Below are 57,671 nucleotides of genomic sequence, written 5' to 3' on the forward strand. Positions count from 1 at the left end.
AACGCTCTGTTTGACTTAACCGGAAAACGTGCGCGCAGCCTGCCGCTGGTCAATCAGTTCAACCTACTGGTCTGATTGCCATTCACCTTCCCCTGCACCAGTCCGTCGCGCGCCCGCACGGTCCGGTGCTCAAGTCAGGCTGATTTCTGAACTGCCTGACAGGCAATCCCCGTCGCCCATCCCCGCACAGCCATGCCGAAGGCTTCGAACAAGGGGCGTGAAACCGGGTCGTTGATCGCATCCCATTCGGGATGCCATTGTACGGACAGCGTAAATCCGGGCGCGTCCTTGACGTAAATCGCCTCGGGCGTTCCGTCCGGCGCATGCCCATCGATCACCACACGCTGTCCGATGCATTTGATCCCCTGCCCGTGCAGCGTGTTTGTCATGACCTCCTGCGCACCAAACAAGTCGTGGAACACACCGTTTTCGGTCAGTTTCACTACATGGCGCAGTGCAAATTTTTCCTCAAGTGTACCATCAGGCGGCATCCGGTGGTTCATCCGCCCCGGCAGATCGCGAATCTCCGGATAGAGCGTTCCACCCATGGCCACGTTGACCTCTTGAAATCCACGGCAAATGCCCAGAAACGGCTGACCCCGTTCCACACAGGCCCGAACCAGTGGTAAGGTGATCGCGTCACGCGCGCGGTCAAACTCTCCATGCGCCTCGGTTGCAGGTTCACCATATTCTTCGGGATGCACATTGGGGCGACCGCCGGTCAGAAGAAAGCCGTCGCAAACCTCCAGCAACTCCTCAACCGACACATAACGGGGATCGGCGGGGATCAGCAGCGGCAAACATCCCGATACGTTCGCCACAGCGTCAGAATTCATCGTCCCCCCTGCATGGGTCGGGTATTGATCGTTCATGAGGTATGAGTTGCCGATAATACCAACAACGGGTCGAGACATTCCGCTTTCCTTGTTATTCATCCCCTTGGAAAGGAAGCTAACCGCAGCTTCACAGTCGTGCAAGAATACACCTCCTGCGTGACAGCGCAGGGACGTGTTCAGGGGTGCACAAACTTTCTCCCGACAACCAATCAAGTCTCGGCACGCTTTACCCGCCCCAAACTTCAAGTCGGTAACATGCGCCAAACGCTCCTGTGACGGAACTCTCTATGGTCGGATCTATTTCTCTCCGTCCAACCCGGCAGCTTCAATTCCCGCCATCGCAACGGCAGCGTCGTTTTCAGACGTGTCGCCGGTAACTCCAACGGCACCGATCACGTCGCCCTTTCGACCCCGTATCAAGACCCCGCCCGGAACTGGTACGACCTGCCCGCCATACACTCCGTTTACCGCCGCCATGAAGTAGGCTTGCGCCTCGGCCCGCTGCATCTGCGCCGTGCCCGCCATACCCAGCATGACAGAGCCATATGCCTTGCCATGCGCAATCGCAAAGCGGCCCGGTGCTGCATCATCCTCACGCTCGAACGCGATGACGTGGCCGCCTGCGTCCAGAACAACCACTGAAAGTGGCTTCAGCTCCATCTCGCGGCCTTTCTCAAGTGCTTTGCGGATAATGGTGCGGGCTTTGCGAAGGGAAACTTCCATGTGCATTCCTGTGTCTGCATGTCGAAAGAAGAAAGGGGGCAGATCGCCCCCTTTGTATTACGTGGTGGCCGCCTTCAATTCCAGACGGCGCGCGTGCAGGACCGGTTCGGTGTAGCCCGAGGGCTGCACACGGCCTTTGAACACAAGGTCACAAGCCGCCTGAAAAGCAACTCCGTTAAAGCCCGGCGCCATCGGGACATAACCCGGATCACTTGCATTCTGGCGATCCACGACAGCCGCCATTTTCTGCATCGCAGCCATCACCTGTGCATCGTCGACAATGCCGTGATGCAACCAGTTGGCCAGAGCCTGAGACGAAATCCGGCAGGTCGCACGGTCTTCCATCAACCCGATGTCGTTGATGTCGGGAACTTTGGAACATCCCACGCCCTGATCGACCCAACGCACGACATAACCCAGAATGCCTTGTGCATTATTCTCGACCTCGCGCGAGATTTCCGCGTCACCAAGATTGCGCCCCCCCAGCAGGGGAATGGTCAGCAAATCGTCAAGCGTTCCTCGGGCACCCGCCGCTGCAATCTCGTCCTGACGGGCCAGTACGTTGACCTTGTGGTAATGTGTGGCGTGCAAAGTCGCGGCGGTCGGCGACGGCACCCAGGCGCAGGTGGCGCCGGATTGCGGATGGCCAATCTTTTGCTCCAGCATATCGCCCATCCGGTCCGGCATCGCCCACATGCCTTTGCCGATCTGCGCCTTGCCTTTCAGGCCGCAGGCCAAACCGATATCGACATTTCGGTCTTCATAAGACGCAATCCAGGGCGTGTTCTTGATGTCGCCCTTGGGCAGCATCGGCCCGGCCTCCATCGAGGTGTGAATTTCATCGCCAGTGCGATCCAGGAAACCGGTATTGATGAAGGCGACGCGCGATTTTGCGGCGCGAATGCATTCTTTCAGGTTCACCGAAGTGCGGCGCTCCTCATCCATGATCCCCAGCTTTACGGTGTTGCGCGGCAGGCCAAGGATGTCTTCGACCATGTCGAAAATCTCGACCGCAAACGCAACCTCTTCCGGCCCGTGCATCTTTGGCTTCACAACATAAACCGACCCTTCGACCGAGTTACCCCCATCCCGTTGCAGGTCATGCATTGCGATCACAGTGGTGCAGAGCGCGTCCATCAACCCTTCGCCGATCTCGCGCCCTTCGGCGTCCAGAACGGCCGGGTTCGTCATCAGGTGGCCGACATTCCGCACCAGCATCAGCGAACGACCCTTCAAGGTCGCCTGCTCACCTGTCGGTGTGGTGAAGGTCAGATCCTCTGCCAGCTTGCGGGTAAATGTGGTGTCGCCCTTGGTGACGTCTTCGGTCAGATCACCCTTCATCAGGCCCAGCCAGTTGCCATAGGCCACGACCTTATCCGCTGCATCAACACAAGCGACCGAGTCCTCGCAGTCCATAATCGTTGAAAGGGCTGATTCCAACCGGACATCCGCGATACCTGCGGGATCAGAGGCGCCGATGGCGCCAGTCGGATCGATCATGATCTGAATATGCAGGCCATTGTTTTTCAGAAGCACAAAATCCGGCTTGTCTGCCGCGCCACCGAAACCAACAAATTGAGCGGGGTTTGCCAGTGCCGGGGAAAGAACACCTTCTTCAACATGCAGTCCCGACACCTTGGCCCAAGACCCACCCGCCAGAGGCACGGCGTCATCCAGAAAGGCTTTTGCCCAGGCTATCACCCGCGCACCGCGCGCCGCATCATACCCACCACCTGTTGGCAGATCGCCTATCGCATCGGTGCCATAAAGCGCATCATACAGGCTGCCCCATCGCGCGTTCGCCGCGTTCAGCGCAAAGCGCGCGTTGGTGATCGGCACAACCAGCTGCGGGCCCGGCGTCAGCGCAATCTCGGGGTCGACATGTGTCGTGTCGATCTGAAACCCGTCGCCTTCCTCGACCAAATAACCGATTTCCTTCAGAAAAGCCCGATAGTCAGTGGGATCAATGCTCTGACCCTCGCGCGCAATATGCCAGCTGTCGATGCGCCCTTGAATCTCGGCGCGCTTGGCCAGAAGCGCGCGGTTCTTCGGCCCCAGTTCAGACACCAGTCGCGCCAGACCCGCCCAGAAATCCTGCGCCGACACACCCGTACCCGGCAATGCCCGCGTCTCGATAAACTCTGCCAGTATTGGATCGATCTGCAGCCCGCTCAGGGTTTGTCTGCCACTCATCTTCCTGCTCTCCTGCGATTGTGTGCCATTGTATGCGTAAGTGACTTAGGCCGAAAGTTTCCGATAGGCAACTTTCGACTTTGCGTTAGGGTTATTCGGATCGAAGGGAAGCTGTTTCAAAAACAACAAGGGAATGGCGGGGGCCAGTTGCAGCTCTGGAACGATGCCCCTAACGTCGCGCCAGACACGAACCGATGCGAGGCCCCCATGCGCGACGCTGCCCCCACCACGATCTTCCTGAAAGACTACACTCCGTTTGGTTATCTGCTGGACAGCGTACACCTGACCTTCGATCTGTCCGCACATGCAACACGGGTCACGTCGCGTATCGCGTTTCGTCCAAATCCCGACGCGACCGATCGCACCTTTTTTCTGCACGGCGAAGATCTGAACCTGATCCGCGCGTCCATCAACGGAACCGAAGTTTCGCCTGATGTCACGGGCAAGGGCCTGACCGCCGATGTTCCCGACGCCCCGTTCCTCTGGGAAGCCCAAGTTGAGATTGATCCGGGCAACAACACGGCGTTGGAGGGGCTTTATATGTCGAACGGCATGTATTGCACCCAGTGCGAGGCAGAAGGTTTCCGCAAGATCACATATTACCCGGATCGCCCCGATGTCATGTCCACCTTTACCGTGCGTATCAATGGCGACCTGCCGGTTCTGCTGTCGAATGGCAACCCTTCGGGCAAAGGCGAAGGATGGGCCGAATGGACCGACCCGTGGCCCAAGCCTGCTTATCTATTTGCGCTTGTCGCTGGTGATCTTGTAGCCCATCCCGACCGGTTCACCACCAGATCAGGCCGGGATGTGGCGTTGAACCTGTGGGTGCGTCCGGGGGATGAGGGCAAATGCGCCTTCGGCATGGAGGCGCTGAAGAAGTCCATGAAATGGGACGAAGATGTCTATGGCCGGGAATACGATCTGGACGTCTTCAACATCGTCGCCGTCGATGACTTCAACATGGGCGCAATGGAAAACAAGGGGCTGAACATCTTCAACTCTTCTGCTGTTCTGGCCAGCGCTGAGACCTCGACCGATGCCAATTTCGAACGGATCGAGGCGATCATCGCGCATGAGTACTTCCACAACTGGACAGGCAACCGCATCACCTGCCGCGACTGGTTCCAGCTGTGTCTGAAAGAAGGCCTTACCGTCTTCCGCGATGCACAGTTCACATCCGACATGCGCTCGGCCCCCGTTAAGCGCATACACGACGCCATCGACCTGCGCGCGCGGCAATTCCCCGAGGATAACGGACCGCTCTCGCACCCGGTACGGCCCGAAAGCTTTCAGGAAATCAACAATTTCTACACGGCCACAGTTTACGAAAAAGGTGCCGAAGTCATCGGCATGTTAAAGCGGCTGGTCGGGGATGAGGCCTATGCAAAGGCGCTGGACCTCTATTTTGACCGCCATGACGGGCAGGCCTGCACGATCGAGGATTGGCTGAAAGTGTTCGAAGACACCACAGGCCGCGACCTGACCCAGTTCAAACGGTGGTACAGCCAGTCGGGCACGCCGCGTTTGACCGTATCTGACGATTGGGCCGACGGGACCTTTACCCTGACACTGAAACAGCGCACCGATCCCACACCGGGTCAGGCAGAGAAACTGCCCCAGGTGATCCCGATCGCCGTTGGCCTGCTGGGGCCAAACGGGGATGAGGTCCGAGCGACCGAAGTGCTGGAACTGACAGAGGCCGAGCAAAGTTTTCAGTTCACAGGGCTTGCGACAAGACCCACCGCATCAATCCTGCGCGATTTCTCGGCACCGGTCATTCTGGAACACGATCATTCAAGCGCCGAACGCGCGTTTCTGCTGGCGCATGACACAGATCCGTTCAACCGCTGGCAGGCTGGCAGATCGCTGGCGCAGGACACCTTGCTGCGGATGATCTTGGACGAGGCAACCCCGGACGCCGATTACCTTGACGGGCTGCAGGCCGTGCTGCGCGACGACACGCTGGACCCGGCCTATCGCGCCTTGATGCTTGGGCTGCCGACGCAATCCGAACTGGCTGCGGCCTTACACGAACGCGGTCACACGCCCGATCCGATGGCAATCTGGTCGGCGGTCGAAACGCTGCGGCAGGCCACGGCACAGCATGTGCAGGATCTGCTGCCCCGCCTGCACAGCGAGGCGTTGGTTGATGGCCCCTACAGCCCGGATGCCCAGCAATCCGGAAAACGCGCCCTTGGCAGCACGGCACTGGCACTGACCTCTCGGCTGGACGGAGGGGCAATGGCGGCCACTGTGTATGCCAAAGCGGATAACATGACCCTGCAACTGACAGCCCTGTCCTGCCTGCTGCGCGCCCGCAAGGGCGAGGTGCAACTGGCCGCCTTCTATGACCAATGGCAGCATGACCGGCTGGTCATGGACAAATGGTTTGGCTTGCAGGTGACCATGGCCGCACCCGAGGCGACACCGGAAACGGCGAAGGCATTGACCGGGCATCCTGATTTCAACTGGAAGAACCCGAACCGGTTCCGCGCTGTCATGGGCGCGCTGGCGATGAACCACGCGGGGTTCCACCAGTCGGATGGCGCCGGGTACAGCCTGCTGGCTGGTTGGCTGATCCGCCTTGATCCTGTGAACCCGCAAACCACGGCACGGATGTGTTCTGCCTTCCAGACCTGGAAACGGTACGACACCGGGCGTCAGAACCTGATGCGCGCGCAGCTTTCTCGCATTGCGGAAACGCCGAACCTGTCGCGCGACACGACGGAAATGGTATCCCGTATCCTTGGCGCATGACACCTTACAGCTTTACCCGTCGCAACCGAAACTCGCGCACACTGATCATTCTGGCCAGTGTCTACGTGGCACTGCTGGCGCTGGTCATCCTGTTCGACGCCGCTTGGTGGGTTGTCGGCCTGCTGTCTCTGGCCACCCTCCCCGCAATCTGGGACGTGATCCAGAACACCAGCGCTGGCGTGCAGCTGGACCGGGATGCGGTACGCTGGTTCACCGGCAATCGGCAGGGCGATATCCCAGTGCGGGATATCGACCATTTCCGATTTGACACCCGGTGGGACTTTTCCGTTCGCGTATCCATCGTCCTGAAATCGGGGAAACGAATCCGGCTGCCAGATGAGTCTCTGCCACCGCATCGGGAGCTGGAAACCATTCTAAAACAGGCAGGTTTTCGCGTAGACCGTCATCATTTCACTGTTTTCTGAAACACTGCGTGATCTACGGGCTCATTGGACACAAAAAACAAAGTTTATTAAGCAAATTACTTGAATTGAACCCAAGACCGCGCCAGAATTCGGACTCAGTTAAGTGTTTTTACAGTTTTGAGTTTTACCATGTTTCGGTCGATAAGGGCGCTGTTTGCCCAGCCTTCATCCAATCCCACGGACGCCTCAGAAGATCTGTGCGCAACGAAATCAGCGTTGGCTGCTGCCCTGCCTGAACATGGGCAGCTCAACATTCCTGTTGCAACGTCGAATTGCGACAATCTGATTGGACACTCAACTATCGAACATGGGCGCTATCTGGCCAGACAGGATCGCTGGACCGAGTTGTCCGATGAAATGCGTGCAGCGGATCAGGATCGTGCTGCCGTGTCGGATGGTATGCCGATTGCCGATCTTTTGGCGTTCGGGGCCCGATCTGACGTGGTTCTGGCTGCGGAACATGCGCTGTCGGACGGCAAGGCCATATCTGACTACGATTTGCTGGGTGGTATTTCGGAACTGGAAGGCGAGTTGTCGGACAATCCTGGTGATCCGATGATCGCTGCCGTTGTGGCGCTGGCCCATATCGATCTGGCCTGGGCCTGGCGCGGGAACGCCACGGACACGGCCTTGCCGCCCTTGCACCGCTCGCGCTGCGCCGCTCATTTCGACCGGGCCGCTGCGATCCTTCCCAAATGCAAGGCGGATGCACCGGACAGCCCTCTGATTGCGGCCGCCGGTTGTGCTCTGTTGGCCGGGCAGCGCAAGTCAAACGCCCGCGTTGCCGATGAGTACGAGCGCCTGATCACACTGGACCCACGCAATCAGCGTCACATGCGCGCGATGGGCAGCCACCTTTTACCCCGGTGGTTCGGCAGCTACGCAGAACTGGAATTGCAAGCCTTGCGCAATGCCGTCCGGACACAGGATGTCTGGGGCGCAGGTGGATATACGTGGGTGCAATTCGATGCCATCGCTTTGGACGAAGAGGCCTGCGCGCAGGTCGATGTCGAATATTTCCTTGAAGGATTGCGCGATATCGTAGGTCTGCGCCCTGACCAACAGATGATCAATATGTTGTCGGCCTATTGTGCAATCACCATTCAGAATGGTCGCGGGCTGAACGAAAAGGCAGACAATGTCCGCGCCCAGATGCGCGACACCGCAAACTGGCTGATCCGCGATCACCTGACCGAGCTTCACCCCCTGATCTGGGCCCATGCCGCCAACGGGTTCAACAACTCTGTCCGCATCAACTCGCCCGAGCGGTTTGCTGCGCGCGGTCAGCGCGACGCGCTGCGCGCCATCTCGGATTTGTTCCGGGATGAACTACGCAGCGGTAAGGATGTAACCTTCACACCGTCCGGTCTGCAGTTTTCCAAGAACTGAACGCGTCAGGATTCCCCCTTGCCCCTAGGCCCTGCCGGGCCTAATACGCAGGTTTAGACTTCTGCGGAAATGAGGCGCGCCATGCTCGACCTGACATACGAAATGCCCAAACCCAAAACCATTGCCGGGGCCAAGCACGATTGGGAACTGGTGATCGGGATGGAGGTGCATGCGCAGGTCTCATCCAATGCCAAGCTGTTCTCGGGCGCGTCCACAAAATTCGGGGCCGAGCCGAATTCGAACGTGGCTTTCGTGGATGCGGCAATGCCGGGAATGCTGCCGGTGATCAACGAGTTCTGCGTGGAACAGGCAGTGCGCACCGGGCTGGGCCTGAAGGCGGATATCAATCTGAAATCGGCCTTTGACCGCAAGAACTATTTCTACCCTGACCTGCCGCAAGGTTACCAGATTTCCCAGCTTTATCATCCGATTGTGGGCGAAGGCGAGGTTCTGGTCGAGATGGGGGACGGCACTGCGCGCATGGTTCGCATTGAACGCATCCACATGGAACAGGACGCCGGCAAATCGATCCACGACATGGACCCGCACATGTCCTTTGTCGACCTGAACCGGACCGGTGTTTGCCTGATGGAGATCGTCAGCCGCCCTGATATTCGCGGGCCGGAAGAGGCCGCTGCATACATTGCCAAGCTGCGTCAGATCATGCGCTATCTGGGCACCTGTGACGGCAACATGCAGAACGGCAACCTGCGGGCGGATGTGAACGTCTCGATCTGTATGCCGGGCGCGTATGAGAAGTATCAGGAAACACAGGACTTTTCGCATCTAGGCACCCGTTGCGAGATCAAGAATATGAACTCGATGCGGTTCATCCAGCAAGCCATTGAGGTCGAAGCCCGCCGCCAGATCGCTATTGTCGAAGCCGGTGGCAAGGTCGAGCAGGAAACCCGCCTGTATGATCCGGACAAGGGCGAAACCCGGTCGATGCGGTCCAAGGAAGAAGCGCATGATTACCGCTATTTCCCCGATCCCGACCTGCTGCCGCTGGAGATCGAGCAGGCATGGGTGGACGATATCGCCGCCCATCTTCCAGAGCTGCCTGACGACAAAAAAGCGCGCTTTATCAGGGAGTTCGGCCTGACCGACTATGACGCCTCGGTACTGACTGCCGAAGTTGAATCGGCGGCCTATTTCGAAGAGGTCGCGCAGGGCCGCAATGGCAAACTGGCCGCGAACTGGGTGATCAACGAGCTGTTCGGACGTCTGAAAAAAGAAGACCACGACATCACGGAGTCGCCCGTTTCTCCGGCGCAGCTGGGTGGGATCATCGACCTGATTTCCTCTGATGCTATCTCGGGCAAGATCGCCAAGGACCTGTTTGAAATCGTCTATACCGAAGGCGGTGACCCGGCGCAGATCGTCGAGGATCGCGGGATGAAACAGGTCACCGACACCGGTGCGATCGAGGCCGCACTGGACGAGATCATCGCGGCCAATCCGGCCCAGGTCGAGAAGGCCAAGGTGAACCCGAAACTGGCTGGCTGGTTCGTCGGTCAGGTGATGAAAGCCACCGGCGGCAAGGCCAACCCGAAGGCCGTTAACGATTTGGTCAGCAAGAAGCTGAGTTCCTGAACCTTACATTTTGTACAAGCCTGCCAGTGGCAATTGTCAGGTTTGTACAACCAGATTTCCACGATTTCTTAAGAAATGAGGTCAGCTCATCGGCTTGACTTCGCCCGTGATTGCACCCTTTCTTCCGCCCCAGAGAGGTGAGGTATCATGCAGAACAGATTTGATCAGGAACTCGAAGATCGACTGGTGCGTTACGCGGCGATCGACAGTCAGAGCGACGAGACCTCGGCGACCACGCCGAGCACCCCGATACAGTTCGACATGCTGAACCTGCTGAAGCAGGAACTGACCGAGATCGGCGCTAGCGATGTGACGCTGACGGGTGACAGCGTGGTCGTCGCGACCATCCCCGGCACCGCACCCGGCCCGACGGTGGGCTTTCTGGCGCATGTGGATACGGCCCCCCAGTTCAATGCAACGGGCGTCAAGCCGCGGGTGATCAAGGGATATAACGGTGGCGACATTTCCTTTCCGGACGACCCGGATCTGGTGCTGTCCCCGGACGAGAACCCCTATCTGGCCGAAAAGATCGGACATGATCTGATCACGGCGTCGGGTACCACCCTGCTGGGCGCGGATGACAAGGCCGGGGTGTCGATCCTGATGACCATGGCGCGGCATCTGATCGAAAACCCGGATATCCCGCACGGCCCTATCCGCATTGCCTTTACCCCGGATGAAGAGATCGGGCGCGGCGTTACCGAACAGCTGCCCAAGGATCTGGAGGCGGATTTCGCCTATACTCTGGACGGTGCCGAAGTAGGCGAGATCGAATATGAAAGCTTCTCGGCCGACCGCGCCGTGATCCGGATCGAGGGGGTATCGATCCATCCCGGACTGGCCAAGGACAAGATGGTGAACGCAGCCCATCTGGCGGCGAAGATCGTGCAGACCTTGCCGCAGGCCACCATGACGCCCGAAACAACCGATGGCCGAGACGGGTTCATCCATGTCACCGACATGAGCGGCGGATCGTCCGAGATGGAAATCAAGCTGATCCTGCGCGATTTCGAGATGGAGGGCCTTGAGGCGCAACGTGACATCGTACGGCAGGTCTGTGCCGCCGTGCAGGCCACGGAACCGCGCGCGACCATCACCTGCGACATCAGCCACCAATACCGGAACATGCGCTATTGGCTGGAAAACGACATGACGCCTGTTGATCTGGCGCGCGACGCCTGCCGCGAGCTGGGGATCGAGCCGCTGTCGGTCCCGATCCGCGGCGGCACCGACGGATCGCGCCTGACCGAGTTCGGCACCCCCTGCCCCAACCTGTTCACCGGAATGCAGTGCATTCACGGGCCGCTGGAATGGATTTCGGTGCAGGACATGGCAGTGGCGACCGAGCTGTGTCTGTCGGTTGTGACCAAGGCGGCACAGGCTGGCGGCAATAATCAGGGCTGAAAACCGCCGGTCGGGCGACGGCTCTTTCACCCGGGGGTCAGCGTGGTAAGTTGGCGTGAACAGGTATTTAGGAACACTTGATGCAGCTTTTTGAGTACAAGGTCGTCCCCGCGCCGCAAAAGGGCGTGAAAGCCAAGGGCGTGAAAACGGCCGAGGGCCGCTTTGCGGTCTCGGTCGAACAGGTTCTGAACCAGATGGCGCAGGACGGCTGGGAATACCAGCGCGCCGAGCTGCTGCCCAGCGAGGAACGCTCGGGCCTGACCGGATCGACCACAAACTGGCGCAATGTGCTGGTGTTCCGGCGGGTCGTGGCCGAGGAAGTCGATGCGTCGGTGATCGGAGACGTACCCGAGTTTGACGACACCCCGTTGGCCCAACCGATCCCCGGCCCCGGTGTGGTGGCCGCGCCGAAACCAATTTCGGAAGACGCGAATGAGCCGCCCTTGTCGTTGAAAAGCCGGGACCAGGTTGACCAGGATACGGATACCGCGGGCGACAAGAAAGACGCCTGAGACGGATCAGGGTTTGACGTGCGGTTACACCTGCAACACGGTGTGGACCGCAGGTTGAGCAGCCCGCCCGCGGGCGGGCTTGGCGCTGCGGGTGCGATATGTGCTTATCAACCCAGCGAAATCTGTGGCATGTTGACCGGACAACCGGGAGGGATTTTGAAATGGGTATTCGGCAGACACAGGGGCGGGCACGCCTGTATGACAGCATCCTTGATACAGTCGGCGACACGCCCTGTATCCGGGTCAACCGGATCGCGCCGGAGCATGTGACCGTTTATGTAAAGTTCGAAGCATTCAACCCGGCGGGGTCGGTCAAGGACAGGCTGGCGCTGAACATCATCGAGGCGGCAGAACGGGATGGGCGGCTGAAACCCGGTCAGACGGTTGTCGAGGCGACATCGGGCAATACCGGGATCGGGCTTGCCATGGTCTGTGCGGCCAAGGGATATCCGCTGGTCGTGACGATGGCCGAAAGCTTTTCGGTCGAGCGGCGCAAGCTGATGCGCTTTCTGGGCGCGAAGGTTGTTTTGACCCCCAAGGCGCAGAAGGGGTTCGGCATGTATACCAAGGCCAAGGAACTGGCCGAGGAAAACGGATGGTTTCTGGCCAGCCAGTTCGAGACCGCAGCCAATGCCGATATTCACCAGAATACGACCGCGCGGGAAATCCTTGCGGATTTCGAAGGCAAGCAGCTGGATTACTGGGTGACGGGTTATGGCACCGGCGGCACGGTCGCCGGGGTGTCGCGAGTGTTGCGAAAAGAGCGGCCCGATACGAAAATTATCCTGACCGAACCAGCTAATGCCGCCATCGTGTCGTCAGGCTATGTGAACACGCGCAACCACGATCACCAGCCCACCGAAAGCCACCCCAATTTTGAGCCGCACCCGATTCAGGGCTGGACGCCGGATTTCATTCCATGGGTCCTTCAGGAAGCCATCGACAACGCCTACTACGACCAGCTGATCCCTGTTCCGGGGCCGCAAGGGATTGAATGGTCGCGCCGCCTTGCCTCGGAAGAGGGGATATTCACCGGCATCTCGGGCGGGTCGACCTTTGCGGTGGCGATGAAACTGGCCGAAACCGCAGCGCCGGGATCCGTCATGCTGGTGATGCTGCCGGATACGGGCGAGCGTTATCTGTCGACGCCTCTGTTCGAGGGGATCGAAGACGTCATGACGGATGAGGAATATGCGATCTCGGCCTCGACCCCGTCGGCACAGATGAGCGCGGAATAAGGCGCAGCGTCAGGTTCCGATATCCAGCGCCAGCGCGTGGATGCGGGGCACGATATCGCCCAGCGCTTTGTGCACGGCCCGGTGGCGGGCGACGCGGGATTGACCGGCGAATGCGGCGGCGCGGATGCGGACGTTGAAATGGCTTTCGCCGCCTTCCCTGTGGCCTGCATGGCCGCGATGGCTTTCGCTGTCGTCGATCACGTCAAGTTCATGCGGGTCAAAGGCGGCTTGCAGGCGGGTTCGGATTTCGTCGGTCACGCTCATTTTTTTGCTCAGCGGCAAAATTTTTGCCGCCCCCCTCTTCTACTTTCGGCTGCTTAGACTAAACTGCTGCCTCCGAGTCGAAAAGATGCGTTCGTGAGGATAGAGCATGGCGAAATCAGACCCCTTCGGATTCGATATGTCCGTTTCCAGCGCCAAGAAAAAGAACCCGCGCGGGCGCCGGGGCATGTCGGGCGCGTCCGAGACCTCGGTCCGGATCTGCGATCACGACGGGTGTGAAGAGCCGGGCAAGTTCCGCGCCCCCAAGGCACCGGATGTGCTGGATGACTATTTCTGGTTCTGCCAGCAGCACGTGCGCGAGTATAACCAGAAGTGGAATTTCTTCGACGGCACCACCGAGGCCGAGCTGAACGCGCAACGCTCGAAAGACAAGGTTTGGGAACGTGAGACCAAGCCGATGGGAGACCCCGAGGCGCGCGCTTGGGCCCGTCTGGGCATTGAGGACCCGCATCAGGTACTGGGTGCCAACAGCACGCAGAACAAGGGGCGCACCTCGGGTGGAGGTGGACGTCGCCTGCCCCCCACTGAACGCCGCGCAATCGAGATTCTGGAGGCCAATGACAGCTGGACCAAGGCCGAAGTGCGCAAAGCTTACAAGAAGCTGATCAAGGTGCTGCATCCGGACATGAACGGCGGCGACCGGTCGCAGGAAGAGCAGCTGCAAGAGGTCGTCTGGGCCTGGGACCAGATCAAGGACAGCCGGAATTTCAAGTAAGGTCACCGTCAGTCGCCAGCTGTTTACACAGTTTGAACGGATTGTAAGGATGCTGTCTGGAAACCTGTTTCAATTCCCGCGATAGTGGCAGGGTATAGAACCAGAGCTTTTCCCGGAGCGTCCACTGTGCGTATGCCTTTCTTACTGTTGCTTGCCTCTCTTTGCGGGCTGGTCGTGGCGCAGTTCTATCCGACCGAGATGGACTGGCTGTTCCTTTTGTCCCTGCTTTGTGTGTTCGCCAGTACGATCCTTTTGATCCGGGCTTGGTTCGACTGGCGCAGGGCCAACACATGGATCATCGTGGACGGGTCAAACGTGATGCACTGGAAAGACGGCGCACCGGATCTGGCTACGTTGCGGCAGGTTCTGGCCAGCCTGAAGCAAGCCGGGTTCAAACCGGGCGTCGTGTTCGATGCGAATGTCGGGTACAAGGTCGAAGGGGAATACATGAACGACCGGACGCTGAGCCGCGCCCTGGGCTTGCGGGCCAAACGGGTCATGGTGGCGCCCAAAGGCACGCCGGCAGATCCCCTGATCTTGCAGGCGGCGCGGGACAGCAAGGCGCGTATCGTGACAAATGACAGGTTCCGGGACTGGGAAGACGAGTTCCCGGATGTGTTGAAAACGGATCGCCTTGTGAAAGGTGGTTTTCGCAAGGACGAGCTTTGGTTTTCGCTTTGAACGCGCGTCCACAGCTTTACGCAACGATCCCGGTTTCGTAGCGTTCAGGAGTGATACCGACGGGCCCCTGCCCCGAAATAACCGGTTTGGATGCAAGGACCGTGGCACGCAAAGAGCAGAACCCGCCAAAAGCCAAGATCCCGCCGGATCATCCGTTTTCAGACATCATCAGCGATGCGTACAGGGTTTTTGCCTATCCAAAGCCGAGCAGCATCGAAGTTTGCGAAGGCTGCTGCATGGACGCCGACATTGAGGCGGATTTCTTCACGCCGCCCATTGCCGAGCTGCCCCTGCATTACGTTCAGGACTGGTTCTTTGCCGCTTGTGATCCCGCAGGGATAGCCCACGACACATGGGGATACCTGCTGCCCCGGATCCTTGAGATTCTGGCCGTGGACGAAGACCCCGCCAGCGTTGGGCTGGAGGTGAGCCTGAACCGGTATGAAACCGGCAACCCGAAGAACTGGTCGCCCGAGGAATGGCAGGTTCTAGACCGGTTCCAGCGCGCATATCTGAAACGCGAGATGGCACGGGAAAGCGGCTGTCTGGACGATACGCTTTGCATGTTCGCCCTGGCGGGGTGGCCGCTGGAGTCGCTGTTCGAACAGGTCGCCGCAAGCCCGGATACCGATTTGGTGCTGCGCCTGTGGCGCGATTGGTGCGCATATTGCGTTCCGGGGCGGGACTCGATCTGGATCACCGCATTCTGGAACAGCCCCGGCAATACGCGGGCCTTTGAGTTCTACACCTCGGAAGCGATGCACGACAGGATGACCCGCATTGCGTTCGCCGAGGACACTCCGGAGGATATCGTGGAAAAGGCGCTGGCCGTGGCCAGTGTTATCGAGACCCATGCCGATTGGGCCATGGGCGGGTTGTCAACCTAGGGTCTGAGCCGGAACTCGACAATTTCAGTTTCCTGAAACCAATTGAAATTGTCGTCGGATATCACGGATATGCGTATGTCACCTGCTTCGTCGCGCCATACCGATATCCCCTCGAGGTTGTCGTAAGCCCCCAGAGGTGTCCTCAGAAGTAGTTGCGCGTCCTCCAAACCTGTTTCGGTGTACAGAAAGCTTCGAATCTGGGTGGCGACGCCCAAAGGCCAGACATATCTGCGCTCGAGAACATACAGGCGACCGTCCGGGCCAAAATCAGCCCCGACAGGGTCAAATCCCGGCGTGACCGGCATGTAAAATGGGATATCCCAGTCGGTTTTAACCGCCGCTTCGTTTTTGTCGGTTCCCTTCAGCGGGATCAGCGTTACGACCATCTCGGTGGCACCGACACTGGAGCGAAACAGCGGGACCACTCCGTCTTCCTCTGGCCAGCGCTCGGGGATTGCGATCAGTTTGCCATCCGGGTCGATCGCCAACGATTCCAGCCCTTTATTGTACGATAGCTGCCCGACCTGTTTCGGCGCCGGCACCCAGGCGGAGTCGTTATGCCCTGGCAAAAACAGGTTGAGACCCTGGGATCCCTCGATGGAGACAAAGAGACGCCCGTCGGATGCCAATGCCAAACCCTCGGAATCTGCGGACGAGTAATTCCCCAGATCACTGACCAGGCGGTCGAGGTGCCTGTCCGAAACGCCGACAATCCGCCCCTCCTGCCGCTGAAAGCGGCCGTGCTGGAAGGCGGCGCGGTCCGACAAGGCGATGAAGTCGAGCCCATTGCCTTGAACCTCCAGCCCGGAAAAGCCGCCGCTGCGTTCGTTTTCGGAGGTGTCCAAGACAAAAACGCCCAACTCTTCGACTTTGGAAACGGGCAGCGGCACGAAGGTCAGGAACAGGCCAAGGACGCCGATCAGCGCGGCCAGTACCAAACCGATGGGAATGGCGTTGCGCTTGATCTTGGTGAGAACCGATGCCTTGGGCATGCGCCGCCTCCGGGGGTGTTGCGACCTGCTGGTTCGCGATCCATGTTCTTGATTTCAGACGATACCGGGACATTCAACCGAATAGAGACCGACCTGCGGCAAATCTCGCCGCCTCAGGCCCCGCGTGTTTCGCCAGACGTCCTTGGAAAAGGGGTGTTGTGCTGTGACTGGAGCCTGGCTGCCCTAGGCCACGTATGATTTGCGCAACGCGCGCGCCTCGCGCCCGGTCAGGCAGCTTAGGCGCGTTTGGGGGTGTGGTCCTGCGTCTGAACGCAACACCGGAAAGAGCGCGCGCAGTTCTTCGACATCCTCGCGATGCAGTGATTTCAGCGCCATGTCGCCCGGAAACAGGCTTTCGCTTTGCAGCCCGTGCGAGGTGAGGATCACATGTTCGGCGCAGGCGATATGGTAGTATGTCACCGCCTCGCCCGTGGTCACTTGCCGGATGGTATCATCGTTGACCAGATGAATGGCCGCGCAGAACACGCTTGGTGCGCCAAAATAAAGCTCGGCCCGCCAGCCCCCCAGCACAACCCGGTGTTGCGGAGAGAGGTAAAGATCCCTGTCCGGCAGCCCCTTGCCCAACGCATCGCGCCGGATGCAGACCGGGTTGAACTGGGGCCGGACCCGCAGGATTTGCGCGCTGAGTGTTCGTTTGCCGATCCATTCGATGGGCAGCGGGGTCCCGCCGGCTACGCAAACCCGGTCGCCCACAGCCAAATCCTCGACCGGGCGAGGGCCGCGATCCGTTTCGATCAGGGTGCCCGAGACAAAACAGGGCGGATTGGTTGGGTTCAGATCACTCGGGGTGATCTTCCAGTTGCCAGTGGTCATCGGACCGGTTGGGTTATTGGCATCCCAGGCGTAGATTTGCCCGCCGACCTGAATGAACTCTCCGGTTTCCCCGGTTCCGCGGTAGTTTCCTTGCCCCAGATAGGTGTAAGGCTGGAAAGTCGCGCCCCCGTCAAACGACACCATCGATCCGCTGATGATCGCGGATTGTGTCGTGTTCTGGACGATGAGATCGTTCTGGCCCGTTGTCTTGGCCGTATGGAGAAGAACGTTAAATGCCACCGGGCGTCACCAAGGTCGTGCGGGCATTCTCCAACGTCGACCTGTTATTCGACACAGAGCAACATCCCGGAAAGGCCTGCGCTTGACATTCCTGCTTCACCAATACCCGATCACTTACAAAACGCCCCATAAGAACAACTTATATGATTGATAACGTCGTTTTCAACAACATATGGATTGCTGAATACTTACCTGCATGCAGCATATCGGACACATGGTTTGGCAGGTGCGTCTGAAGACGGTTCTGTCATTGAGGAACGCGGCGTGATCTGCGTCTTTTACCTGTCGCGACCAAGGATCACCCGCGCGTCGATAGGGCCAGTTTGAAAGAAAAACCTGCTCACCTTTCCGAGCGGGCGGCTTTCCCTTGCCCTTGCCCGCAATATGTTGCACCACACACGGGTTCAAACCCGGCAATACGGGCCAAAGGATAAGGACAAGGCGAATGGCTGACGGATCGATCGATGTAAACGCAAAACCCACCGAAGATATCTCGGTCCGTGACGTATTTGGCATTGAGACGGATATGAAGGTCAAAGGGTTTGCCGAAGCCACCGACCGAGTGCCCGTCATCGACCCGACCTACAAGTTTGACCCCGAAACGACATTGGCGATCCTGGCGGGCTTTGCCCATAATCGCCGGGTGATGATTCAGGGCTATCACGGCACCGGCAAATCGACCCATATCGAGCAGGTCGCCGCCCGTCTGAACTGGCCCGCCGTGCGCGTGAACCTGGACAGCCATATCAGCCGGATCGACCTGATCGGCAAGGACGCGATCAAACTGCGCGACGGCAAGCAGGTGACTGAGTTCCACGAAGGCATCCTGCCCTGGGCGCTGCGCAACCCCGTGGCCATCGTGTTCGACGAATATGATGCAGGCCGCGCCGACGTGATGTTCGTGATCCAGCGCGTGCTGGAGCATGACGGCAAGCTGACTCTGCTGGACCAGAACGAGATCATCACCCCGAACCCCAATTTCCGCCTGTTTGCCACTGCAAACACCGTGGGTCTGGGCGATACCACGGGTCTGTATCACGGCACGCAGCAGATCAACCAGGCGCAGATGGACCGCTGGTCGCTGGTCTCGACCCTGAACTATCTGAGCCATGATGCCGAGACGATGATCGTGCTGTCGAAGGCGCCACACTACAACACCGCCGAGGGGCGCAAGACCGTCAGCCAGATGGTCACCGTGGCCGACCTGACCCGGACCGCCTTCATGAATGGCGACCTGTCCACCGTCATGAGCCCGCGGACCGTGATCAACTGGGCGCAGAATGCCGAGATTTTCCGCAATGTGGGCTATGCATTCCGCCTGTCGTTCCTGAACAAATGCGACGAGTTGGAACGTCAGACCGTGGCCGAGTTCTATCAGCGCTGCTTTGACGAGGAATTGCCAGAAAGCGCCGCGAGTGCGAGCTTGGGCTAAACGCCCGGATTGCGCCCGTTCCGGGCGCAATGCCTCCGGCGGGGATATTTTTGGGCAGATGAAGTCGGATCCGTTACAGTTTTCCGCGCCGGGCAGGTCACTTTGATGAGGGCTTAAGGACATGGCACAGAAGAACGACAACCCTGCCGATCCCTTCAAGAAGGCCTTGGCCGAGGCCACCAAGGTCATGGCCGATGATCCTGAACTGAACATTTCATACACGGTCGATCCATCGGGTCTGTCCGGAGAGTCGATGCGGCTGCCGCAGGTGTCTCGGCGTATGACGCGGGAAGAGGTTCTGCTGGCGCGCGGCACGGCGGATGCTTTGGCGTTGCAGCGCCGGTATCATGATGATGCAACCCATGCGCGCTATGCGCCTCCGGGGGATATGGCGCGGGATTTGTACGAGGCGATGGAGACGGCGCGTTGCGAGGCGATGGGCGCGCGGGATATGCCCGGCACCGCCAGCAACATTGACGTCAAGATCGGGCATGAGGCGATCCGGCGCGGCTATGACCAGTGCAAGCAACCAGCCGATGCGCCTTTGTCGGTCGCGGCGGGTTATCTGATCCGGCATCTGGCCACCGGGCGCGATCTGCCGCCTGCGGCCGAGAATATCATGAACCTGTGGCGCGGGTTCATCGAGGAACAGGCCGGTGGCGTGTTGGAGAACCTTGATGACGTGCTGTCGGATCAGGCGGAGTTTGCCAAGTTCGCGCGGCAGATGATCAAGGATCTGGGCTATGGCGACCAGCTGGGTGATGACCCTGATGAGCTGGACGACGAGCAGGAAGATCAGGCCGAGGACGACGCCGAGGAACAGCCCGATCCCGACAGCACCGGTCAGGATGATCAGGACGAGCAGGACGCGGATGCGACGCCTGAGCAGACGCAGGAAGAGCAGCAGGATCAATCTCAGGCGCAGGTCTCGATGGATGAGATGGCCGAGGATGAGCTGGGTGACGAGGCGGAGATGCCTGATGGCGAAGCCCCGCTGGAGCCGCCTGCCCCGCCGCCCGCATCCGAGGCTGATCCGGATTACAAGGTCTATCTGAGCACGCATGATGAAGAGATTGCCGCCGAAGATCTGGCCGAACCTGCGGAACTGGAACGGCTGCGGGCCTATCTGGATCAGCAGCTTGAACCTTTGAAAGGGGCGGTCAGCCGTCTGGCCAACAAGTTGCAGCGCCGGTTGCAGGCGCAGCAGAACCGCAGTTGGGAGTTCGACCGCGAGGAAGGCATTCTGGATGCGGGCCGTCTGGCGCGCGTTGTCGCCAACCCCACCACACCGCTGAGTTTCAAGGTCGAGAAGGATACCGAGTTCCGCGATACGGTGGTGACGCTGCTGCTGGACAATTCGGGGTCGATGCGGGGGCGTCCGATCTCGATCGCGGCCATCTGTGCCGATGTTCTGGCGCGGACGCTGGAGCGCTGCAATGTGAAGGTCGAGATATTGGGCTTTACCACGCGGGCGTGGAAAGGCGGACAGGCGCGCGAGGCATGGCTGAACGATGGCCGCCCGCAGCAACCCGGCCGTCTGAACGACCTGCGCCATATCATCTACAAGGGCGCTGATGCCCCGTGGCGGCGGGCGCGGACCAATCTGGGTCTGATGATGAAAGAGGGCCTGCTGAAGGAAAACATCGACGGCGAGGCGCTGGAATGGGCGCATCGCCGGATGATCGCGCGGCGCGAGCAGCGCAAGATTTTGATGGTGATTTCGGATGGGGCTCCGGTTGATGATTCAACCCTGAGCGTGAACCCCGCCAACTATCTGGAAAAGCACCTGCGCGATGTGATTGCCATGGTGGAAAAGCGCAAAATGGTCGAGCTGCTGGCGATTGGCATCGGTCATGATGTGACCCGGTATTACGACCGTGCGGTGACAATCACCGATGTGGAACAGCTGGCCGGTGCGATGACGGAACAACTGGCGGCCCTGTTCGACAGTGATCCGCGCGCGCGGGCGCGGGTGATGGGGATGAAGAAGGTCAGCTAGGCTGGCCTTGCCTCCGGCGGGAGTATTTCCCAAAAGATGAAAAGGCGGCGATTTCGACCGCCCGGCTGAGGGAGGTGTAGTATGTTCCAATCCTTTGAGGTGACCGCGCGGCCCGAGCAGGGGCCGCCGCGTCTGGCTGCGTTACGCGCGGAGCTGGCGCGCGAAGAGTTGGACGGGTTTCTGATCCCGCGTGCTGATGCGCATCAGGGCGAGTATGTGGCCCCGCGGGATGAACGACTGGCCTGGTTGACCGGATTTACGGGATCGGCCGGGTTCTGTGCTGCGCTGACCGGCATGGCTGGCGTATTCGTCGACGGGCGGTATCGCACGCAGGTCAAGGCGCAGGTCGCGGATGTGTTCACGCCGGTGCCGTGGCCTGACGTGAGCCTGAGTGCATGGCTGAAGGAGCAGTTGCCCGGTGGTGGCAAGGTGGGTTTCGACCCGTGGCTGCACGCGGCAGGGCAGATCTCGTCCACGCTGGGCGAGCTTGAGGGCGCAGGCATCGAACTGGTGCGCTGCGGCAATCTGGTGGACCGCATTTGGGCGGATCAGCCTGAACCGCCGATGCAGGCGGTCAAGGCGCATCCGATCGAGTTTGCAGGCGAAACCGCTGACAGCAAGATTACCCGACTGGCCGCAGACCTGCGGCAGGCCGGGCGAAAGGCCGCGGTGATTACATTGCCGGATTCGATCATGTGGCTGCTGAACATTCGGGGGTCGGATATCGCCTATAATCCGGTGGCCCACGGGTTTGCGATCCTGCATGACGATGGCCGGGTCGATCTGTTCATGGCTGCGGCAAAACTGTTGGAGGTGCAGGATCATCTGGACCCGAAGGTAACGGTGCGCCACCCTGCGGAGTTTCTGGACGCGGTGGCAGCGCTGGACGGTGCGGTACAGGTGGACCTGAGCACGGTGCCGCAGATCGTGGCGGACGCGTTGGGCGATGCCATGGTGGATGGCGGCGACCCCTGTGCCCTGCCCAAGGCCTGCAAGAACCCGGCCGAAATCGCGGGCAGCGCCGAGGCGCATTTGCGTGATGCGGTGGCGGTGGTCGAAACCCTGTGCTGGCTGGACGCACAGCCCCCCGGCAGCCTGTCCGAGACGCTGGTGGTCACGCGGCTGGAAGAAAACCGCCGCAGGGACAATGTGTTGCAGGATATCTCGTTCGATACCATTGCCGGGACGGGTCCGAACGGAGCGATCATGCATTACCGCGTGACGGACGAGACCGACAGCCGGTTGCAGGACGGTCATTTGCTGGTGCTGGACAGCGGCGGGCAATATCTGGATGGCACTACCGATATCACGCGGACGCTTGCCATCGGCATTGTCGGGGCGGAGGAAAAGACCTGCTTCACCCGCGTGCTGAAGGGCATGATAGCCATGTCGATGCTGCGCTGGCCCGCAGGGCTAGCCGGGCGCGACATCGAATGCGTGGCCCGCACGCCGCTATGGGCGGCGGGGCAGGATTTCAACCATGGCGTCGGACATGGCGTCGGGGCCTATCTGAGCGTGCATGAAGGGCCGCAGCGCCTGTCGAAAGTCAGCCATGTCCCCTTGCAACCCGGCATGATCCTGTCGAATGAGCCGGGATATTACCGCGAAGGCGCATTTGGCATCCGCATTGAAAACCTTGTGGTGGTGGAAGAGGCCCCGGCCCTGCCCGGTGGCGACGTGGAACGCGCGATGCTGTGCTGGCGCACCCTGACATTTGTGCCAATTGACCGCAGGCTGATCATGGTGGATATGTTGACGCCTGACGAGCGCGGCTGGCTGAACGCCTATCATCGCGACGTCGCGGAAAAAATCCGCCCAAGGCTGGGACATGACGCGCAACTGTGGTTGGATGCCGCAACTGCGCCGATCTGACACTCGCCTGTTACATAGAACGGGCAGAGGAGAGGCCCCAATACGTCGACGGAAGGACCAGAGATGACTGAGATCACGATCCAAAAAGCGCCGGGCAAATGGACTGTCCGTTCGGGCGGCGCGATTCTGGGCGAAACGAGCAACGCGCTGGAACTGCACGAAGGCGACAAAGCTCCGGTGATTTACTTTCCGCGCGGCGATGTTGCCATGGCATTTCTGGACCAGACCGACAAGGTGACGCATTGCGCCCGCATGGGTGATGCGACGCATTTTTCCATCGTCAACAAATCCTCGGTGACCGAAAACGCGGTCTGGAGTTATGAAGACCCGGTTTCCGCCGTGGCCGAGATCAAGGGATACCTGGCGTTTTATCCGGTGGACTCGGTGAAGGTGGAACAGATTTAAGGGCACCGGACAGGGTTTCAACGGAGGCTTCCGGAACGCTTGCCCCGCGGCGGGAGCTTTATGAATGTTCCTCGGCCGCGGTGGCTGCGAGGGCCCGGTTGTAAGCCTTGAGCGCGTCGACATGGTAGAGCGCGCCGACGGGTGTCTCGGACCCGTCCTGTTCCAGAACGATAACCGGAATGCAGGGTATGTCGTCACGGTCGAAATAGGGCATCGCGGCCTCGAGCGTGGCGCTGGCCTGAACGCACAGGCCCTGTTTGATCAGGGCGTGCGCCTCGTCCGCAGTGATTGAGCGGTCATCCCCGATAGGGCGCATCACCGCCCCGGCGCGCAGCATCGCCAGCAGATAAGCCTGCGGCCCGGCGGCCAGGTGGACATCGCGGCGTTCCAGCTGGGTCAGGAAGAACGACCGGTCCACAAGGCGCGACGCCAATGCGGTGGATATGGATACAGTCACCATCACGGCAAGGCCGATCTGCCAGTCTCCGGTCAGTTCAAACACGATCAGAGTGGTCGAGATCGGGGCACCCAGCACCGCAGCAGCCACCGCGCCCATTCCGGCAAAGGCATAAAGCGTATGCGTGCCGGACACATCCGGCAGCAGCCCAGTGGCGATCAGTCCGAACGCCAGCCCGGTCAGCGCGCCGATCATCAGAGACGGTGAAAACACCCCGCCCCCCATGCGCCCGCCCATGGTGATCGCCACAGCCACTGTCTTGGTCACCGCAAACAGGATCGCGGTTGTCAAAACCAGATCACCGGTCAGGGCGCGGATCGTGGTCTGGTAGCCGACACCGATGATATGCGGGAACCAGATTGCCATCAGCCCCAGCATCGCGCCGGACACGGCCGGGCGCATCCAGCCCGGAATGGACAGGCGGTTCTGGATATGGCTGCCGATATCTTCAGCAAAAAAGATTGACCGCATCAGCAGCAGCGCGACAAAGCCGCAGATCAGGCCAAGGATCAGGAAGGCGGGAAGTTCGACATAGAATTGCAGCGATCCGGGCGTTTCCAGCGTGAACTCGGTAACGTCGCCATATTCCAACCGGTTGATCACCGTTCCGGCGACCGAGGCGATGACGATCGGGGCAAAGGCATGCACGGCGAAGTGGCGCAGCACAACTTCGAGCGCGAACAGGGCCCCGGCGATGGGGGCGTTGAAGCTGGCTGATACGGCGGCGGCGACAGCACAGCCCAGCAGATCACGGCCCGTGATCCCGTCGGCATGGATGCGGTTGCTGACCCAGGTGGAAATCACCCCGGCCATATGCACCACGGGGCCTTCACGGCCCGTTGACCCCCCGGAACTGAGCGTGATCAGCGAGGCAAAGAACGAGGCGATGCCGGCCTTGACCTCGACCCGCCCGTCGGTGATGGCGGATCCTTCGATCACATCAGCGACAGACCTGACGCGCCCGTCATTGGTGAACCGGTTCAGGATCAGGCCCACGACCAGCCCACCGATGATCGGGATGATCAGGATCATGAACCACGGCAGTTTCTCGGCATGGCTGTGCAGCAGCAGAACGTCGTCGGTGTCGTAGAGATAGGCCTGCAACGCGCGGATGGCCTTGCGGAATCCAAGCGCCATGAAACCGGCAGCGATACCGATGACCAGCGCGATGAACCAGAACTGTATCTGGCTTGGTCCCCGGCGCAGCATCACCCGCCACGCATCCCTGATCGCGGCCAGAGCCTGATTGAGCTGGTTGCGCAGAACGGTGCGGGTCGACTGGGTCATTGGCCCTCGGGGATCATCACGTAACCCTTAGTAAGCCACGGAGCACCCTAATAAAAGTGAGATAGCGACAGTGTGAGGCCATTTCGTGCCACGGGCGCATCAGGCCTGCAGCAGGGCCCGGGCGGCGGCGCGGGCCTCGTCCGTGATGGTGTCGCCCGCCACCATGCGCGCAATCTCGTCCACCCGGTCGGGTTGGGCCAGAGGGATGACGGTGGACAGGGTTTGCCCGTCCGTGACCTGTTTCTGCACCCGCCAGTGATGCGCCGCACGGGCGGCGACCTGCGGGGAGTGGGTGACAACCAGCACCTGCCCGCCCTGCGCCAATGACGCGAGCCTGCGCCCGACCGCGTCGGCAGTGGCCCCGCCGACACCGCGGTCAATCTCGTCAAAGATCATCGTGCGGGCGCTGTCATCGCCCGACAGGCACACTTTGAGCGCCAGCAGGAAGCGGCTGAGTTCACCCCCTGACGCGATCTTGTTCAGCGGCCCGGCAGGCGCGCCGGGGTTGGTGGCCACGGTAAAGGCCACCGCGTCCGTCCCTTCGGGGCCGGGTTCGGCTGGGCTGAGTTCGGTCCGAAACACCGCGCGTTCCATCTTGAGCGGGGCCAGTTCCGCCATGACGGCGGCATCCAGCCGGCCGGCAGCCGTCGCGCGGGCCGCGCTGAGGTCGGCGGCGGCATTATCATAAGCCTTCTGCGCGGCGTCTACGGCGGCACGCCTGTCTGCCAGGTCGGCATCGCCTGCTTCCAACTGGTTGAGGCGGGTGCGCAGAGTGTCGGCAAACGCGCCCAGATCATCCGGGGCCACGTCGTGTTTGCGAGCCAGTGCGCGGATGGCAAACAGGCGTTCTTCGGCCTGTTCCAGTTCCGACGGGTCGAAGTCCAGCGTCTGAAGGCAGGCGTTCACGCCATCCTGCGCCTCGCCCAGTTCAATCATCGCGCGCCCCAGCGCGGCAATCGGTTCGTCCAGCTGACCACCCGCGTTGCCGGACACACCTTCCAGCCAGCGGATGGCGTCGGACATCGCACCTTCGGCACCGTCCCCCGACAGCAGGGCGTAGGCGCGGGCAACATCATCGCGGATACGCTCGGCCCCCTGCATCATGCGGCGGCGGGCATCTAGTTCGGCGTCCTCACCGGGCTGGGGATCAAGCTGATCCAGCTCGGCAACCGCGTGGCGCAGGAAATCTTCCTCACTTCGGACAGCGGCCAGCGCGGTCTCGGTTTCGGCCAGAGCCTTGCGGGCGCGTGCCATATCGGTCCAAGCCGCACGAACGGATGTCAGCCGGTCCGAAACCCCGGCGAAATCGTCCAGCATCGCCCGGTGACCACGCGGGTTCAGCAGCCCCCGGTCATCGTGCTGGCCGTGCAGTTCGATCAGGGTTTCCGACAGCGCCCGCAGTACATCGCCCGAGCAGCGGCGGTCATTGACCCAGGCGGTCTTGCGCCCCTCGGCGGTGTTGATCCGTCGCAGGATCAGCTCATCCCCGCCCGGCAGGCCTGCTTCGGCCAATATCGCATGTGCGGGATGATCGGGGGAAAGTTCAAACTCTGCCACAACCTCGCCCTGCGCCGCACCCTGCCGCACCAGTTCGGCCCGCCCGCGCCAACCCAGAACAAAGCCCAGAGAATCCAGAAGGATCGACTTGCCCGCGCCGGTTTCGCCGGTCAACGCATTCAGGCCCGGCTGAAAACTGAGTTCCAGCCGGTCGATGATCAGCATGTCGCGGATATCAAGGGCGCGCAGCATCGGGTCTTCAGCGTCCCAAGCCTAATGCCATGGCGATTACAACCACTCACCCTTGATGGTCTGACGGTAGATCGTGCTGAGCCAGTTGTTGCCACGGCTCTTGAGCTGGAGCCCACGAGAGGTCAGCAGCTTGTAGGCATCATCATACCATTCCGAGGATTGGTAGTTATAGCCAAGGATGGCACCTGCGGATTGCGCCTCATCCAGAAGACCGAGGGACAGATAAGCCTCGACCAGACGATAGAGCGCTTCGGCGGTGTGGGATGTGGTCTGGAAATCCTCGACCACGACGCGGAAGCGGTTGATGGCGGCTACAAAGTGATCCTGACGCAGGTAGTAGCGCCCGATCTCCATCTCTTTGCCGGCCAGATGGTCAAAGGCCAGATCGAATTTCAACACTGCCGAGGTGGCATATTCGCTGTCGGGATAAACCTCGATCACGGTGCGCAGCGATTGCAGCGCCTGAAAAGTCAGCCCCTGATCGCGCCCGACCTCGTCAATCTGGTCATAATAGCTGAGCGCCAGCAGATACTGGGCATAGGCCGCGTCTTCGTCCGTTGGATAGAAGTCGATATACCGCTGGGCCGCGGCCCGGCTTTCTTCGTAGTTCTTGTCGGAATGGAAAGAGAACGCCTGCATGATCAGCGCACGCTTGGCCCAGTCGGAATAGGGATACAGACGCTCGACCTCGGAGAAATACCAGGCCGCGTCATCCGAGCGATTCTGCGACAGTTCGTATTCGCCACGGGTGTAGATCTGTTCCGGTGTGAACCCTTCCAGATTCTGATCCCGGTCCGCGCCCTTGTTGCCAAAAAGGCCGCCTGCGTTTCCACATGCCGTCAAAACTGCTGCCAGAAGAACCGCGCCTGCGAATCTGACTGCCGCTTTGCTGCCAACCATACCGCCCATCCTTGTCGTCTTACTTAAGGGGGTTCGCCCCGAATTGAGCCATGGTCTAGCACAGAAAATTCCGGTGCAAAACGCCTTATGCAACATCTGGCGCAAATGTCGTCAGAGTTGATCTGATCAGGCGACTTCGGGAATTTCGTTTACGATCAGGCCCTGCCCCGGCAGGCGTGCGGCCTGTTCCGGCGTGCACAGAACCGGACGCACCGCGCCGGGTGTTTCAAACAGATTGCGCAGCAATGTGTTGGTCAGCGAATGACCCGACTTGTCGCCCGTGAAATGGCCCAGAATCGGCCCGCCTGCCAGATAGAGATCACCCAGAGCATCCAGCATCTTGTGGCGCACGGCTTCGTCGGCGCGGCGGAACCCACCGGGTGTCAGCACCTCGCTGCCCTGCACGACCACGGCGTTATCCAGGGTACCGCCAAGGGCCAGCCCGTTTTCGCGCATGGCTTCGACATCAATGCGGCGGCAGAAGGTGCGGCAATCGCTGAGTTCGCGCGCGAACGACCCGTTGCGCATATCCAGCGTCTTGGTCTGGCTGCCGATTGCGCTGTCTTCGAAATCGATGTGAAAGTCGATGATCAGCCCATCCGCGGGCGCGATGCTTGCGCTGGCGCCTTCCCGCGATGCGGTGACGGTCTTCAGCACCTCATAGGCCAGCACCGGGCTGGCCTGACGACGCACGCCTCGGGCCATGATACCGCGTACGAAATCGATCGAAGACCCGTCCATGATCGGAACTTCGGGGCCGTCGATTTCAATCAGCGCGTTGTGAACGCCGCACCCGGCCAAAGCAGCCATGATATGTTCGATTGTGGATACCGACACCCCGGCGTCATTGACCAGACGGGTGCAAAGCGGGGTCCGTTCGACCACGTGATAGATCGCCGGGATCATCGCATCGCCCAGATGGATATCCGTCCGTTTGAACCAGATGCCATGACCAACTGCCGCCGGTTTCAGGACCATGGTCGCAGGCTTGCCGCTGTGCAGCCCGACGCCTTTAAACGTGACCGGAGATTTGAGCGTATGTTGCAAAATGGGCCTCGGCGAGTGGTGTCCAGCCTTCTCGGGCTGTGTTGAACACTGAGTTAAGGAAGGCCGCGTCAAGGCTCAACTCACTCTTTGTAACCGAATGAAACATGTATGTAACAGATCGGCAAAACCCTGCTTACACGTTCGTAAGCCACTGTTTTAAAAAGAATTAGGGCCGCCAAATGGCGACCCCATGAGTGGATTTTGTTACCGCGATCAGTTGGCCTGACGGCGCAGGAAGGCAGGAATTTCGATACGATCCTGATCCGGGTCGGTCTCATCGTGAATCGGTGCCGTGGCCTCGGACTGGCGCAGAACGGGCTGCTGACGCGGCGGTTGAGCCGGTGTGTCAGAGGCGTGCCCGGTCATCCGGTCGATCAGCCGATTGAAGCCAAACCGCGAGCGTTCTTCGGGTTCGTGATGCGAAACCGCCGCGTGTGGGCGGGGTGCTGCGGCGCGCTGAGCTGCCGAGGGAACCTTCTGAACCGCTGCCTGCAAACGCTGGAGCGCTTCGGGCGACGGGGTGCCTGCGACAGGCGCGCGTGGGGCAACAAATGCCTCGGGCGCCGGTTCGACCTGCTCGGGCTGCGGCTCGAACTCTGCGACGCGCGGTTGATAGGCCGGGGGCGGCAGGTCATCCTCATCCCGCTCGTCAAGCGGCTGGAACTGCGGCTGGGCGGGCTCTTCCGCGGCTTCAAACAGCGAAGGTTCGCGGTTTTCTTCCATCTGCGGCGCGGGCTCTGCCATTTCGGCGGCTGCGGGTGCTTCTTCGCGACCATATTCTTCGGCCGAAACGGTGCGGGTCAGCGGCTCGGACATCGAGCGGCGCGCGACCGGGACATCAGCCGTTTTTTCGGTGGCGTCGATGCCGGTTGCAACAACCGACACGCGCATACCGCCTTCCATGGCAGTATCCAGCGTCGAGCCGACGATGATGTTCGCCTCGGGGTCCACTTCCTCGCGGATGCGGTTGGCGGCTTCGTCCAGCTCGAACAGGGTCAGGTCGTGCGAACCGGTGATGTTGATCAGAACGCCTTTGGCGCCCTTGAGGCTGATTTCGTCCAGCAGCGGGTTTGCAATGGCTTTTTCCGCCGCCTGGATGGCGCGGTCTTCGCCTGTTGCCTCGCCGGTGCCCATCATGGCTTTGCCCATCTCGTCCATTACGGCGCGCACATCCGCAAAGTCGAGGTTGATCAGGCCCGGACGCACCATCAGGTCGGTTACGCCTTTGACACCCTGATACAGGACATCGTCGGCCATCGAGAACGCCTCGGTAAAGGTGGTCTTTTCATTGGCGAGGCGGAACAGGTTCTGGTTCGGAATGATGATCAACGTGTCGACGACCCGTTGCAGCGCCTCAACGCCGTCTTCGGCCTGACGCATCCGCTTGGCACCTTCGAACTGGAAGGGCTTGGTCACGACACCCACGGTCAGCACACCCAGCTCACGCGCGGCCTGCGCGATGATCGGAGCAGCGCCGGTGCCGGTGCCGCCGCCCATGCCCGCGGTGATAAAGCACATATGCGCGCCTGCCAGATGATCGACGATCTGTTCGATGCTTTCTTCGGCAGCTGCGGCACCCACGGCCGGACGGGCCCCCGCCCCCAGACCTTCGGTGACCTTCACACCCAGTTGCACCCGCGCCGAGGACTGGCTTTGCTGCAGCGCCTGCGCGTCGGTGTTGGCGACGACAAAATCGACGCCGTCCAGCTGTTTTTCAATCATGTTGTTGACAGCGTTACCGCCCGCACCGCCAACGCCAAATACTGTAATCCGAGGCTTCAGTTCGTCTTGCCCGGGCATCGAAAGATTCAATGTCATGCTCTGTCCGCCTGTATTTATGTTCCGCCAAAGCGGTGTTTTTCTTACCTATCCTTGCTCGATTCTAGCGGGCTGATGCGAAAAGGTCACGTCAAAAATCGCGATTCACCACAAAATATGGAGGAAATAAGGCAGAAACCGGCGGCATTTCGCAGGTACTGCCAGATATAGCGGAAACAACGGCGACCATCACAAGGCAGACGGTCCCGGCGCGAGGACTCAGCCGTTCGTCACGCTTTCGTCGACCATCATTTACACTGCGGAAAACTGCTCAGGTCCTGCCGCGAGGCCTCTGCCGGGCCTTGTGGATATCTTGAGGGATAATTCGACGCGCTGCAACCGGATTTTTCAACTGAGCGGTGCACTTGGACAGTTGAGACTGGTTTCGGTGATGCTGCGCACCTCCTGGATTTCGCCATCTGCAAACGAGGCCAGACGCACCATCAGACGGCCTTCGTGCAGGAAGGGCCACCAGCAGACGGGAATACCATCCGGATCGTTGTCATACAGAAAGCAGATCTGACCGTTTGGCGTGGTGATCTGCCCATAGACACAGCCCTGCCCCTCTTGCCGCCAGACCGAGATGTGACGGTTCAGAAATTGCTCGGTCCCGACCAGATCGTTGCTGCGAATCTCATGGAAGGTGAGCGTTTTGCCGACGGCGGCATCCAGAAACGCTTCGGGCGTGATGATGGTCTGGGCCGAAACCCATCCCGGCAACAGGGCCGCACACAAAGCGGCCCGGCACAGGGGGCTACCAATTGTCACGGAACCACCGGACGGCCCGCTTGAACGGGCGCGCGGCGTAGGTGTCGACCGGGATTTCGAAATCCCACCATTCGTCCTGTGGGTGCGCCGCAAACAGGCTGAGCCCCACGGAGGACGAGAACGCCGGACCTGTCGCCGATTGCGGCAGGCCATGCACCCGCAGCGGGCGACCCAGACGCACGCGTTGACCTAGGATGCGGGTCGCCAGACCGTCCAGCCCCATGATCTGACTGCCGCCACCGGTCAGAACGATCTGCTGGCTTGGCATGTGTTCAAACCCGGCCGCATCCAGACGCACGCGGACCTCTTCAAGGATTTCCTCGACGCGCGGGCGCATGATGCCGATCAACTCGGCCCGGCTGACGGTGCGGCGGTCGTGTTCCCAGTCACCGGTATCGCCGCCGATATCGATCATGTCACGGTCATCAGCGCCGGTCGCATGAACGCCGCCATTGAACGTCTTGATCCGTTCCGCCACTGCCGCGGGCACGCCCAGCCCCATCGAGATATCGGCGGTCACGTGATCGCCGCCCATACGCACGCAATCGGCATAGATCATGTGTTTCTTCATGAAGATCGAAACGCTGGTGGTGCCGCCGCCCATGTCGATACAGGCCGCGCCCAGTTCCTGCTCATCCTCGACCAGCGCGGAAATTCCCGAGACATAAGCGGAGTTTGCAATCCCGGCGAGTTCCAGATCGCAGCGTTTGATACAGCGCACGATGTTCTGGATCGCCATCGCATCGACGGTCAGCATGTGCATATCGACCGCAAGGCTTTGGCCCATCTGCCCGCGCGGGTCGATCAGGCCCGAACGGTTGTCGAGCGCAAAATTGACCGGCTGTGCGTGCAGCACCTCGCGCCCGTCGCCGTAATCCGGCACGTCGCAGGCGTTCAGAACACGGCCCACTTCGGCCTCGGACACCAGTTGGCCATCCAGATCGACCTGCGCGTCCAGCCCGTAAGAGCGCGGGTTGGCCCCCGAGAAACAGGCGATGACGTGATCGACACGGATATCGGCCATCTTCTGCGCCGCCTGAAGCGCGGTGCGGATGGCGCGTTCGGTTTCCTGCATGGCGGTGACTTCGCCAAACTGTACGCCACGCGAACGTGTCGTTGCGGCCCCGATCACCCGAAACCCCGTCTGCCCCGCCATTGAGCCGATGGTGTTATCTTCACTCAACCGGCCCGATCCGTCAAAACGCAGAACCAGACAGGCAATCTTGGAACTGCCCACATCCAGAATCGCGATCACACCGCGTTGCAATGCCTGGCGCCGCATCTGACGCATGGCGCGTTGGGACTGATAAAGATCGGTCATCATGCTCGTTACTGCCCGTTACTCATTGTCACTTTTGTATTCCACCAGTCTTCGCTGGCGGCTTTGGTCATTCGGATGGTGGGACGCTGGCCTAGGCGCATGTCGACCACGGCCACGTCGCGTTCCAGAAGGTCCTGCACCTCGTTCACCGCAAGCACGCGTTCCAGCGAGCGCACCGGGCGTTCGGTCGGCAGCATGATGCGCTGGCCACGGTCGAGGACCAGATCCCAGCGCCGTTCACCCACGCGCACCAGCCCGCGCACACGATTGCCCAGGCTGCGGGCGGTCTGAAAAATCTCGAGCGCCTGCGCCACATGGGCATCCGCACCTGCGCCCGCGATCAGCGGCAGGTCGGCATGGTCCTTGCGAGAGGTGGTTTCCTTGACATGCGCGCCGGTCTCGTCGAGCAGTTCGAGCCCGTCATGCGTCCGCCAGACAATCACGGGCTGACGCTCGACCACGTTGACCTGAAGGATGCCGCCGGGGCGGATGCGTACGATTGCCGATTTCACCGGATCAAGCCCGGTGATCGTGTCGCGCATCTGTTCGACGTCCAGATCCCATGAACTGATCGGGAAATCCAGAGGCACGACCTCGCGGATATCATCGGACAGGCTGGTGCCTGCCCCGTCGATAGCCATCAGGTTGACCATGAACTCGGGGCGTTCCTGAATCGAGGTGCGAATATCGGCGATATAGGTACCAAGCGCCTCGCGCCGGTCCTGAGAGGCAAAATAGACACCAACTGCCGCGGCAATGGCGCAGATCGGCAGGCCAAGCTTGACGCCCAGACGGATGCCCGGTGTCAGCATCCAGCGCTGAAGACGATAGCTGAGGCGCGACGGGGCCGGATCACTGCGGCGTGCGGTGCGGGAAAACACCCGCGCCCCGCGCAGACGCAGAATGGGCTGGGTATCATGCGGTTCCGTATCGGCCGAGGCAAAATCGGCATCCGGCCCGGCAAGGGGTTTGGTGCGATGGATTTCCAGAGAGCGGCTGGCGGTTAACGGTTGCATGAGGCGTCCTCAACCATCCAGGCGCAGAGCTGGCCAAATGTCATGCCCAGATGCGCGGCTTGTTCCGGGGCCAGCGAAGTGGGTGTCATGCCCGGCTGGGTGTTGGTTTCCAGCAGAAACAGCCCATCAGCACCCGCGCTGTCATCCCAGCGAAAATCGGTGCGGCTGACGCCCCTGCAGCCCAAAGCATCATGCGCGCGCAGGGCATAATCCATGCAGCGATCAAAGATGTCCTGCGGGATATCGGCGGGGACCACGTGCCATGATCCGCCGGGTTTGTACTTGGCGTCATAATCGTACCAGCCGCCATCGGTCATGATCTCGGTTACGGTCAGGGCGCGGTCGCCCATCACGGTCACGGTCAGTTCGCGCCCGGCCACGTATTTCTCGACCATGATCTGGTCGGGCATGTCTTCGGACAGCTGCGGCGGGCCATTGGCGTTTTCGTGGACGATGTAGATGCCGACGCTGGACCCTTCGTTATTGGGTTTGGCCACATAGGGCGGTTCCATCACGTGGGCGCGGGTCACCTCGGCCCGTGGAACGATCACGCTGGGGACAACGGGCAGACCCTCGGCCTGATAGACGTCCTTGCTGCGTTGCTTGTCCATGGCAAGGGCCGAGGCCAGAACGCCCGAATGGGTATAGGGAATCCGCATCCATTCCAGCATCCCCTGCACGCAGCCATCTTCGCCCCAGCGGCCATGCAAGGCGTTGAAAACCACATCCGGCTGAATATCCAACAGGCGCGCATAGAGGTCGGGACCAGCGTCCAGTTCGACCACTTCAATACCTTCTCCCACAAGGGCGGCCGCGCATTCGCGCCCAGAGCTGAGAGACACCTCGCGTTCCGCCGAGGGGCCACCCATCAATACCGCCACTTTGGGGTTTGTCCTGCTCGACATACCCAATGTGCGCCTCAATGTCCCCGGACCTTATGTGGTGGTCCGTACTGCGTTTATGCCTTTGATCCGTCGCCTGAATTTGCCTGTTTTGGTCTGACGGTCGGGGCTTTATTCTTTTAGCGGATCACCGATCCGCATGATTTCCCACTCTAGCGTGATGCCGCTTGTTTCGTAAACCTTTTTTCGCACCTCTTCGCCCAGACCTTCGAGGTCATCAGCGGTGGCGGTGCCGGTATTGATCAGGAAGTTCGAGTGTTTCGGGCTCATCTGCGCCCCGCCGCGTGTCGCGCCGCGCATTCCCGCATCGTCGATCACTTTCCACGCCTTGAGGTCATGCACGTCATCAGCCTGCCCGGTCGAGGAAAACCCGGCCGGGTTGCGGAAGGTCGATCCGGCACTGCGGTCTTTGGTGGGTTGGGTTTCGTCACGCTTTTTCAGTTGCGCTTCCATTCGGGCATGAAGGTCATCGGGATCGCCGGACGGGCCTTCGAACGTGGCCGAAATCAGAACGGCGCCTTCGGGCAGGTCGGACTGGCGATAGCGAAAGTTCAGATCCTCGGGCGTCAGGTCCCGCAGGTCGCCCTGTCGGGTGACAATGGTGGCCTTGCGCAGCACATCCGCTGTGTAGCTGCCATAACAGCCCGCATTCATCCGCACCGCGCCCCCGATCGAGCCGGGGATGGTGCGCAGAAAGGTCAGGTCCACACCCGCATCCGCCGCCTTGCGCGCAACATGCGCGTCCAGCGCCGCCGCGCCCGCGGTGACGGTGTTGCCCTCAACCGAGATGGCGTTGAACCCGCGCCCCAGCCGGATCACAACGGCCCGCAAGCCGCCATCGCGCACGATGAGGTTCGAGCCGACCCCCATCGGAAAAACCAGCACACCATCCGGCAGATCGCGCAGGAAGGCCTGCAAGTCTTCGACATCGGCAGGTTGAAACAGGTAATCCGCCGGCCCACCGACGCGGAGCCATGTGAGGTCAGACAGGTTGCGCGCTTTGGACAGGCGGCCCCGGACATCGGGAAGAACAGGGGGAAGCAGAGTCATGTAGTCGTGCGCACCGCCAGGCTGCGCCCACCGACCCCGCCCATGATTGCGGCGAAAAGGAAGGGAAGAACACCGGCAGTCAACCAGACCAGCGGGCGGAACGCCTTGTACTCTTCACCCGTTCCGACACCGGCCAGCACGACGATCAGCCCCAGACCAACCGCGGATGTCAGCCCGATCAGCCACAATAGGCTGCGCAGGCCAAGCCAGCGGCCCGCCGTAAACCCGGCAACGGCACCCAGAACGAAGGAAACGAGCGGCAGATAGGCAAATGTGGCGATTGTCGCCATGACAGATCTCCTGAAGTTGGCCGGTTATTCTTTGGCCGCCTTCATGCCCTGCATTTTCGCCTTTGTCCAACGGGTCAGATAAATCACCGGCCAGCGCAGCACGGACATGCCCATTGCCAGCACCAGCAGCCCGATCCAGGGGCCATTTTCATAGGTGACATAGCCGACGATGGGAATGCCCACGATGATCAGGATATAGGCGCGCGTCCAGTGGTTGTCGGTGCTGGGGATCAGCGCAAGAACGTTGGCGGCAATGCCCCACAGGGCTGCCAGAGCGATAGACCACGTCATTCTGCGACCTCGCGCCCTGTCCATTTGCGCCAGTAATACCGGATGGGGTTGCGGAACATCGACACGAACCCGGCAAATGCCGCGACCGACCAGAACCAGCCGTGGACATATCCAAGCCATACGACCAGCACTGGTGCGCAGACCAACAGGACAAACCCCGGCGGGAATTGCAGCCGCATCGGCAGCATTGCCACGATGGTGGCGCAGATCACCCAAAGCGCTGCAAAGATCATCGAATAGTCCATTCGCCCCTCCGAGGACACGCGACTGTTGCGGTCAGAATATCACACTTTTAAGTTGTGCGACAAACAAATGACGCGTCAAACAGCTTGTTTTCTTTGCAATCTCTCGGGCAGGCCATTGGCCCAGGCGCTGATCGTACCGGCCCCGAGGCAGACGACCATATCGCCCGGACGGGCCTGTTCGCGCACGAGGCGTTCAAGGTCGTCTTCATCCAGCAGCGCACGGGCGTGGCGGTGGCCGTGACGGATCAGACCCTGCACCAGATCGTCGCGTGACGCGCCTTCGATCGGGTCTTCACCAGCGGCAAAAACCTCGGCAATGGCCACGACATCGGCGTCGTTGAAACAGGTGCAGAAATCGTCAAACAGGTTGGACAGGCGCGAATAGCGGTGCGGCTGATGCACGGCGATCACGCGACCTTCGGTCGCCTGACGGGCGGCCTTGAGAACGGCGGCGATTTCGACCGGGTGGTGGCCGTAATCGTCGATGATGGTGACACCGTCGATTTCTCCGACCTTTGTAAAGCGACGGTTGACGCCGCCGAAATTGGCCAGCGCGTCGCGGATTTCCGCAGCTTTCATACCCAGATGACGGGCGACGGCAGCGGCGGACAGCGCGTTTGAGACGTTGTGATCGCCGGGCATCGGCAGGGTGCAGCCTTCGATCATCTTGTCTTCGTATTGCAGATGGATGTCGAAATGCGCCACGCCACCTTTGTAGGTCAGGTTCACAGCCCGCACATCCGCCTGCGCGTTGAACCCATAGGTTCGCACACGGCGGTCGGTGATGCGGCCGACAAGGGCCTGAACCTCGGCATGATCGGTGCAGCAGACGGCCAGACCGTAGAATGGCAGGTTCGAGACGAACTCGTAAAAGCCGTCGCGCAGCCTGTCGAAATCACCCCAATGTTCCATATGCTCGGGGTCGATATTGGTGACAATGGCAATGGTTGCGGGCAGGCGGTTGAACGAGCCATCGCTCTCGTCGGCTTCGACCACCATCCATTCGCCCTGCCCCATCCGCGCGTTCGATCCATAGGCGTGGATGATGCCGCCATTGATCACGGTCGGATCGAAATCGCCTGCCACCATCAGTTCGGCCATCATGGTCGTCGTGGTGGTCTTGCCGTGTGTTCCGGCAATGGCAATGTTCGAGCGCAGGCGCATCAGTTCGGCCAGCATGTCGGCGCGGCGGACAACCGGCAGCCCTCGGGCGCGGGCTTGGTCCAGCTCCGGGTTGCCCGGTTTGATCGCGGTCGAGACAACCACGACGGCCGCGTTTTCAAGGTTTTCGGCGCGCTGGCCGACGAAAATCTCGGCCCCCAAACTTGCCAGCCGGTCGGTGATCTTCGATACCTTCAGGTCCGAGCCCTGCACCTGGTACCCCAGGTTCAGCAGCACCTCGGCGATACCCGACATTCCGATCCCGCCGATCCCAACAAAGTGAATCGGCCCTACGTCCTGCGGCAGTTTGGTTGCTGGGTTCATGTGGTCTCCTTCTGCGCCAGCTGCTCGACCAGAGCGACCAGACGCTGGGTGGCATCGGGCGCCCCGACCGACAGGGCGCCATGGGCCATTTTCTGTGCGGCTTCGGGGTTCATAAGAACCGTGGTGATTTGCTGTGTCAGCGTGGGAACGTCAAGCGCATTTTCCGGGATCATGATGGCCCCGCCGGCCTGCACCAGCCCGCGCGCGTTGGCGGTCTGATGATCCCCGGCGGCAGCAGCAAACGGGATCAGGATCGAAGGACGACCGATGACCGAGATATCGGCCACGCTGGACGCGCCCGAGCGCGAGATCACAAGCTGCGCATCCGACATGCGGCGGGGAATGTCATCGAAGAAGGGCTGAACGTCGGCGCGGATACCATGGTCTTGATAAAATGCGCTGACCCGTTGGCCATCTTCATCCCGCGCCTGATGCGAGACACGGATATGCGCGCGAAGGTCCTCGGGCAGCGCGGCAATCGCTCCGGGCACCATATCGCTGAGGATGCGCGCACCCTGCGAGCCGCCCATCACCAGAACCGACATCGGGTAATCACCCGGCGGGATATACCCGGCGGCGGCGCGGTCCAGAACCGCGGCACGCACCGGGTTGCCGGTGTGGATGCCGTGCGCGCCTTCGGGCAGATCCGTCGGCCAGACGCCGCAGGCCACCTGTGCAACGCGGGTTGCGAACAACTGGTTCACGCGGCCCAGAACCCCGTTCTGTTCATGGATCATTCGCGGTATTTTCAGCAGGGTCGCGGCGCCCAGCGCCGGGATCGACGGATAACCGCCAAAGCCCACGACAACATCCGGTTTGTCGCGCATCATCTGGAAGATCATGCTGGTGACACCACCAGCGATAATCGGGCCAACCATCGCCTTTGCCGCCAGACCGCCACGGGCGAAGGTGGCCGAGGATGCCTCGACAATTTCGGTCGAACGGGGAAAGCCACCGATATAGCGCGCACCGCGCGGGTCGGTGGACAGGCGCACACGCCAGCCCTTGTGCAGCATCGCCTCGGCCAGCGCCTGAGCGGGGAACATATGGCCCCCGGTGCCGCCAGCCGCAATCAACAGGTAAGGGTTCCCCATTATCCTCGTCCGCGCAGAATATCGCCTAGTTCGCCCTGTGGGCGGTTTCGGGTGAAGGCCAGCAGCATGCCAACGGCAATACCGCCAGCAATCAGGGACGAGCCGCCATAGCTGACGAACGGCAAAGTCATGCCCTTGGCGGGCAGCAGACGTACCGCAACACCCATGTTGATCATCGCCTGAACGCCAAACATGCAGGCCAGACCGGTACCGGCCAGACGAATGAACATGTCGCGTTCGCGCATCAGCCGCAGCAGCGAGCGCACGACGATCAGCGCATAAAGCGCAATGATGATCATGACGAGGATCAGGCCGTATTCCTCGGCCGCGACGGCGATGATGAAATCGGTATGGGCATCGGGCAGCGACCATTTCACCTGCCCCTCCCCCACGCCGACGCCGAACAACCCGCCTTCGCGGATGGCGTTGGTGGCATAGCCCAGCTGGGTTGTGGGATCGACCTCTTGATTTAGAAAGCCGTCGATGCGGCGGGCAAAGTGTTCAGAATTCGAATAGGCCAACATCCCGCCCAGAACGACAACACCGGCCATGCCCAGCAACAGCAGCATCGGGGCCCCGGCCACGAAATACATGACGCCCCAGCCGAACAGGATCAGGCAGGCCTGACCGAAATCGGGTTGCATCACCAACATGGCCACGATGGCCATGCAGAGCGCAAAGGACCAGAGCCGCCCCGGAGGGCCGTTGATTTCCTGTGAGGCCGCCAGCAGCCAAGCGGCCACGACGACAAAGCCGGGTTTCAGAAACTCGGACGGTTGCAGTGAGGCAAAGCCAAGCGAATACCAACGCACCGCACCCTTGCCGAAATCCGTTCCAAACACCGGCAAGAAGACCAGAGCGACGAAGGCCCCCAGAAAACCCAGAACGGCCAGACGCCGCACCAAGGTTGGAGACATCATCGAAGTCAGCAGCATCGCGATCAGCGCCAATCCGCCGAACAAGGCCTGACGCTCGACATAATGGAAGGGGTCGAACCCGTTGCGACCGGCCAGTGGCGGCGAAGAGGCCAGCCCCAGCAACAGCCCGATGGTAAACAGGATCAGAACGCAGGACATCGTCCAGCGATCGATAGTACGCCACCACTTCGGTAGAATCGGTTCTCCGCGCTGGTCCTGGACCGCGCCATACACCATCTCAGTCATGAGATACCGCCACTCTCTGCCTCGTTAACGCCCCGTTTTCGGGGTCTGGCTACGAGTCTACATGCAATTTGGCGATCAGGCCAGCCTGTTCGCGGGCAAATCGGGATTTCCCGCGCAAGACCCGCGCCGCAGACCCAGACTGCCTGTCAACCGTGTTGCGACGGCCACCGGGCGGGAGGCGGCGGGCTGTCAGACTTTGGTCAGCAGCAGCGGCACATCCAGCAGCCCCGCCACACCGAACAGTTCGGCCCTGGGGGGAGGCGTGTAACCGTTGATCGCATCAGCTTGCAGGGTTCCTGCGGCCGAGGACCAATACCAGTGGGCATTATTGAAACGCGTTGCAGATGTTTCGAGGTTCTTGAAGATGGCTTTGATCTGCACCCCATTGAGAACATTGGGCGACTTTCGTTGCATCATCGCGATTGCCCCGGCAACAAGGGCCGAAGCCCCCGAAGTGCCGCCGAATTCGGTATACAGACCAGCAGGATCGTCCACGGCCTTTTTTCGGGTTTCGACAGCCGCGGCAAGGCTGCCTTCGACATAACCCCGGGGGCCCGGCACGTCCAACGTCACCAACCGTTGAGGTGCGAAATCGACAATCGGGATCGCGTCACCACTGCCATCGCGTTTGAGGTGATGTTTGGGAAGAGCGGCCCGATCCTCCAGATGGAAGTCAGTCGCCGAGGCCGCGTCCCGGTCCAGACGTATTTGATAGCGGTTGTATATCTCACCGTCATCCGAGGGGGCGGACACGGTCAGATCAGCAGAATAGTTCGAATACCCGGACCGGTAGCCATTATAGTTGACGGCCCCCACGGAAATGATCCCATTGGCTGGATCACCGGACAGGCTGGCGGGGTAAATCAATTCACTTCGACCGTCATTGCCAGCCGCGCAGACCACCGGAATTTTCGTGCTGACCCATTCGACGACCTTGTGGAGCGTCGACCACGCCACTGAAATATCGCGCGCGTCACCGTCGGGTTCATCGCGCATCGTCTCGTGCAGGCGCGTCTTTTCGTGCCTGTCCAGACCCGGATAGAACGGTTCGGTAACAGTGGCAGGACGGTCATCATACCCGGGCCAATGGTCCGGGTTCGCTATGTCGCGCGGAAACAGGATGACATGAACATCCTTTTCATGAGCATAAAGAAACGCCGCAATCAACTCTTCCGGGCTGGGTGAGATCGACGTCGTGATCGGAATAACCCTGCTTTTGGGATCAACCCCGTAATACGCCGCGATATTGCCGGTATTGCCGAATTGATCCGCTGCAAAGCTGGTTCCGCAGGCCAGCCCGGCACAGCTGGTGCCGTGCCCGGCATAGCGATCATCATAAGCATCGATGTAACGCTTGACACCGAACCCCGATCTCAATCCGGCAATCACCCGCTGTTCCTGCGACGTCAGGCCCGGAATGCCCAAGGGGTTCTGAATGCCCGACAGATGTTGCACATGTTCTTCGATATGTTCTGCCCCTGCCCCAACGGCCGACCGGTCGATGTATTTGACACCGAACGGGTGGCTGGCCAGATCAAGGGCTTCGTCCCGAATGACCCTGTCCGCCGGAACCGGTCCGGTGTCCGGCGCTTTCAGGTTTGGGTGATGCGGGGCCACGCCCATGTCGATCAGGGCGATCTTCGCCTCGGCCAGAGCAGGGCCTGTGAAATCCCAGATCGCGCTGTCGATTTCCGGGCAGGTCTCTCCGTCAGCGGGCGGGGGCGCCTTGACGGTCAAGGCTTTGATCGCGACCAGGTGCCAGAGATAGTAATATCGTGCGTAGTCTTCGTTTCCTGCGGTCATTTCGTCACCTCGCGTTGATCCTTAACCCAGCCATTCGTCTTGTGCTTCGTCCATCAGTTCGTCCAGAACCTCGGTCAGGTAAGCCACGGTTTTTCTGGCCAGACTTCGCCCGGCGGCTGTGTCGCTTGGGTAGTGCAGACCAGCCCATTCGCGGTTTTCAGCAATCCGCTGGGCGCGGTGGAACAAAGCGACAGTGCCCGGATGTTCAGGGATCAGCCGCGAGAACAGTTCGGCAATCGCGAAGGATTGGTAGGAGTGGTTCGAGGGGTAAGCCGCATGAAAAGGCACCGGGATAAAGGGCCGGATCAGCGGCTGGATGATATTGGGTCTGGGTCGGCTGAAGCGGTTCTTGTAGGTCAGGCCAATCTCATTCGTCAGTTCCAGCAGGATCGTCATTAGCGCGCGGGTCGCATCAAAGCCGCCCTGCTCGTCAATGCCCAGCGGGCTGAGATAGTCATCAATGCCAAAGCCTGCCTGCGTCACGATTTCCTCGCGCCGCGTCGCCTGATTTGACCACTTGAGCCGCCCTTGCAGGATCAGCAGGTATTCGGTTTCCTTCATGCTTTCGTCAGGGCCCGGCGGCGGCAGAAGATCGATGTTTTCCCAGATTTTGCCCAGCAGGCCGGATGCGGGCAGCATTCCGATCCGGCACAGATCGCGCATCTCGCGCCAGCCGAAGGAAGCATCGCTGCCGCCGACGTCAAAATCGCTGCGGTTCCGGTTACGATTGCGATTTCTGTTTCGGTTCCGGTTTCTGTTCCGATTGCGGTTTCTGTTGCGGTTCCGGTTCAGTGCGAATGCCGAAGATGCGCTCATCGCGATTGAGGCCGCGCCGAGGGCAGAGCGTTTCCCGATCTCATCGTCTATCGAATCCATTACACCTGCGTCAGCCTTGAGCGGATCAATGAACCGCTCGTCCTGCATGAAATCACTGAGTTTGCGCAGCGTTTCATCGTCCAACACCTCTGGGTCCAGCGCGTTGATCGCTTTACTGTATTGCAGGTAACTCTCTCTCTGGGCATCGAAAATGAAATTGTTCAGCTCAGATTGGTTCGCCCCCAATGAGGAGCCGAGACCACCGGTTCCGGCAAGGTTCATCAGTTTCACCACTTTGCACGAGATCAGCTCACCACGTCGGACCATCATGCCAAAGTCGTTGAGCGTGGAAACGTAAGACATAAGTAAACCCCCTACTTTTACCCCTACTTTAAGCGTGTTGCGGCAATCCGATCCTGGACAGGCCGCTTTCCATCAGTTGCGCGCTGAACCGTGTTGGCACCGGGAACCGGTCTTGCTGGATGCAGGCCAGCGACATGTCCGGTTCCAAATTAGTCAACCGCTGCAAGGCGAACTCGCCTCGCTGCCGGTCACCTGCGTGCCCGTAAGCCGCAGCCAGATAGCGCATGACGGTTTTGAACTGCGGCTGAACCTCCATCACGGATTCGCCGAACCTGATGGATTTCTCGAACTCGCCATTGACCAGCGCGGCGACGCATCCTGCCCCGTCAAACAGGTGCCGGTACGGGCTGTGCCGCCCGATAAGCCGCGCCTTCTGCGCGGCTTCCACCGCCAGCGCCGGACGATCCGTGTAGCAATAGAGCATGGCGGCGGAATCCCAGCTCATCGCACGATAAGGGCTGAGCTCGAGCGCGCGGTCGACCAGATCCTGCGCCACCGAAAACTCTCGGAACACGTAGGAATGCACGTGAGCGACAAGGCCCAGAACAGTGCCGTTATCCGGGTCAGCCTCGACCGCGCGGCGGGCCAGATCGCGCGCCTGCGCTTCCAGTGTAGCATCCCAGGTGCCGTACCGTTCGCCGACCTTGAATGTTGTGACATAAGCCAGCCACGCAAGGTAGACCGGCTTGGGATCAAGCTCGTAAGCCGCCAGAATATCCGCCTCGAGCTGGTCCAGCCCCGGCCCGGTCATGGTCAGCAGGTGATGCACGGCGGCAACGGCGGTTTTCGCCGCGTGATGGGAGGCCGGATCGCGCATGTGACGCCCGTTCAGCAAAGCCGTCAGCAAAGCGTCGGTGGCATAGCTGATGAACGATGTCAGACCCGAGCAGTTTTGCCCCAGAAAGTCACCCTGATCGGCCACCACATTCTGGCTCCAGATCACTTTTCTGTCTTCCGACCGCATTGCGGTGGCGGACACTTGCAACATGCTGCCACAGGTCGAAGCGCGACACTGAAGGAAAAGATCAGGCCCAGCCGACAGTGGTTCCTTTGGAAGCGCGACCTGCGGCACCCGGTAATCCTGAACCTCGAGCGCTTCGGTTTCGGTAAGGGATTTGGACAGCTGTTCCGCAACGATGTTGGACACGAATGTCGCGGTTTCGGAACTGCCACCGACATCCGGAGACAACAGACCTATCACGAAATTCGGGCGCGGTATGGAGAACGACATCTGCTCGGACCGGAAGGCCGTTGGTTTGGTGGGAACGGGAACCGGCTGTGCTTTTCCGTCCTTCTCATAGGGGACGTCGATGGTTGCGCGGGCCACTTTGAACAGTTCGAGCGTGGCACCGATATTCTTGAGATTGGGCCGCCCGATCGAGTTGAACAGGAAATCCTGCCGCCCGCGCAGCGCATTGCGCACAACGCTTGAGACCAGAACCTCGCCGGATGAGCCGACGCTTTCGATCCGAGCTGCCGTATTCACGGCGTCACCGATGATCTGCTGGTCAACCTCGAACGTGTCGCCAAGATGTATCCCAATTCGATACCCCTTGGCGTACCGGTCGGGGGCATGGGTCAGGACATCCTGCACCCCCAGCGCAGTTTCGACGGCGGCACGCGCACTTGGAAAGACGGCGCACAGTCCGTCACCGGTCAGGCCGGTCACCCGACCCCGAAAGCTGTTAACCAGATCGCTGACGCAGTTCAGATCGCGGCGGATTCTGGCCAGCGTTTCAAGCTCGTCCTCGCGGACGGCGGCAGAGTAATCACATGCATCAAGGAACAGGATCGCCCTGAGCCGCGCCTTGGGGAGGTCGCTTTGATTGTTCAAATTCAGATTAATACCCATGATCGTGTCTCGGAACTCTTTAACTTGTTGAAATGTGCCACCCCGAAAACAGGCAGGCTGGCACGCATCAAAGGCGTGTTGCGATTGCAAATGCAGCCGACGGGTGTGAATGGCGCTGCATTGCGCGGGACGGGCCACGGGCCTGAATGGAAATCACGAGGCATTAATCGGCCCGCTGATGAGATTTGGTTTCTAAAATGCGTTAAGTTCAAAATAATAAGGGTTATTGTATTGTTTTAGTGAACTTCCGTCGACATATTTTTATTTTTGAACATATTTTTCGGTGTAATTTGGCCAATTTACCCGGCACCTGTGGCGCTTGGTGCTTGGCGGGCAAGACGGGCTGATGCGGCAAGACTTCCCGTTAGGAGTGCGCGAGGGCTGATCCCGGTCAAGCACTTGGTATTGAACCGGCCGGATACTCTTGAACCAAGCGGATGGCCCGACACAGTTGCGGCTAACTGACACCGGAAATCGATTCTCCAAAAAGTATCCGAACGTTGTAATGCCTTCACCGTTTCTGCCAGACATGCCTGCCACCACCCTGTTCGGTGGCCCCACTTGTGGTGGGATCAGGTGCCTTGCACAACCTGAACGGTGCCGCATTTTGACCGGACCCGGGCGTGGCTTTCTGCGATCTGCACCCTTCCAGCCCCGCCCCGCGACGCGCGCGCAAAATCCCGACAACCAGCCCGAACCGGCCCCCGTGCAAGGGTGTCACCGCCCGCAGGCCCCGATTTTCCGGGAATCATTCACCTGACAACTAAATCCTTTGCCTCGTGCCCGATGCGCCGGGTTTCACCCTTGTCATCGCCGAAAATCCACGCCAAGGGCGGTGCATGAGGTTCGATACGATCATATTGGGTGCCGGAGCGGCAGGCATGATGTGCGCGGCCCGTTGCGGTGGGCGGGTGCTGGTGATCGACCACGCCAAGGCGCCGGGCGAGAAAATCCGCATCTCGGGCGGAGGGCGGTGCAACTTCACCAATATGTATGCGGGGCCGGGCAACTTCCTGTCGCAAAACCCGCATTTTTGCAAATCCGCGCTGGCGCGGTTTACGCAGTGGGATTTTGTCGATCTGGTGAACCGGCACGGCATCAATTGGCATGAGAAAACGCTGGGGCAGTTGTTCTGTGATGGCTCTTCAAAGCAGATCATCCAGATGTTGCTGGACGAGATGAGCCGCGCCGGCGCCGAGCTTTGGGTGCAGACCGCGCTGCGTGATCTGCGCAAGGAGGACGCCGGATTCGCGCTGGAGGTCGAGCGTGAGGGGCAGCGCCTGCATCTGACCTGTGCCAATCTGGTGCTGGCCACGGGAGGCAAATCCATCCCCAAGATGGGCGCGACCGGGCTGGCCTATGACATTGCCCGACAGTTTGGCTTGCGGGTGACCGACACCCGCGCGGCACTGGTGCCGTTCACTTTTTCGGATGGCCGGTTCAAGGACCTTTCCGGTGTTTCCCTGCCCGTGCGGCTGTCCAATGACCGCACAAGTTTTGACGAAGCGCTGTTGTTCACCCATCGCGGCCTCAGCGGGCCGTCCGTTTTGCAGCTGTCCTCTTATTGGCGCGAAGGTGAGGAGATCGGCGTAAACCTGATCCCCGAACTGCCCCTGTTCGATCTGTTGCGTGCGCAACGGAAAAACGCCGGGCGCAGGGCGCTGACAACGGAACTGGCGCGGCATCTGCCGTCCCGGCTGGTTGAATACCTGAGCCAAGTCATCCCGATGTCCGGCAATCTGGCTGATCAGTCGGACGCGAAGCTGTCTGAACTGGTCGAGGCCCTGTCAGATTGGCGGCTGGTACCGTCGGGAACCGAAGGGTATCGCACTGCCGAGGTGACACTTGGCGGAATAGATACCGATGATCTGTCGTCGAAAACGATGGAGGCCAAGGATGTCCCTGGCCTCTATGCGATTGGCGAAGCGGTGGATGTCACCGGGTGGCTGGGCGGCTACAACTTTCAATGGGCATGGTCATCAGGCCATGCCGCAGGTGTCGCCATTGCCGCCATGAATTAACCTACGACGTTGTAGCCGCGACCGCGCATGCAGTTGCGCACGATCACTTCCTGATTCTGGGTGTTGCTGATCGCACTGGCACCCACACCGACCAGAGCACCAGCGGCCGCCGCGCGACCCAGATCGCTGGCGCTGTTGTCGATAATTGCCGTGGTTGCCGCAGCACCGGCCGCGCCGATGGCGGCAGCGCCCGCGGTGTTGCTGTCCAGCGTCGGACGGGACCGGGCCAGCGCCTGACAATTGGCCAGATCGGACTGGTAGTTCGGGCCCACAGGCCCGTCGACGATAGGAACATAATTCGCCCCGCTATTGGCACAGGCCCCGGCCAGCGCAACGACGGGAAGGATGGAGAGAATTTTGCGTGCAGACATTTTCCGCTTCCTCTTTATTGAACTTAAGGTGACGCAACCTCAATTCCAACAAAGTGTCAATCTGACTGAAAAATGTCCACACGTACCGGCGGGCTGTTGCAGGTGCAGTGTTAGCCCAGCCGTTTTTGCACCTGCGCCGTGAAATCGTCGCCACGCTGTTCGAAATTGTCATATTGATCGAAACTTGCCGCCGCCGGAGCCAGCAGAACGGTCTCGCCCGCCTGCGCATCCTCCATAGCCTGCGCCACTGCCGCCTCCATCGTGGTACAAACCTGTGCGTCGGACGTCAGCTGCATCGCAAAGCCAGCTGCCTCACGGCCGATGACATAGGCTTTGATCACCTGATCCGCTGCTGCGTTCAGGGCTGCGACACCGCCTTCCTTTTCAAGACCGCCACAGATCCAGCGGATATTTTTGAACGCCATAAGCGCTTTCAGGGCGCTGTCGACATTGGTCGCCTTGGAGTCGTTGACATAGGTAACTCCGCCCGCCTCGGCGATGATCTGGCTGCGGTGGGGCAGGCCCGGGAACGAGTGCAGCGCGTCTTCGATCACGCGCGGCGCAAGGCCCAGCGACCGGCAGGCCGCATAAGCCGCGCAGGCGTTCTGGTGGTTATGGGCACCGGGAAGGCCCTTGATCGCGCGCAGGTCGATGGACCCGGCCTGCCGCCCCTTGCGGTATTCCGACAAAAACCCCTTGCGCGCAAAGACCTGCCAACCCGGCCCGGTCAGCTTTCGCGCTACCGAGATACGGATCACACGGTCATCCGCCGGCCCTTCGGCCAGTTGCCCGGCCAGAAACGCACCTTCGGTTTCGTCGATGCCGACAATTGCGCGGTCCGGGCCGCCTTCGGCAAACAGCCTTCGTTTGGCCGCGAAATATCCGCCCATGCCGCCGTGGCGGTCCAGATGATCTGGCGAGAGATTGGTGAACACCGCCACATCCGGGGTCAGCGCGCGAGCCAGTTCCGTCTGATAGCTGGAAAGCTCCAGCACCACGACCGAGCCATCGCCGCCCGGATCGATATCCAGGACCCCGCGCCCGATATTTCCGGCCAGCTGCGCCTCGCGCCCGGCCTCGGTCAGGATGTGATGGATCAGCGCCGCGGTGGTGGATTTCCCGTTCGAGCCGGTGACCGCGATGACACGTGGCGGAGTGTCATAGTTGCTCCATTCCGGCCCCGCAAAAGAGCGGAAGAACAGCCCGATGTCATTGTCGACCGGCACGCCTGCGTCCAGAGCTGCGGCAACCACGGGGTTGGGTTCGGGATAAAGATGCGGAATGCCCGGTGAAACGATGAGCGCGGCAATCGTGTCAAACGCCCCCTGTTTGCGCAGGTCGGCACAGGAGAACCCTTCGCCCTCGGCGTTGGCGCGGGCTGTGGGGTTGTCATCCCAGCAGACCGGTTCCGCCCCGCCTGCGCGCAAGGCGCGTGCCGTTGCCAGACCGGACCGGCCCAATCCCAGAACCGCAACTTTTTGCCCTGAAAAGCCTTTGACCGGGATCATTCTACCCACCTTCTTTGATTTGGATTTGGAGGCCACACTGCACTGAAGAAAATCACAATGACAAGGGGCGTGTCAGGCTTGCGCAGCGGCGCGAGCCGGGCCCAACAGGTGGCAGTAGGGCCGCAGGCCCACCGAACCTGGCGGGAGCCTTACCGCACCTTCAGCGTTGCCAGACCGATCATCGCCAGGATCAGCGAGATGATCCAGAAGCGGATGACAATTGTCGGCTCGGCCCAGCCCTTTTTCTCATAATGGTGATGGATCGGGGCCATCAGGAAGACCCGTTTGCCGGTGCGTTTGAAGTAGAGGACCTGAATGATCACGCTCAGCGCCTCAACCACGAACAGGCCGCCAACAACGGCCAGAACAAGCTCGTGCTTGGTGGCCACGGCAATGGCGCCCAGCGCGCCGCCCAGCGCCAGCGATCCGGTGTCGCCCATGAAGACCGCCGCCGGGGGGGCGTTGTACCACAGAAATCCCAGGCCCGCGCCAAAAAGCGCTGAGGTGAAGATAAAGATCTCACCCGTGCCGGGCACGTAATGCACATCGAGATATTCGGTAAAGTCGACGCGGCCCACGGCATAGGCGATCACGCCCAGCGTCGAGGCGGCGATCATGGCTGGCATGATGGCCAGGCCATCAAGACCGTCGGTCAGGTTTACCGCGTTGGCGGCCCCCACGATCACGACAATCGAGAACGGAATATAGAAGATGCCCAGATTGACCAGCGTGTCCTTGAATACGGGTACAGCCAGCTGGTTCTGCAACGCTTCGGGGTGGTGCAAAGTCGCCCAAAGCGATGCCAGCACGGCGATGATCACGCCCAATGCGAGGCGCATCCTGCCTGAAACCCCCTGCGTGTTCTGTTTTGAGACCTTCGCGTAATCATCCGCGAATCCGATGGCCGCATAAGACAGGGTCACGAAAAGCACCATCCAGACATAAGGGTTATCCAGACGCGCCCAGACAAGGGTCGAGGTCACAAGAGCCCCGACAATCAGCAAACCGCCCATTGTTGGCGTGCCTGCCTTGGAAAAATGCCCCTCGGGGCCATCATTACGGATCGGCTGGCCCTTGCCCTGCTTTCTGCGCAGCACGTTGATCAGGGGTTTTCCGAAGATGAACCCAAAGATCAGTGCCGTCATGAAGGCACCGCCTGCGCGGAAGGTGATATACCGGAAGAGGTTCCAGAAATCCCCGCCATCCGACAGGGCGGTCAACCAGTACAGCATGACAATACCTTTCTCACACGAGGCGCACGGGCGTGATCACCCATCAAGCGCGCCCCCTTGCCCCATTTTGCGCAGACCGTCAACAATCGAGGCCAATCCCATGCTGAGAGAGCCCTTGGCCAGCACAGTATCGCCATCCCTGACCAGCGAAGGCAACTGTTCGGCCATCTCGGCGCTGGTTTCGGACCAGAGACCGCGTTTCGCCGGGGGCAGCGCGTGGTGCAGTGCCCGCATCAACGGGCCTATACAATGCACCTGATCAACATGTGCCATCGCTTTGGCATCGGCCATGGCAGCGTGCATCGCCTCTTCCTGCGCGCCCAGCTCTTTCATATCGCCCAGAAAGGCGATGCGGCGTTTGCCTTGTGAGGCGGCGAGCACATCCAGCGCGGCCGCCATCGAGGTCGGGTTGGCGTTATAGCTGTCATCCAGCAGTTCGATCTGCCCACCGCCGGGCAGAGAAAGGCTTTCCCGTACGCCGCGCCCCTTGACCGGGGACCATGCGCGCAGACCCGCGATAGCGTCATCCAGATCGACACCCAGTTCAACGCAGGCAGCCAAAGCCCCCAGCGCGTTCATGGCGAAATGCGTACCGGCAGAGTTCACGTCAAAACGGAATACCTGATCACCAACGGCAGCTTCGGCAGTCACGGTGTTCGCCCCCTGCTGAACGTCGGTCAGTCGGTAATCCGTTGCGCCTTGGCCGAAATCCACGATCCCGGCCCCGCGCCCAAGTGCCGATTGGCGCAGGATGTCCGCGTAGTTGATATCTGCGTTGACGATTGCCGCGCCACCGGGTTCGAGCCCTTCAAAGATCGCAGCTTTTTCATGGGCGATGCCCGCAACTGACTCGAAGGCTTCCAGATGCACCGCCGCCACGGTGGTGACCAGCGCCACATGCGGGCGGGCCTGTCGGGCCAGCGGGGCAATCTCGCCCGGATGGTTCATGCCAATCTCGATCACCGCGAATTCAGTGTCGCGCGGCATCCGTGCAAGGGTAAGCGGAACGCCCCAGTGGTTGTTATAGCTGGCCACGCTGGCATGGGTTTTGCCTTGTGTTTCAAGGATCACGGCCAGCATTTCCTTGGTCGACGTCTTGCCGACACTGCCGGTCACCCCCACCACACGCGCATTCGTTCTGGCACGAGCCGCCTGCCCCAAAGCCTCGAGCGCCGCCTGCACATCATCAACGATCAGCAGTGGCGCATCAGGCGATACGTTGTTGGGAATATGCGAAACCAAAGCCGCGCCTGCGCCTTTCTCTAGCGCTTGGGCTACGAATTCATGCCCGTCCCGCGCCGCTTTCAGCGCCACAAACAGATCACCGGGTTGAAGGGTGCGCGTGTCGATGGAGACACCATCAGCGGCCCAGTCGGCCGTGACCCGCCCCCCCGTTGCCTGAGCGGCCTCGGATGCTGTCCAGAGCGTCATGCGACCCTCCCGTCCAGCGCGGCGACGGAAATGCTGGCCTGTTCGGCATCATCGAAGGGCAGCACCTGATCGCCAACGACCTGCCCGGTTTCGTGGCCCTTGCCCGCAATCAGCAGTGCGTCGCCGGGTTGCAGGGCATCGATGCCGCGCAGAATGGCTTCGGCGCGGTCGCCGACCTCGGTCACGCTGACGTCGCCCGCTGCCTCGAGCGCACCTGCCATGACAGCGGCGCGTATGGCGGCGGGGTCTTCGCTGCGTGGGTTGTCGTCGGTGACGAAAACCATATCTGCGTGGTTGGCAGCTGCCTTTCCCATCAGCGGGCGTTTCGTGGCATCGCGGTCGCCGCCCGCGCCGACAATGGCGATCAAACGACCCATCACATGCGGACGCAGCGCCTTGAGAGCGGTGGCCACGGCGTCGGGGGTGTGCGCGTAATCCACAAAAACCGTCGCGCCGTTTTCGCGGGTTGCGGCCAGCTGCATACGCCCGCGCACGGTGGTCAGATGCGGCAGCGTTTCAAAAACCCGTTCGGGGCTGTCGCCCGCGGCAATCACCAGCCCGCAAGCCAGCAGGATGTTTTCGGCCTGGAACCCGCCGATCAGGTTCAGGCGGGTCTGGAAGGTCCGGCCCTGCCACGCAAATCGCAGATCCTGCCCGGTGGCATCGAACCGCTGGTTGATCAGGCACAGATCGGCGTCGCCCAACCCGACGGTCAGCACCGATTGACCGCGTGCCTCGGCGATCCGGCGGACCCGAGACCCCTTGGGATCGCTCAGGTTGATAACAGCCGTGCCATCCTGCGGCAGAACCCGGTCGAACAACCCGGCCTTGGCTGCGAAATACGCTTCAAAAGTCTCGTGGTAATCCAGATGATCCTGCGTGAAGTTCGAAAACCCGGCAGCGGTAAGGTGCACGCCATCCAGGCGGCGCTGTTCGAGGCCGTGGGACGAGGCCTCCATTGCGGCGTGGGTCACACCGTTTTCGGCGGCTTCCGCCAGACAGCGATGCAGGGTGATCGGCTCGGGCGTGGTATGGGCCAGCGGTGCGGTCCATGCCCCTTCGACCCCGGTTGTTCCAAGATTGACGGCCGCGTGGCCCAGTTCGGTCCAGATCTGGCGCACAAAGGTGGCAACCGAGGTTTTTCCGTTGGTTCCGGTGACCGCGACAATGGTCTGCGGCATCGCGCCGAACCACAACGCGGCGGCCCCGGCCAGCGCCTGACGCGGGTCTTCGACAACCACCAGCGCCGCATCCGACGCTGCAAGATCAGCTGCTGCGATTTTCGCCCCTTCGGCATCGGTCAGGATGGCAGCGGCCCCCATGCGCAGGGCGTATTGGATGAACGAACCACCATGAACCCGCGTGCCGGGAAGGGCTGCAAACAGGAGACCGTCTTTCACCTCGCGGCTGTCAACGGCCAGACCGGTGATCTCGGGGTTAACCCCGCCTCGCGCGGTCAGGGCCAGTTGGCTGAGTTTCTTTGTCCTTATGCCCATGACCCACCTCTTGCCGGACAGCCTAGTTTGAGGTCAGCGTTATAGCAGCGCCCGCCTCAGGCTCAAGCCGGGGACGCAAGCCCAGCAGAGGCGCCACGCGACCAATAAGTTCGGCAGCTACAGGCACCGCGGTCCAGCCTGCGGTGCGGCGTTTTTCGCCGTATGCCACGATTGAGGGTTCATCCAGCGTGACGATCAGCACATATTTCGGATCATAAGCCGGGAAGATCGTTGCGAAAGTAGCGATGACCTTGTCTTCGTAATACCCGCCGCGCGGTTTGGGCTTGTCTGCCGTGCCGGTCTTTCCAGCCACGTCATACCCCTTCACCTCGCCAAAGCTGGCGGTGCCATCCGTCACCACCTTGCGCAGCATCTTCTGCGCCTGACGCGCGGTTCCCTGCGACATCACGCGAGGGCCGTATTGCGGGCCGTTCTGGCGCAGGATGGTCGGGCTGACATAGTGCCCACCGTTGGCAATCGCGGCATATCCCGCCGCCAGATGCATCGGGCTGGTTGACAGGCCGTGGCCGTAGGAGATGGTCACAGTACTCAGCTCGCCCCATTTCTTCGGCTTCAGCGGCACACCGCCCGTGGCCTCGACAATCTCAAACGGGGTCGGGTCGAACATGCCGAGCGCATTCAGAAAGTCCTGCTGCCGCTGCGCGCCGATCTGCAACGCCAGACGCCCGGTGCCACGGTTCGAGCTGTGGACGATCACATCTGCCACGCTGATCTTGCCGTAATTCTTGCCGTTGAACTCTCCGATCGGGAAGCGCCCGATCTTCATCGGGCCGGATGTATCGATGATGGTGTTCGAGTTTACCAGCCCAAGGTCAACCGCCTGCGCGGCGGTGAAAATCTTGAAGACCGATCCCAGTTCGTACACGCCCTGCACATAGCGGTTGAACAGCGGGCTGTCCGAGGGATCAAACCCTGAGGTCGGCGGGCGTGGGCGATCATTGGGATCGAATGAGGGCAGCGAGGCGGCGGATAAAACCTCGCCCGTATGCGCATTCATCAGAACCGCCGATGCGCCCTTGGCGTTCATGATCTTCATACCGCCGTAGAGCACCTGTTCGACCGCGGCCTGAATGGTCAGGTCCAGCGACAGTTGCAGTGGCTTGTTGCCGTTGGCTGGGTCGCGCAGATAGTCGTCAAACTGCTTTTCCACCCCGGCCACACCGATCACCTCGGCGGCGCTGACGCCCTCGCGGCCAAAGCCGGACCCGCCGAGGATATGCGCGGCCAACTTGCCATTGGGATAGAGGCGCATTTCGCGCGGGCCAAACAGGATGCCGGGATCACCGATGTCGTGCACGGCCTGTTTCTGTTCGGGCGAAATGCGTTTCTTGATCCACAGAAACTTGCGCTTGCCAGTGAAATCCTTGACCAGACGCTCTTTATCTAGATCGGGGAAGATCGCGACCAGCTGATCCGCTGCCGCAATCGGGTCGATCATCAGGGGCGGCTGTGCATAAACGGAATAGGTATCCAGATTGGTGGCCAGAATGCGCCCTTCGCGGTCGACGATATTGGCGCGTTGCATGGCAATCGCGGCCCCCGGCGCATTGGCCAGTGGCTCCTGCACCTCGGACGTTGCCAACATGCCCATGCGGACGCCAACCACCGAGAATGCGCAGAAGAAGAACAGCCCCAGCACCAGCAGACGCCCTTCGGCGCGGGCGCGGGCGCGGTCTTTCATGTCTTCGTGACGTTTGCGAATGTTTTCACGCTCGATCGCCTTAGGGTTTTCGCCACGGGCGCGGGCGTCAAGGATACGGGCCAGTGGACGAAGGGGCGTGCGTGTCATGGGATCTGCACCTCGCCCAAGGCCTGAATGTCGGTGATGGCCTGCAATTCAATGGGGTCAACGATGGGCAGGTCCGGGTCTTCGGCAAAGGCAATCTGATCGGCGCGCCCGAACTGTTCGGCCCGCAGAGGCAGCAGACCAAGGCGTTCAAAATTCAGGTCCGCCAGTTCTCGCAGCCGGTCGGGACGGTTCAAATAGGCCCATTCTGCGTTCAGGACCGCCAACCGCACCTGCGCCATGCCGATCTCGCGTTGCAGGGATTGAGTTTCCTTCACCACCTGTTGGGTGCGATAATTCTCCTGATAGGCCCAAAGCGCCAATCCGAACACAGACAGAGCAGTCAACACATACAAAACACTCTTCATCTTGCCCTTCCCCCCAGTTGAGGCATTCCAATGGCGCGGGCCTCAATTTCCCCCGCCGGAGCATCGGTGCGGATCGCAACACGCAGCTTGGCCGAACGCGCGCGCGGGTTTTCCTGCAATTCCTGTTCGTCGGGTCCTACGGCCTTGCGGGTCTTCAGTGTGAATTGCGGCTGGTCCTGTTCCATCTCGGGCGCATAGCGGTTCGCACGCCCTGTTTTGCCCGCGCGCGACTGAAAGAACCGTTTGACCATCCGGTCTTCGATGGAATGGAAGGTGACAACGGCCAGCTGCCCACCGGGTTTCAGCGCACGTTCGGCGGCCATAAGGCCCTGAAACAACTCTTCATATTCGGCATTCACCGCGATCCGCAGGCCCTGAAAACTGCGTGTTGCGGGATGCGATTGCCCCGGTTTCGGGCGTGGCAGACAGGATTCGACAATCTCGGCCAGACGCAGGGTCGTTGTGATCGGCGCCTCGGTTCGCGCCCTGACAATTGCCTTGGCAATCCGGCGGCTGGCGCGTTCTTCGCCATAGTGGAACAGGATATCAGCCAGTTGCGCCTCGGTCGCCGTGTTCACCAAATCGGCGGCGCTTTCGCCTTGCTGGCTCATGCGCATATCCAGAGGGCCGTCCTTCATAAAGGAAAACCCGCGCTCGGCCTGATCCAGCTGCATCGAGGACACGCCAAGATCTAGTACAACGCCGTCCAGATCCTGCGCATATTCGTCCATGCGCGAGAATACGCCGGGCTGCATCACCAGCCGGTCGCCGTAATCCTGCGCCCAATCTGCTGCCATTTCAAAGGCCAGCGGGTCACGGTCTACACCGATGACCTTGTCTGCCCCGGTCTCCAACAACCCGCGCGTATAGCCGCCCGCGCCAAACGTGCCGTCCAGCCAGATGCCGGTGACCGGCGCAACCGCAGCCAGCAAGGGGCGCAGCAGAACGGGGATATGTGGTTTTTCAGATGAGGACGCAGCGCCGGCCATGCCGTTACGCATCCCCGGTGCCATCTAGGAACTGCATCGGATCAAAATCGTCCGGCAGATCATCCATCCATTCTTCGGTCTTGGCCAGCTCCTCGACCTCGTAGGTCTCGGGCTTCCATATCTGAAAGGTGTCGCCTGCGGCAATAAAGAACGCCTCGCCTTCGAGGCCGATCTTGCTACGCAGCTTGGCGGGCAGCACAAGACGCCCGGTTTCGTCCACGTTAGTCGGGAAGGACTGACCGTGGAACATGCGCTGCAACATCCGCCGCTGCATCGAGCCGCGCGGCAGGGCATCGATCTTGGCATCGACCTCGTCAATCGCCTGCATGGTATAACATTCAAGGAACTTGCGGCGGTGGTCGCCATAGACAATCACCAGTTCAGGGTTGTCACCGGGCTGCCAGTTGGGATCGGACGATTCAAGCACGCGGCGAAACGAGGCCGGGATCGATACCCTGCCCTTCGTATCCACCTTGTGGTGGCTTTCACCTCTAAACCTGCGCGCCAAGACGACTGTCCCTTTCGCTTGCGCCCCACCTTGAATTCACGTTCCCCCCGGATGAAAAACGGCGGGTTGATCTGCTGCCACTGATCAACCCGCCGCATTGACCCGCTTTGCGGGATGTCCAGCTGCGCGCGCCACCTGGGGGGATGTCTGCTCGCCCGCGCGCCGGATCTCTTGGTTGATGAAAGCGAGATGCCTGTATGAAACCTGAATATTTTTGGTCGGGGTCGTTTGGTGCCCCTGCTGCCTCGTCCTCATCGGATGTATTAGGGATGCCATGGGATTTTATGGAAATCAATAGGAATTTTGCGCAACGTGTCATGAGGAACACGGCCAGAACGGAATATCATTGAAGGACTCGAGATCCGCGACACCAGTATTAGCGGAAGATGAAAAATCAACCCCTATATATAGGAGAATTCTTCAGTTGAAATTTTTCCCGCGATTTCCCAAGAATTTTGCCGGATTTTCTTTTGGACTGGAAATATTGGCCTCAAATGCACAATCAGCCCTTCGAATCGTTCAGAATTTCGGGTCGTTTTCCGGCAATCCCCCCCACGCGACCACATCGCCCCATGATTTCCCACGCGCGATTCACCCAAGCCTTGTCAACATCGGAACGGATATGTTTTGCCCAATTTCCCGCCGAGTGCGCTCAATTCAGAGGCAGACCATCGGGAAGGGCCAGATGCCGCCGACAAAGCTGACCTAGGGTCGACCCCATATTTTCAAGGCGCATCGCGGCAAGAAGAAAAAACTGAGCCAATCTATGCGTTTGCTGCATAGCAGCATTGATGTCGTGACCCATTGTGCA

50 protein-coding genes (1 of these 50 cut by a window edge) are annotated in these 57,671 nt (G+C 60.6%); 16 read left to right on the forward strand and 34 right to left on the reverse strand.

The genetic code is table 11. The annotated features are described in order from the left end of the window. Positions 1 to 75 carry the 3' portion of a molybdopterin cofactor-binding domain-containing protein gene (locus tag I9182_RS07650; protein ID WP_209597738.1) on the forward strand. Its footprint begins 2,166 nt before the window's first position, so the window shows 75 of its 2,241 coding nt (coding positions 2,167-2,241); its start codon lies off the left edge, out of view; the stop codon is at positions 73 to 75. Between the two features lie 59 nt (positions 76 to 134). Here the strand turns inward: I9182_RS07650 and I9182_RS07655 are convergent, their stop codons facing one another. The 3 genes from I9182_RS07655 to I9182_RS07665 all read right to left on the reverse strand — a co-directional run bounded on the left by I9182_RS07655 (position 135) and on the right by I9182_RS07665 (position 3,752). Beyond that, positions 135 to 914: a gamma-glutamyl-gamma-aminobutyrate hydrolase family protein gene (locus I9182_RS07655; RefSeq protein WP_209597740.1), complete on the reverse strand. Its 780-nt coding sequence runs from the start codon at positions 912 to 914 to the stop codon at positions 135 to 137. A 219-nt stretch (positions 915 to 1,133) separates the two neighbouring features. Next, a complete protein-coding gene (locus I9182_RS07660) occupies positions 1,134 to 1,559 on the reverse strand; it encodes a heme-binding protein (RefSeq protein ID WP_209504492.1) in 426 nt (141 codons plus the stop codon). A gap of 57 nt (positions 1,560 to 1,616) precedes the next feature. Beyond that, positions 1,617 to 3,752 carry a malate synthase G gene (locus I9182_RS07665; RefSeq protein ID WP_209597742.1) on the reverse strand — a complete coding sequence of 712 codons (2,136 nt, stop codon included), beginning with the start codon at positions 3,750 to 3,752 and terminating at the stop codon, positions 1,617 to 1,619. 207 nt (positions 3,753 to 3,959) lie between these two features. Here I9182_RS07665 and pepN point away from each other — a divergent pair, with 207 nt between their 5' ends. The 7 genes from pepN (at position 3,960) to I9182_RS07700 (ending at position 13,073) form a co-directional block, all read left to right on the forward strand. After that, complete coding sequence (pepN, locus tag I9182_RS07670) at positions 3,960 to 6,512, forward strand: aminopeptidase N (protein ID WP_209597744.1); 2,553 nt, start codon at positions 3,960 to 3,962, stop codon at positions 6,510 to 6,512. Further along, the gene (locus I9182_RS07675) at positions 6,509 to 6,937 is read left to right on the forward strand and encodes a hypothetical protein (RefSeq protein WP_209597746.1); all 429 of its coding nucleotides are present in this window, start codon (positions 6,509 to 6,511) and stop codon (positions 6,935 to 6,937) included. The genes pepN and I9182_RS07675 overlap by 4 nt, the downstream gene beginning before the upstream one ends. Positions 6,938 to 7,066: 129 nt before the next feature. Beyond that, positions 7,067 to 8,326, forward strand: coding sequence for a hypothetical protein (locus I9182_RS07680; protein WP_209504496.1), 1,260 nt, complete (start codon positions 7,067 to 7,069; stop codon positions 8,324 to 8,326). An 81-nt stretch (positions 8,327 to 8,407) separates the two neighbouring features. Beyond that, complete coding sequence (gene gatB / locus I9182_RS07685; protein WP_209597748.1) at positions 8,408 to 9,919, forward strand: Asp-tRNA(Asn)/Glu-tRNA(Gln) amidotransferase subunit GatB; 1,512 nt, start codon at positions 8,408 to 8,410, stop codon at positions 9,917 to 9,919. A 147-nt stretch (positions 9,920 to 10,066) separates the two neighbouring features. Further along, the gene (gene pepT, locus I9182_RS07690) at positions 10,067 to 11,323 is read left to right on the forward strand and encodes a peptidase T (RefSeq protein ID WP_209504498.1); all 1,257 of its coding nucleotides are present in this window, start codon (positions 10,067 to 10,069) and stop codon (positions 11,321 to 11,323) included. Positions 11,324 to 11,403: 80 nt separating this feature from the next. Beyond that, the gene (locus I9182_RS07695) at positions 11,404 to 11,835 is read left to right on the forward strand and encodes a DUF4177 domain-containing protein (protein ID WP_209597750.1); all 432 of its coding nucleotides are present in this window, start codon (positions 11,404 to 11,406) and stop codon (positions 11,833 to 11,835) included. A 161-nt stretch (positions 11,836 to 11,996) separates the two neighbouring features. Further along, positions 11,997 to 13,073 carry a pyridoxal-phosphate dependent enzyme gene (locus I9182_RS07700; protein WP_209597752.1) on the forward strand — a complete coding sequence of 359 codons (1,077 nt, stop codon included), beginning with the start codon at positions 11,997 to 11,999 and terminating at the stop codon, positions 13,071 to 13,073. A 9-nt stretch (positions 13,074 to 13,082) separates the two neighbouring features. Here the strand turns inward: I9182_RS07700 and I9182_RS07705 are convergent, their stop codons facing one another. Further along, positions 13,083 to 13,337 carry a BolA family protein gene (locus I9182_RS07705; RefSeq protein ID WP_209597754.1) on the reverse strand — a complete coding sequence of 85 codons (255 nt, stop codon included), beginning with the start codon at positions 13,335 to 13,337 and terminating at the stop codon, positions 13,083 to 13,085. Positions 13,338 to 13,443: 106 nt separating this feature from the next. On the opposite strand from I9182_RS07705, the gene I9182_RS07710 reads away from it, so the two are divergent. From I9182_RS07710 to I9182_RS07720, 3 genes are all read left to right on the forward strand, one after another. Next, positions 13,444 to 14,070: a J domain-containing protein gene (locus I9182_RS07710; RefSeq protein WP_209597756.1), complete on the forward strand. Its 627-nt coding sequence runs from the start codon at positions 13,444 to 13,446 to the stop codon at positions 14,068 to 14,070. Between the two features lie 132 nt (positions 14,071 to 14,202). Further along, positions 14,203 to 14,751 carry a hypothetical protein gene (locus tag I9182_RS07715; RefSeq protein WP_209597758.1) on the forward strand — a complete coding sequence of 183 codons (549 nt, stop codon included), beginning with the start codon at positions 14,203 to 14,205 and terminating at the stop codon, positions 14,749 to 14,751. 101 nt (positions 14,752 to 14,852) lie between these two features. Next, positions 14,853 to 15,638 carry a hypothetical protein gene (locus I9182_RS07720; protein ID WP_209597760.1) on the forward strand — a complete coding sequence of 262 codons (786 nt, stop codon included), beginning with the start codon at positions 14,853 to 14,855 and terminating at the stop codon, positions 15,636 to 15,638. Here I9182_RS07720 and I9182_RS07725 read toward each other — a convergent pair. Next, entirely contained in the window at positions 15,635 to 16,630 is a 996-nt protein-coding gene (locus tag I9182_RS07725; protein WP_209597761.1) for an esterase-like activity of phytase family protein, read from the reverse strand. The two genes, I9182_RS07720 and I9182_RS07725, sit on opposite strands and share 4 nt — an antisense overlap. A gap of 183 nt (positions 16,631 to 16,813) precedes the next feature. Beyond that, positions 16,814 to 17,704: a Hint domain-containing protein gene (locus tag I9182_RS07730; protein WP_209504506.1), complete on the reverse strand. Its 891-nt coding sequence runs from the start codon at positions 17,702 to 17,704 to the stop codon at positions 16,814 to 16,816. A 445-nt stretch (positions 17,705 to 18,149) separates the two neighbouring features. Between I9182_RS07730 and cobS the strand changes: the two genes are divergently transcribed. The 4 genes from cobS to I9182_RS07750 all read left to right on the forward strand — a co-directional run bounded on the left by cobS (position 18,150) and on the right by I9182_RS07750 (position 23,412). Further along, positions 18,150 to 19,136, forward strand: coding sequence for a cobaltochelatase subunit CobS (gene cobS / locus I9182_RS07735; protein WP_209597763.1), 987 nt, complete (start codon positions 18,150 to 18,152; stop codon positions 19,134 to 19,136). A gap of 121 nt (positions 19,137 to 19,257) precedes the next feature. Then, positions 19,258 to 21,135 carry a cobaltochelatase subunit CobT gene (gene cobT / locus I9182_RS07740; RefSeq protein ID WP_209597765.1) on the forward strand — a complete coding sequence of 626 codons (1,878 nt, stop codon included), beginning with the start codon at positions 19,258 to 19,260 and terminating at the stop codon, positions 21,133 to 21,135. A gap of 81 nt (positions 21,136 to 21,216) precedes the next feature. Continuing rightward, positions 21,217 to 23,007 carry an aminopeptidase P family protein gene (locus I9182_RS07745; RefSeq protein ID WP_209597767.1) on the forward strand — a complete coding sequence of 597 codons (1,791 nt, stop codon included), beginning with the start codon at positions 21,217 to 21,219 and terminating at the stop codon, positions 23,005 to 23,007. Positions 23,008 to 23,070: 63 nt separating this feature from the next. Then, the gene (locus tag I9182_RS07750) at positions 23,071 to 23,412 is read left to right on the forward strand and encodes a DUF427 domain-containing protein (protein WP_209504510.1); all 342 of its coding nucleotides are present in this window, start codon (positions 23,071 to 23,073) and stop codon (positions 23,410 to 23,412) included. 58 nt (positions 23,413 to 23,470) lie between these two features. Here I9182_RS07750 and I9182_RS07755 read toward each other — a convergent pair whose 3' ends face one another. The 19 genes from I9182_RS07755 to I9182_RS07845 form a co-directional block, all read right to left on the reverse strand. Next, positions 23,471 to 25,156 (reverse strand): chloride channel protein, encoded by a 1,686-nt coding sequence (locus I9182_RS07755; RefSeq protein ID WP_209597769.1) that lies wholly within the window; start codon positions 25,154 to 25,156, stop codon positions 23,471 to 23,473. A gap of 99 nt (positions 25,157 to 25,255) precedes the next feature. After that, positions 25,256 to 26,905, reverse strand: a complete 1,650-nt coding sequence (recN, locus tag I9182_RS07760; RefSeq protein WP_209597771.1) for a DNA repair protein RecN — start codon at positions 26,903 to 26,905, stop codon at positions 25,256 to 25,258. A gap of 36 nt (positions 26,906 to 26,941) precedes the next feature. After that, positions 26,942 to 27,805, reverse strand: a complete 864-nt coding sequence (locus I9182_RS07765; RefSeq protein ID WP_209597773.1) for an outer membrane protein assembly factor BamD — start codon at positions 27,803 to 27,805, stop codon at positions 26,942 to 26,944. A 126-nt stretch (positions 27,806 to 27,931) separates the two neighbouring features. Further along, on the reverse strand, positions 27,932 to 28,852 hold the full coding sequence (gene lpxC / locus I9182_RS07770; protein WP_209597775.1) for a UDP-3-O-acyl-N-acetylglucosamine deacetylase: 921 nt from the start codon (positions 28,850 to 28,852) through the stop codon (positions 27,932 to 27,934). Between the two features lie 213 nt (positions 28,853 to 29,065). After that, positions 29,066 to 30,670, reverse strand: a complete 1,605-nt coding sequence (gene ftsZ / locus I9182_RS07775; RefSeq protein ID WP_209504515.1) for a cell division protein FtsZ — start codon at positions 30,668 to 30,670, stop codon at positions 29,066 to 29,068. Between the two features lie 348 nt (positions 30,671 to 31,018). Further along, on the reverse strand, positions 31,019 to 31,438 hold the full coding sequence (locus tag I9182_RS07780; RefSeq protein WP_209597776.1) for a hypothetical protein: 420 nt from the start codon (positions 31,436 to 31,438) through the stop codon (positions 31,019 to 31,021). Beyond that, complete coding sequence (ftsA, locus tag I9182_RS07785; protein WP_209504922.1) at positions 31,425 to 32,759, reverse strand: cell division protein FtsA; 1,335 nt, start codon at positions 32,757 to 32,759, stop codon at positions 31,425 to 31,427. Before ftsA ends, I9182_RS07780 begins: the two co-directional genes overlap by 14 nt. Positions 32,760 to 32,767: 8 nt before the next feature. Beyond that, a complete protein-coding gene (locus I9182_RS07790) occupies positions 32,768 to 33,775 on the reverse strand; it encodes a cell division protein FtsQ/DivIB (RefSeq protein WP_209597778.1) in 1,008 nt (335 codons plus the stop codon). Continuing rightward, positions 33,763 to 34,680, reverse strand: coding sequence for a D-alanine--D-alanine ligase (locus I9182_RS07795; RefSeq protein ID WP_245222549.1), 918 nt, complete (start codon positions 34,678 to 34,680; stop codon positions 33,763 to 33,765). The genes I9182_RS07790 and I9182_RS07795 overlap by 13 nt, the downstream gene beginning before the upstream one ends. Before the next feature lie 108 nt (positions 34,681 to 34,788). Continuing rightward, entirely contained in the window at positions 34,789 to 35,727 is a 939-nt protein-coding gene (gene murB / locus I9182_RS07800) for a UDP-N-acetylmuramate dehydrogenase (RefSeq protein WP_209597780.1), read from the reverse strand. Beyond that, the gene (locus tag I9182_RS07805; RefSeq protein ID WP_209597782.1) at positions 35,724 to 36,017 is read right to left on the reverse strand and encodes a hypothetical protein; all 294 of its coding nucleotides are present in this window, start codon (positions 36,015 to 36,017) and stop codon (positions 35,724 to 35,726) included. Before I9182_RS07805 ends, murB begins: the two co-directional genes overlap by 4 nt. A 24-nt stretch (positions 36,018 to 36,041) precedes the next feature. Continuing rightward, positions 36,042 to 36,308 (reverse strand): DUF2484 family protein, encoded by a 267-nt coding sequence (locus I9182_RS07810; protein WP_209597784.1) that lies wholly within the window; start codon positions 36,306 to 36,308, stop codon positions 36,042 to 36,044. Beyond that, entirely contained in the window at positions 36,305 to 36,553 is a 249-nt protein-coding gene (locus I9182_RS07815; protein WP_209504521.1) for a DUF2484 family protein, read from the reverse strand. Before I9182_RS07815 ends, I9182_RS07810 begins: the two co-directional genes overlap by 4 nt. A 75-nt stretch (positions 36,554 to 36,628) precedes the next feature. Next, positions 36,629 to 38,038, reverse strand: coding sequence for a UDP-N-acetylmuramate--L-alanine ligase (gene murC / locus I9182_RS07820; RefSeq protein WP_209597786.1), 1,410 nt, complete (start codon positions 38,036 to 38,038; stop codon positions 36,629 to 36,631). Then, entirely contained in the window at positions 38,035 to 39,132 is a 1,098-nt protein-coding gene (locus I9182_RS07825) for a UDP-N-acetylglucosamine--N-acetylmuramyl-(pentapeptide) pyrophosphoryl-undecaprenol N-acetylglucosamine transferase (RefSeq protein ID WP_209597788.1), read from the reverse strand. The genes murC and I9182_RS07825 overlap by 4 nt, the downstream gene beginning before the upstream one ends. Beyond that, positions 39,132 to 40,295: a putative lipid II flippase FtsW gene (gene ftsW, locus I9182_RS07830; protein WP_209504524.1), complete on the reverse strand. Its 1,164-nt coding sequence runs from the start codon at positions 40,293 to 40,295 to the stop codon at positions 39,132 to 39,134. Before ftsW ends, I9182_RS07825 begins: the two co-directional genes overlap by 1 nt. A 189-nt stretch (positions 40,296 to 40,484) precedes the next feature. Then, positions 40,485 to 42,098, reverse strand: coding sequence for a S8 family serine peptidase (locus tag I9182_RS07835; RefSeq protein ID WP_209597790.1), 1,614 nt, complete (start codon positions 42,096 to 42,098; stop codon positions 40,485 to 40,487). A gap of 21 nt (positions 42,099 to 42,119) precedes the next feature. Further along, the gene (locus tag I9182_RS07840) at positions 42,120 to 43,277 is read right to left on the reverse strand and encodes a phosphatase PAP2 family protein (RefSeq protein ID WP_209504526.1); all 1,158 of its coding nucleotides are present in this window, start codon (positions 43,275 to 43,277) and stop codon (positions 42,120 to 42,122) included. A 28-nt stretch (positions 43,278 to 43,305) separates the two neighbouring features. Then, the gene (locus I9182_RS07845) at positions 43,306 to 45,129 is read right to left on the reverse strand and encodes an adenylate/guanylate cyclase domain-containing protein (protein ID WP_209597792.1); all 1,824 of its coding nucleotides are present in this window, start codon (positions 45,127 to 45,129) and stop codon (positions 43,306 to 43,308) included. Between the two features lie 839 nt (positions 45,130 to 45,968). Between I9182_RS07845 and I9182_RS07850 the strand changes: the two genes are divergently transcribed. After that, positions 45,969 to 47,150 (forward strand): NAD(P)/FAD-dependent oxidoreductase, encoded by a 1,182-nt coding sequence (locus tag I9182_RS07850; protein WP_209597794.1) that lies wholly within the window; start codon positions 45,969 to 45,971, stop codon positions 47,148 to 47,150. Here the strand turns inward: I9182_RS07850 and I9182_RS07855 are convergent. From I9182_RS07855 to mraZ, 9 genes are all read right to left on the reverse strand, one after another. Beyond that, positions 47,147 to 47,521, reverse strand: a complete 375-nt coding sequence (locus I9182_RS07855) for a glycine zipper family protein (protein WP_209504529.1) — start codon at positions 47,519 to 47,521, stop codon at positions 47,147 to 47,149. The genes I9182_RS07850 and I9182_RS07855 overlap by 4 nt on opposite strands. 110 nt (positions 47,522 to 47,631) lie before the next feature. Continuing rightward, positions 47,632 to 49,029 (reverse strand): UDP-N-acetylmuramoyl-L-alanine--D-glutamate ligase, encoded by a 1,398-nt coding sequence (gene murD, locus I9182_RS07860; protein WP_209597795.1) that lies wholly within the window; start codon positions 49,027 to 49,029, stop codon positions 47,632 to 47,634. Between the two features lie 149 nt (positions 49,030 to 49,178). Beyond that, positions 49,179 to 50,261 carry a phospho-N-acetylmuramoyl-pentapeptide-transferase gene (mraY, locus tag I9182_RS07865; RefSeq protein WP_209504531.1) on the reverse strand — a complete coding sequence of 361 codons (1,083 nt, stop codon included), beginning with the start codon at positions 50,259 to 50,261 and terminating at the stop codon, positions 49,179 to 49,181. A 36-nt stretch (positions 50,262 to 50,297) separates the two neighbouring features. After that, entirely contained in the window at positions 50,298 to 51,692 is a 1,395-nt protein-coding gene (gene murF, locus I9182_RS07870; protein WP_209597797.1) for a UDP-N-acetylmuramoyl-tripeptide--D-alanyl-D-alanine ligase, read from the reverse strand. Continuing rightward, positions 51,689 to 53,188 carry a UDP-N-acetylmuramoyl-L-alanyl-D-glutamate--2,6-diaminopimelate ligase gene (locus tag I9182_RS07875; protein ID WP_209597799.1) on the reverse strand — a complete coding sequence of 500 codons (1,500 nt, stop codon included), beginning with the start codon at positions 53,186 to 53,188 and terminating at the stop codon, positions 51,689 to 51,691. The genes murF and I9182_RS07875 overlap by 4 nt, the downstream gene beginning before the upstream one ends. A 22-nt stretch (positions 53,189 to 53,210) precedes the next feature. Then, a complete protein-coding gene (locus I9182_RS07880; protein WP_209597801.1) occupies positions 53,211 to 54,998 on the reverse strand; it encodes a penicillin-binding protein 2 in 1,788 nt (595 codons plus the stop codon). After that, positions 54,995 to 55,363 carry a cell division protein FtsL gene (locus I9182_RS07885; RefSeq protein ID WP_209504535.1) on the reverse strand — a complete coding sequence of 123 codons (369 nt, stop codon included), beginning with the start codon at positions 55,361 to 55,363 and terminating at the stop codon, positions 54,995 to 54,997. Before I9182_RS07885 ends, I9182_RS07880 begins: the two co-directional genes overlap by 4 nt. Further along, positions 55,360 to 56,352: a 16S rRNA (cytosine(1402)-N(4))-methyltransferase RsmH gene (gene rsmH, locus I9182_RS07890; RefSeq protein WP_209598090.1), complete on the reverse strand. Its 993-nt coding sequence runs from the start codon at positions 56,350 to 56,352 to the stop codon at positions 55,360 to 55,362. The genes I9182_RS07885 and rsmH overlap by 4 nt, the downstream gene beginning before the upstream one ends. Before the next feature lie 4 nt (positions 56,353 to 56,356). Further along, positions 56,357 to 56,860, reverse strand: a complete 504-nt coding sequence (mraZ, locus tag I9182_RS07895; protein ID WP_209504537.1) for a division/cell wall cluster transcriptional repressor MraZ — start codon at positions 56,858 to 56,860, stop codon at positions 56,357 to 56,359. Positions 56,861 to 57,671 lie beyond the last annotated feature (811 nt).

This window comes from Ruegeria sp. HKCCSP351 (assembly GCF_017872535.1).
Taxonomy (GTDB): domain Bacteria; phylum Pseudomonadota; class Alphaproteobacteria; order Rhodobacterales; family Rhodobacteraceae; genus Ruegeria.

Excerpts from the sequence above, each read along its gene's own strand:
- I9182_RS07655 (WP_209597740.1), bottom strand. The coding sequence starts at position 914 with ATGTCTCGACCCGTTGTTGGTATTATCGGCAACTCATACCTCATGAAC.
- I9182_RS07660 (WP_209504492.1), bottom strand. The coding sequence starts at position 1,559 with ATGGAAGTTTCCCTTCGCAAAGCCCGCACCATTATCCGCAAAGCACTT.
- I9182_RS07665 (WP_209597742.1), bottom strand. The coding sequence starts at position 3,752 with ATGAGTGGCAGACAAACCCTGAGCGGGCTGCAGATCGATCCAATACTG.
- pepN (WP_209597744.1), top strand. The coding sequence starts at position 3,960 with ATGCGCGACGCTGCCCCCACCACGATCTTCCTGAAAGACTACACTCCG.
- I9182_RS07675 (WP_209597746.1), top strand. The coding sequence starts at position 6,509 with ATGACACCTTACAGCTTTACCCGTCGCAACCGAAACTCGCGCACACTG.
- I9182_RS07680 (WP_209504496.1), top strand. The coding sequence starts at position 7,067 with ATGTTTCGGTCGATAAGGGCGCTGTTTGCCCAGCCTTCATCCAATCCC.
- gatB (WP_209597748.1), top strand. The coding sequence starts at position 8,408 with ATGCTCGACCTGACATACGAAATGCCCAAACCCAAAACCATTGCCGGG.
- pepT (WP_209504498.1), top strand. The coding sequence starts at position 10,067 with ATGCAGAACAGATTTGATCAGGAACTCGAAGATCGACTGGTGCGTTAC.
- I9182_RS07695 (WP_209597750.1), top strand. The coding sequence starts at position 11,404 with ATGCAGCTTTTTGAGTACAAGGTCGTCCCCGCGCCGCAAAAGGGCGTG.
- I9182_RS07700 (WP_209597752.1), top strand. The coding sequence starts at position 11,997 with ATGGGTATTCGGCAGACACAGGGGCGGGCACGCCTGTATGACAGCATC.
- I9182_RS07705 (WP_209597754.1), bottom strand. The coding sequence starts at position 13,337 with ATGAGCGTGACCGACGAAATCCGAACCCGCCTGCAAGCCGCCTTTGAC.
- I9182_RS07710 (WP_209597756.1), top strand. The coding sequence starts at position 13,444 with ATGGCGAAATCAGACCCCTTCGGATTCGATATGTCCGTTTCCAGCGCC.
- I9182_RS07715 (WP_209597758.1), top strand. The coding sequence starts at position 14,203 with ATGCCTTTCTTACTGTTGCTTGCCTCTCTTTGCGGGCTGGTCGTGGCG.
- I9182_RS07725 (WP_209597761.1), bottom strand. The coding sequence starts at position 16,630 with ATGCCCAAGGCATCGGTTCTCACCAAGATCAAGCGCAACGCCATTCCC.
- cobS (WP_209597763.1), top strand. The coding sequence starts at position 18,150 with ATGGCTGACGGATCGATCGATGTAAACGCAAAACCCACCGAAGATATC.
- cobT (WP_209597765.1), top strand. The coding sequence starts at position 19,258 with ATGGCACAGAAGAACGACAACCCTGCCGATCCCTTCAAGAAGGCCTTG.
- I9182_RS07745 (WP_209597767.1), top strand. The coding sequence starts at position 21,217 with ATGTTCCAATCCTTTGAGGTGACCGCGCGGCCCGAGCAGGGGCCGCCG.
- I9182_RS07750 (WP_209504510.1), top strand. The coding sequence starts at position 23,071 with ATGACTGAGATCACGATCCAAAAAGCGCCGGGCAAATGGACTGTCCGT.
- I9182_RS07755 (WP_209597769.1), bottom strand. The coding sequence starts at position 25,156 with ATGACCCAGTCGACCCGCACCGTTCTGCGCAACCAGCTCAATCAGGCT.
- recN (WP_209597771.1), bottom strand. The coding sequence starts at position 26,905 with ATGCTGCGCGCCCTTGATATCCGCGACATGCTGATCATCGACCGGCTG.
- I9182_RS07765 (WP_209597773.1), bottom strand. The coding sequence starts at position 27,805 with ATGGTTGGCAGCAAAGCGGCAGTCAGATTCGCAGGCGCGGTTCTTCTG.
- ftsZ (WP_209504515.1), bottom strand. The coding sequence starts at position 30,670 with ATGACATTGAATCTTTCGATGCCCGGGCAAGACGAACTGAAGCCTCGG.
- ftsA (WP_209504922.1), bottom strand. The coding sequence starts at position 32,759 with ATGACCGATCTTTATCAGTCCCAACGCGCCATGCGTCAGATGCGGCGC.
- I9182_RS07790 (WP_209597778.1), bottom strand. The coding sequence starts at position 33,775 with ATGCAACCGTTAACCGCCAGCCGCTCTCTGGAAATCCATCGCACCAAA.
- I9182_RS07795 (WP_245222549.1), bottom strand. The coding sequence starts at position 34,680 with ATGTCGAGCAGGACAAACCCCAAAGTGGCGGTATTGATGGGTGGCCCC.
- murB (WP_209597780.1), bottom strand. The coding sequence starts at position 35,727 with ATGACTCTGCTTCCCCCTGTTCTTCCCGATGTCCGGGGCCGCCTGTCC.
- I9182_RS07805 (WP_209597782.1), bottom strand. The coding sequence starts at position 36,017 with ATGGCGACAATCGCCACATTTGCCTATCTGCCGCTCGTTTCCTTCGTT.
- I9182_RS07810 (WP_209597784.1), bottom strand. The coding sequence starts at position 36,308 with ATGACGTGGTCTATCGCTCTGGCAGCCCTGTGGGGCATTGCCGCCAAC.
- I9182_RS07815 (WP_209504521.1), bottom strand. The coding sequence starts at position 36,553 with ATGGACTATTCGATGATCTTTGCAGCGCTTTGGGTGATCTGCGCCACC.
- murC (WP_209597786.1), bottom strand. The coding sequence starts at position 38,038 with ATGAACCCAGCAACCAAACTGCCGCAGGACGTAGGGCCGATTCACTTT.
- I9182_RS07825 (WP_209597788.1), bottom strand. The coding sequence starts at position 39,132 with ATGGGGAACCCTTACCTGTTGATTGCGGCTGGCGGCACCGGGGGCCAT.
- ftsW (WP_209504524.1), bottom strand. The coding sequence starts at position 40,295 with ATGACTGAGATGGTGTATGGCGCGGTCCAGGACCAGCGCGGAGAACCG.
- I9182_RS07835 (WP_209597790.1), bottom strand. The coding sequence starts at position 42,098 with ATGACCGCAGGAAACGAAGACTACGCACGATATTACTATCTCTGGCAC.
- I9182_RS07840 (WP_209504526.1), bottom strand. The coding sequence starts at position 43,277 with ATGTCTTACGTTTCCACGCTCAACGACTTTGGCATGATGGTCCGACGT.
- I9182_RS07845 (WP_209597792.1), bottom strand. The coding sequence starts at position 45,129 with ATGGGTATTAATCTGAATTTGAACAATCAAAGCGACCTCCCCAAGGCG.
- I9182_RS07850 (WP_209597794.1), top strand. The coding sequence starts at position 45,969 with ATGAGGTTCGATACGATCATATTGGGTGCCGGAGCGGCAGGCATGATG.
- I9182_RS07855 (WP_209504529.1), bottom strand. The coding sequence starts at position 47,521 with ATGTCTGCACGCAAAATTCTCTCCATCCTTCCCGTCGTTGCGCTGGCC.
- murD (WP_209597795.1), bottom strand. The coding sequence starts at position 49,029 with ATGATCCCGGTCAAAGGCTTTTCAGGGCAAAAAGTTGCGGTTCTGGGA.
- mraY (WP_209504531.1), bottom strand. The coding sequence starts at position 50,261 with ATGCTGTACTGGTTGACCGCCCTGTCGGATGGCGGGGATTTCTGGAAC.
- murF (WP_209597797.1), bottom strand. The coding sequence starts at position 51,692 with ATGACGCTCTGGACAGCATCCGAGGCCGCTCAGGCAACGGGGGGGCGG.
- I9182_RS07875 (WP_209597799.1), bottom strand. The coding sequence starts at position 53,188 with ATGGGCATAAGGACAAAGAAACTCAGCCAACTGGCCCTGACCGCGCGA.
- I9182_RS07880 (WP_209597801.1), bottom strand. The coding sequence starts at position 54,998 with ATGACACGCACGCCCCTTCGTCCACTGGCCCGTATCCTTGACGCCCGC.
- I9182_RS07885 (WP_209504535.1), bottom strand. The coding sequence starts at position 55,363 with ATGAAGAGTGTTTTGTATGTGTTGACTGCTCTGTCTGTGTTCGGATTG.
- rsmH (WP_209598090.1), bottom strand. The coding sequence starts at position 56,352 with ATGGCCGGCGCTGCGTCCTCATCTGAAAAACCACATATCCCCGTTCTG.